Below are 57,671 nucleotides of genomic sequence, written 5' to 3'. Positions count from 1 at the left end.
TTTTAATATTACTCTCTTCTATCAGCGATTTATTGATATCTTCTCTAATATCAAGCAACTTATCCATATTACATTCTATTGAGAGATAGAAATGTGGAATGGTTTGTTTAGATTCAAGCAAACGTTTAGCGATGATTTTACGAATATTGTTATTGGGGACAGACCTGTACTCCTGGTTATTTCTGTTCACCGCCCTAATCTTACCACTATTTGTTGGTTGCACTAAGTAGGATAATACATCTTTTTTAATTATTCTACCATGTGGTCCACTACCTTGAATATTTGACAAATCAATATTATCAATAGCTGCTAATCTTCTAGCCAAAGGTGAAGCATATACTCTAGCAGTATCTTTTATTGTTTTGTTTTCCGGAGTTAAATTAACTGATTTACTTTCCTCTACAACTATTGCCGGCTTTTCAGATGATTTAGCAACATTATCACTACTTGCTATAAAATTATCCAATAAGCTTATATCTTCACCTTCTTCAAGTAATACAGCAATAAGTGAGTTGACCGCTACATTCTCTGTACCTTGTGGTACAATTATTTTAGCAAGAACCCCTTCATCTACAGATTCCACTTCCATAGTAGCTTTATCTGTCTCTATTTCTGCTATAACATCCCCTGGAACAACCTTATCTCCTTCTTTTTTTAGCCATTTGCTAACATTCCCTTCAGTCATAGTTGGGGATAGAGCAGGCATGAGAATCTTAATTGGCATAATATTAGTTCTAATTAGTTCGTTGGTATTTTTATGGTATTAGGACTGACTAACATAATTATCTGTTTACCCTCCATTTTAGGAGCAGAATCAATCTTAGCCAAACCTTCTAGTTCTAACAATATACGGTCAAATAACTTCATACCAATATCGTTATGGATAATCTCTCTACCTTTGAACCATAAGGAGATTTTTACTTTGTCACCTTCCTTCAAAAAATCCTTGATTTTACGAAGCTTCACATCAAAATCACCCTGACTAATGTTTGGCTTAAACTTCATCTCTTTAAGGACAATAATTCTTTGTTTTTTCCTGGAATCTTGAATACGTTTTTTACTATCATATTTAAACTTACCAAAATTCAATATCTTACAGACAGGAGGCTCAGCATTTGGTGAAATTTCTACTAAATCTAAAGCAGCCTTTTCGGCATACTCCAAAGCTTCCCTAATACTGACGATGCCAAGCATCTCACCATTTTCACCGACTAAACGAACTTGACTAGCCCTAATTTCCCTATTAGCCTTCGGAAAATTACTGCTCTTAACTCCAGAAATAAAACTTCTCCATAATTATTGTTTAAATAAAATTATATTATTACTCAAATTATTTTGAGCATATAACTAACCCATTCTAGTTAACTCGTCATTGCAAGGAGTACATAAACCTCAACTGTCATTGCGAGAAGCTACTTTAGTAGCATTGAAGTAATCTATTTCTTAATGAAGAATGGATTGCTTCGCTCACATATGTTCGCTCGCAATGACAAACTACAAGCACAACCGTCATTGCGAGAAGGCGTGAGCCGACGAAGCAATCCATTTCTAATTACCTTTATGGATTGCTTCGTTGCCACTTTGCAGCTCCTCACAATGAAGGAGTGTGGACTCGCAATGACATTTAGCTATATTCAAAATACCACTTACGTTAAATAGCGGGTATTCTGATCTTTCACAAGCTTTACTAGATTTTTTAAAGAAATAATTTCTTGTTGATCAGATCCGAGTTGTCTTATAGTCACAGTATTATTTGCCATTTCCTGTTTACCAACAACAGCTATTATAGGCACTTTATCATTAGAAAAACAACGTATTTTATAATTAATCTTTTCAGGCGAAATATCAATATCTGACCTTACCCCTTCACTAACCAATAATTTATGCACCTCAAGTGCATAATCATTTAAATCACTAGTGATAGTAGCAATAGCTACTTGTACAGGAGCTAACCATAGAGGGAATCGTCCGGCATATTCTTCAATTAATATACCAATGAATCGTTCAAAAGAACCAATTACAGCCCTATGCAACATTACTGGTCTCTTTTTCTCACCGTTTGCTGCAACATAGTGGGCATCAAGACGTTCTGGTAAGACAAAATCAACCTGTAGAGTACCGCATTGCCATTCTCTACCTATTGAATCTTTAAGACAAAAATCTAGTTTTGGTCCATAAAATGCTCCATCACCAGGGTTTAATATGTAAGAATAACCGGCTTCTTTTACGGCATTTTTTAGAGCATTTTCGGCTTTATCCCAAACTTCATCACTGCCAGCCCTTACCTTAGGACGATCTGAAAATTTAATTTTTATATCCGAAAAGCCAAAATCTTTATAAATCTCGGTTAAGAGACTACAAAATTTTACTGTCTCACTGTTAATTTGCTCTTCGGTACAGAAAATATGGGCATCATCTTGCCTAAAAGCCTTTACTCTCATCAAACCATGCAATGCTCCAGATGCCTCGTTTCTATGACATAAACCAAATTCAGACATACGCAATGGTAAATCTCGATAACTTTTGATACCTTGCTTAAAAATCTGTACATGACATGGACAATTCATTGGTTTCATAGCCAGCGTTTTATCATCAGCAAGATTTAGAGCAAACATATCTTCCCTAAATTTCTCCCAGTGACCAGAAGATTCCCACAAGCTTTTATCAACAAGTACCGGAGTTTTTACCTCAATATACCCCATTTTTCTAATTTTATTTCTGATATATTGTTCGATAATGCGGTATATGCTCCAACCCTTATCATGCCAAAATACCATACCTTGAGCTTCTTCCTGAAAATGGAACAAATCAAGTTCCCGCCCTAATTTTCTATGATCACGTTTCTCTGCCTCTTCAAGCATATACAGATAATTGTCCAACTGCTCTTTTGTTGCCCAAGCTGTACCATAGATTCTTTGTAGCATAGGGTTCTTACTATCACCTTGCCAATATGCTCCTGCCACTTTCATTAATTTAAAATGTTTAATGAAGCCAGTTGATGGAGCATGCGGACCACGACAAAGATCAATAAAATTACCTTGCCGGTATAAGGTAATATCCTCATTGTCCGGAATTTCCGAGATTATCTCAGCTTTATAATGTTCACCAATTGATTTAAAGAATTCTATAGCTTGATCACGATTCCATACTTCTCTAGTGATTTTCTCATTTCTTTTAACAATCTCATGCATTTTTGCTTCTATCTTCAGCAAATCTTCCGATGAAAAAGGTTGCTCCTTAGCAAAATCATAAAAAAAGCCATTTTCAATAGCTGGCCCTATAGTTACCTGGATATTGGGAAATAATTCTTTAACTGCCTCCGCTGTTATATGAGCAGCATCATGACGTATTACCTCTAAGCATTTAGAATCTTTATAGGTTAGAATTCTTAAATTACAATCAAATTCTATCGGCAAGCTTAAGTCCTTTAGCTCATTATTTACCTCAATAACCAAAGCATCTTTTGCTAGAGAAGTAGAGATTTGACTAGCTATCTCCAACCCCGTAATATTTTTTGTAAATTGCTTTTGTGTTCCATCTGGAAAAGTAATAGTAATCATTGTATCTTATCTAATTTCAACATCTCCATATTATATTGTTAATAGCTTATATTCAACTTAAATTTTAATATAGCTAATTAGCCATTTGTTTCAACAAAAAGGATGTCACCAATTTCTCATCAATTGACTATACCTACTCTTCTAATAATTGTTCACGTATTGCTTGTAAGTCATCTTGACAATTATTCCAAACATCTTGGATTTCTTGTTCATAAGCAACTAACTCCAGCATAGTCCAATTAAACTGTTCAAAAAGCTTATATGCATTATTTAGCCCTCTATAAATAGCATCTATATTAGATAATGTTGTAGAAAATAATTCTTCTATTCTCGCTTCTTGTGATTTTTTATATTCACCATGACTAGCGGTACCAAATTCTGCTATATCATGCATCTGATTGGTTCGTATCTGTATTTCCACATTACGACTAGGTGTCCCAACGGCAAGCACGACATGCAGAGAACTATAACCATTATGCTTAGGATTAATAATATAGTCTTTATATTTCTCAAGATTGTTAGGATATAGATCATGAAGAATATCCAATACTTTGTAACAATCTTCTTGCTTATCAACTATAATTCTAAGAGCCACTAGATCAGTTAATTGATGAAAATCAATATTCTTTCTTAACAGCTTCTTTAAGACAGAAGCAGGGTCTTTTAGCCTATATGATATGTTCTCTACTATAGAACTCTCATGCAAACTAGTACCAATAGCACTGACAATCTTGTGGAAATTATATAACATAAAACTCATATTACTCTATAATATTTTAGAGATATTAATAAAAATTACCACTTCCTGTCAATGACTAAATTATTAAGTTATAAATAAGATATTTTAATAATATAATTTGTTATCGAATTAGTTATAAACCTTAACTTGCTTTTTCCATAAATCCATGTCATATTGTTCACAATATTCAAACATGGCATTAGTATTAGGGTGATGTATGCCGAATTCTTTAACTTGAGATTTACCAAAGAATTTATAATTATATAAATCTTTTGATTTACAGGCGGCTATAGCTGCTTGACTATATAAGTAACTAACTTGTGCAATATTTTGACGATTATCTTTATATAAATAATGATATATAGTATAAGCTTTTTTATAAGATGCTATTGCTTCTTTAATATTATCTTGAGCAAATAAAATCTCACCTTGTACCACATAACTAGCCGCCAGATCCGGATTTTCATAATAATTTGTATCATTAACATCTCTACTCTTTGCTAAATATAGGTCTATAGCTTTATTAATGTGATCTAGACATTCATCCATCTTACCCAGTCCCAATTCACTTCTTGCCAATTGTGTATAAATCCTTGCCACTTGCTTGGAAGCATAAGCAATCCCTTCACCTTGTAAATGATACATGTCACATAATTGTTTAGCTTGAGCATAGGATTCTTGATATCTACCAAGATAGTTTAGTATTGCCGCCCTAAGTAGATAAGATGAAGTATAATATCTATTATTAGGGGGTAATCCGTTTTTTGTAAGTACCTCAATATTTTTATCGATATAAACTAAAGCCTCATCATATCTACCTTGGATAAAAAATAAGCTTGCCTTTAAAGAATATATTACAAATACATCAGATTCTTGGAGTTCTTGTTTTAATAATTTTTGCATTTTTTCAAGGCGTTCTTCGGTAATTTTTATATGACCTAAAGATACTTGAGATTTAGATAAGTGTAAGTCTAAAATAAATTTTAAGGCATCACAATCATTAAGATCATCTAAAATCTTTAATGCTTGAGTAACGTAAGAAATAGCCACTTCAAAATTTGTTAAGGACATTCTATTATACGCCCCTATTGTTCCTAAATATCGAGCATAATGATATTTTTGATTTTCGGACATTTTCCAAAGTTTAAAGTTACCTTCCTTATATTTTTGTTCGAACCAATCTGTCATTTCTTTTACTTTACATATATTGCTATCATTTATACATAAAGAGAGTAAATCAGCTCTTAAATTAAGCATTGCATATACGCCAATATTATATTTTTCCGAATTTTTGAAAAGAATTTCCAGATTTTCACGTATAGTCTTTGATGCTCTCCATACATGTATCAACAATACCTAATTTTTAGGTTTAGGTAGTTTTAAAATAATATCTTCTAAATACATTTTATTGTTTTTAGCTCCATTTAGCTCCATGATCTTATTAGCAATAATATCATGCATCTCAAAAATAGGATTACCTTGGTTAGGATCAATGCTGCTAATCAGTAGGAACTTAGATAATTTATATATATCGTCATCTAGAGTATCTTTACTATCAGTAATGACACTAAGTAGTTGCTTTGAGAAACTCTGATTATTTAGTAAAGCTATTTTATTAAGTAACTTTACTGCACTAGGCTTTAATCCCTGTATAGCCATATTAATATTTGTTGTTATTTTATCAGCTGAGTGATAAATTTTATTCTTATATTCTTCTCTATCTAAACCTTTGATCTTATTTAATAATTGAATGCCTTGAACTATAAGTATAGGGTAACCATTAAATGCTTTTATTAAAAATTCAATATCTTTTTCGTCTTTATTACTTAATAAATTACTAGCTAAAATAGCGGTAGTATCTTTGTCAAATAAAGCCATTTCTATAGTGTTAGGTAATTTCTCACTATCTTGCGAACAAAATATTATATTTCCATTACTCTCCCAATCAATAAACTCTTGAATTTTGTTATTTTCATTAATTTTTAGATTATCAAATATTAATAACCACTTATTCTTGTCAGTTAAATACGATATTACTTCCTTCTTTGCTAAAGTAATATTTTCAGATATATTAGCATTTCTAATACTATTAAGCTGTTTAGCTAACTTGACAAATTGCTCATTAAGATCAACATTACAATCAAAAAACCAAATAATATCGTAATCAGCCTTATTATCATAGGCATGCATTCTAACAAATTGCGTTTTGCCAATACCGCTAGTGCCTACTATACTTACCTGTTTATGTTTACTTAAGCTATCCTTAAGTGCATTACGCTGCTTCTCGTGACTTACAAAATAACTAACTGGTATAATCAAATTAGATATTTGTTCCTGAGCAAATGAATCATTGACCACAATTAACATTATAAGTAGCAAAAAATTCTTATTCATTTTTTTCTCTTAATTAAAGAGTTTAATAAAATGACGTTTTCTTCTTGTTGGTTGTTCCAATTCTTCAAATCATTTGAGTAAATCTCTATAACATTACTTTGATTATGACTTATTTGATAGTTATAACCATTCGTTTGCAATAGATTAAATACTTGACTTAGATTAAGTAGAAAAGGGTTAGCATGGGTTTTGAAAAAATTATTTGACGTTTTTAGCAGCTCTTGTGCTGTCATTATAGGATAACCATCATATTCAAAATGTAGTACCACCTTTTGCTTTATACTGTCAATAGTTAATTTAATATTATGCTTGGTAACAAAAGGTTGGTTTTTTAACAAAAAGAATAGATAGCTAATAACACTATAAATTATTTGATACAATGCTGCATTAGAAGAAAAATGTAATATTTTTGCTTTACTGGAAATTTTAAACGATATATTCTCATCTTCCTGATTAAATCTATCAATAAATAAATCAACTAATTTAGTGGTATCAATTTCTTCTATTTTATTTTCTTGGTACAATGTTATAGAGCAAGGTACTTTATCACCAAAGTTTCTTAACCTATAATCCTTGAGCATATCTTCTTGATTATCGAAATTATTATCAAGCAACGATATTTGATTAGCTTCTTGAGCAAATAAACAATTAATTTCCAAATCTTTTTGTTTATTAAAATCATTATTCCAAATCTTTTTCATTAGGAAGGTTTCACAATGTTTTAATTCTCTTTGATGATTAAGTTTGAGTTGCTCTAATTTTGCAGTATGTTCATCTTGATAATGTAATGCATAAGACTTACTGAAACTGCTAAATAATATTTTTAATAGAACATATAACAAGATCATATTAGCTGTAATAAATGCAGTTAATAGCCAAAAGCTTCTTTTGATCTCTGTTTCTACTTTATGCCAAAATACACTATTAATTGCCAGGCTAATATTAAGTTGGTAAGAATCGTTAATATGATATATTTTATCTATTTGATAATTTTGCATTTTAGTATTTGAATGAAGAAAATTTTTATTCAGTTCTATCTTGTAATTAATGAATTCTGGAATACTCCAATCTAATAGTTCCCCAAAACGGAAAATATTATAATTTTTACATTTTAGTGCTTCAGTACATATCTCAATCTCACTACTAGTAATGTTAATTGAAATGTTTTTGTCCTGAATATTGCTAGATAAGTAATATGCTAAAGAAGAAAGTTTATTCATACTTACCTCTACTATTTTGTCATAATTGGTTTGCAGAATTTGTGCTTTTTTCATCTCAACTTTATCATTATAATATTGATATAATGATATTATAATTGTGCTATAAATTATAATAATTAAGGTAAATATCTTAAATAAATTTTTTCTTAATTTATCTAGATATGGTGAATTTTGCCCTTTCATAAATCAATAAACTAATAGTTGAAAATTACACAAAATGCCCTAGGAAACTGTTGAAGATAATTACCCCGACAGCCTCTTAGGTTCATTAGCTGCTTGATAACCACATGTCGCAGCTTAAATACCCCTATGTTTAGTTATATATCACACTTTTTATGCTACGTTAAGTTACTATTATGTCAATAAATTTAATTTTTTCCATTGTTAATGAATAATTATTTTAAAAGAAAAAACGAACTAATAGTAATATTGCTTTTTGGTAATCAATTTTTTTACAAAAGCCTACTTGTTTAAAAATATTTACTGCAAGCCTGCAAATATGAGTATCCTGTTATGACAGTCAGAAGTGCGGCAATCCATAAAGCTATTTGCCCTATTAAATCCATGTGAATTATACCCGAACCTTTAGAACCAAGAATTAATACTGACAAAGCGAACATTTGGGTAAATGTTTTAATCTTAGCTAATCTAGATACAGGAATACTTACTTGAATTAAAGCTAAAAATTCACGTAACCCAGCCACCAAAAATTCACGAGCCAAAATTAATAAACACGGTATCTCTCCTGCAACTCCTTTTTTTACCAACATTATAATTACACAACCTACTAATAATTTATCAGCTATAGGATCAAACATTTTACCAAATCCTGATACTAAATCAAACTTCCTAGCAAGATAACCATCAAAAAAATCAGTAATACTAGCTAAAATAAATAATATCGCTGCAATTCTATGAGCAAGCTTAGAACTATCTAGATAAAAGGTCATTACAATAATTGGAATAACCGCTATACGAGCTATCGTCAGATAATTTGGTATATTTTTGTCAATAGTCATTTATTATTACTTTTTGATCTTTTCCCATGAACAACAACGACGGATTATGATCTAAATATAAGAAAATAGGAACCATTTTTTATAAAATAACTTAAAAAACTAATCTATCCTACAGTTAAATTCATACCATCATCATTACTAAAGCATAAAGAACCAACTGGTACTACTGTATCATCATATAAACTCATTGATGCAATTAACAGTCCCGACTCCTGTTTACTACACTCAGGCTCAATTTTTTCGTTTATATTATGTAATACTGCTAAAACATCATATACCCCCAAAGCTTTTGCTTTATATATGATATATTTTTGTAATTTATTACTATCTTTACAATCTTTATATTTATAGTATTCATATAATTTAACTAATGCCACTAAGCTTTCACTAGCAAAGTCTTTTGTGTCAGATATTGGCAATCCATTAAGGAAGGTTTTTATACTATTGATAGCCCTAACAAAATATTCTACTTGATTTTCATCCGATAAAATACCCTTATAAAAATTTGTCATTCCTTCATAGAATTTGGCGTTTTCTTTTTCCTCAGGTGGTTGTAAGTTTGGCATTGTAACTTTAGCACTTTCTTTCACCAACGCCTTATGGAGTTCAACATAATTGTAGCCTCTTTTATTTGCTACATTTTGCTTTGCTCCTACATTTTTTAATTCTCCTAATATTAAATAATCCTTATGAAAAATTGCTAAGTGAAGTGGTGTATTGCCGTCCTTATCTTGAATATTTAAGTCTATTCCAGGATGTTTAATCAGTAAACGAACAGTTTTTATACTATTAACAGTTACTGCACGATGTAACGCAGTATGTCCATAAAAATCTTGATTATTAGGATCAAATTTATTTGCAAGTAAGATTTTTACAATTTTTGCAGCTCCATAGCAAGCAGCTTGATCAAGTAAAGTTGCCTCTCTTGTATCTCTTTGCTGACTTAATTCACTGCCAAATTTGTTAATTATTAATTTTACTATCTTTGCATGTTTATCACTTACGACTAGGGGCGTTAATGCTTGAAATAAATCTTCTGATTTAATTTTAGAATTGAAATTAGGACACCTACTATTTAACAATTCAAGTGTTTTATTGTCCCCAGCTTTAATAGCATATATGAAAACATGTTCCAAAAATGATTTATTTGATATGTAGCTATCTCTCTCTTTTTCTGTTATTTTAATTTTTGCCATAAAAACGCTCTTAATTAATACCCTATATCAGTTATAAAATAAATATAGCATAAATATTTAGTGCCACTAATAACAAAAGATATTATTTTAGAAAATTATTTTTGTAACAGGGTTATGTGTATGGTGAGTTACTATTACAAAAAATTATAACGAAAAAATTATGACAAGAAAATATTGTTTTAAAATGGATAAACTCATTCGTGATTTGGTACCAGGAATTATGCGGTCTCGTGGTGTTTCGGTATTTGAACGTAGTATGAAAGAAGATGAATATATCCAGCGTCTTAAGGATAAATTGTTGGAAGAATCACAAGAAGTGATTGATGCCCAAACACCCGATGAAGTTTCTGAAGAACTAGCTGATTTGCTTGAAGTAATTTATGCATTAAGTAAAGAATACAACTTATCGATGGAACAAATTGAAGCAAAGCGGTTTATTAAGAAACAGAAAGATGGTGGTTTTGATAATCGTATTTATGGCTCTTATATAGAAATGCATTCTGACAACGAAAATATTGGTTATTTTTTAGCTAGACCAGAAAAATATCCTGAAATAAAACCATCTGACCTGCTTAACTTAGTGTCACCCCTGCGTAAGTAGGGGGCTAGATTCCGCACCGAAGCGGGAATGACAATGAGAAGAAGCGGGAATAACAAAAATAGAATTACTTTAGTTATTGCAGGCGGTCTCTAAATTATCCTAAAGGTTTATTGCATCTATACAAGCAAATGTAGCAATTTTTGTTATCTCACTTGCTGATGCCCCCATTCGTACTATTTGTACCGGATATTCAAAACCATTAATTATTGGTCCGATAAAAACACCTCTGGCTAATTCTTGTAATAGTTGCGTTGAAATTGCAGCTGAATGCAAACCAGGCATAATCAAGACATTAGCGGAACCTGATAACCGACAAAACTTATACGAATTACGTAAATTGGGGTTCAGAGCAACATCAGCTGACATTTCACCATCATATTCAAAATCTAGATTCATCCTATCTAGGATTCTAACAGCTTCCCTTACTCTATTTGCCTTTTCTCTCATTGGATTACCAAAAGTTGAGAAGGAAAGTAGAGCAATCTTTGGCGTCATTCCTATATTCCTTGCTATACTGGCAGTTTGCAAAGTTATTTCTACAAGATCTTGCTCACTTGGTAGTTCAGTCACGCTATTATCAGCAATAATTATATTATGTTCCTTGGTAATCATAATAGAATATCCCAATATTCTATTATTCTTTTTGGGTTCCATTACCTTCATAATATCCTCTAAACTATTATAATAGCTCTTTGTTACGCCAGTAACCATACAATCTGCATCACCGCAAGCTATCATGATAGCTGAGAATATATTTTTATCACTTTTAACAAGTCTAGCACAGTCACGGTATAAATACCCTTTACGCTGTAATTGGCTATAAAGAGTATCTATATATTTATTAAGATTTTGGTTAATAGCCGCATTCATTACGGTAATACCATCTAAATCATAATTCATACCTATTTTATTTAAAACAGCAGATATTTTATCATACCTACCCACTAGGATAGGGTGAGCATAACCAGCATCTCGCATAATAATAGCAGCCTTAATTACCTCTTCCTCCTCGCCCTCAGCAAAGACTACTCTTTTAGGCACTGATTGTTGGATTCTTTCAAATAACAGATTCATGTAATGCGAGGTAGGATTTAGTCTGCTCTCCAATTCCTTTGCATAATTCTTGAAGTCAAAATCTGTAATTCTAGCAACCCCACTATCTATAGCTGCCTTAGCTACTGCCATCGAAACAGTGGTAATTAATCTTGGGTCAAATGGCACAGGAATTATATACTCTGGGCCAAAAATCATTTTTCTACCAGGATATGCTTTATAAACTTCATCGGGTACAGCTTGTCTTGCTAGCTCCGCTAAAGAAAGGGCTGCAGCTATTTTCATTTCCTGATTGATAGTAGTAGCTCTAACATCTAAAGCTCCACGGAAAATATACGGGAATCCCATAACATTATTAAGCTGATTATTGTAATCAGAGCGTCCTGTAGCAATAATCGCATCACTTCTAACTGACTGTATATCCTCTGGAGTAATTTCTGGGTCTGGGTTAGCCATCGGGAAAATAATGGGATTTTGAGCCATGCTAGCTACCATTTCTTTTGATACCGCACCTTTAGAAGATAAACCAAGGAATACATCAGCTGACTTCATAGCATCACTTATGGTACGCAAATCGGTTTCGACAGCGTATAATTCCTTCCATTCATTCATCCCTTCTTTTCGACCCTTGTAAACAACCCCCATTTTATCACATAGTATAACATTTTTTTTGTCGACACTAAGAGCAATTAGTAATTCAATACAAGCAATCGCTGCCGCCCCTGCACCACTTACTACAATTTTTAAATTATCCAATGAACGATTGGTAATATATGCCGCATTAATAAGACCTGCTGCAGCAATAATAGCCGTTCCATGCTGATCATCATGAAAAACTGGTATCTGCATACAGCTTTTTAATTTTTCCTCAATTATAAAACATTCAGGAGATTTAATATCTTCTAAATTAATACCGCCAAAACTATAACCAAGATATTTTACGGCATTAATAAACTCATCTGGATCAGTAGTATCTATTTCAAGATCAATAGAATCAATATCAGCAAATTTCTTGAATAAAACAGCTTTTCCTTCCATTACCGGTTTTGACGCAGCTGCCCCCAAATTACCAAGACCAAGAATGGCTGTGCCGTTAGTTATTACAGCAACTAAGTTACCTCTAGCCGTATATTTATAAACGTCATCTATATTCTTAGCAATTTCAAGGCATGGTGCTGCTACCCCTGGCGTATAAGCCAAAGCCAAGTCCTGTTGAGTATCCAAAGGCTTAGTTGCAGCAATAGCAATTTTGCCTGGTTTTCCATTGCTATGATATTCTAAGGCTTTGAGATAATTTATTTTATTCATTTCATCCATAAATGTTACTCCTTAATTACTTCAAGTTTTCTACTATTAGATATTTATCCACATCAGAACTGACAATGAAACTATTGAAAAAAGTGTTGTGAAAGTAATAATTGATGCCATAGATTCTGGGTCTCCACCAAGCTGACGTGATAAAGCATAAGAGGTACTAGCACATGGTAAACAACTATATAGAACCCCAACTGATTTAGCAGTACCAGTAATTGACATTAATGACAATACTATTATTGTAACAATAGGAAAAGCCACTAACTTAACAAAACTAGTAAATAATACATTTTTCAGAATCGTACCACGCATAAAGAATTTAAGACCTGCTCCAACATTAAGCATACCTATAGCTAAAGCAGAATCAGATAGGGTAGATAAGGTTTTTTTTATGATAAGATGTAATTCTAAATTAGAATAATTAAAAAGGAATCCAATAATACTAGCGATAATCAAGGGATTTTGTACTATTAATTTAAGTGTCCATATAAAGCTAGTTTTAGAACTCTGAGCTACAGAGCTATCAGGAACATAATGTGAGAAAATCATTACTGATATGATATTGGTAAAAATAATCATATAGGATGCAATCGCCGATACTATAGCAAGTCCTTCCTGCCCCAAAAGAGGACTACTAACGCCAAAAAAGATATAATTATTATAACGTACTGCCCCTTGAAAGGTTGAAGTAAACTGAATTTTATCAAAGTTGGTTTTTTTCTGATAAATAATTAAAGCAACAGCAATAATAGAAGAGGAGATGATTAATGCAAGTACCAGCCTTATTATAGAAGATGCATTTAAATCAGCTACGGATATACTATTGAAAAGCATGATAGGAAAAAGAAAGAAATACGATAATTTTTCTATCCCCCTCCAAAATTCTTCAGAAGTTAACCATTTCCTTTTGATAATACTACCAAGTAATGGAATTAAAAGAATAGGTAATGTACTAGAGAAGATATCATTCATCAGTCTACGATTATCCCAATTGCTAATTGTCATGCAATTAGCTGTAAATTATGCGTTACAATTAAATTTTTCAATTTGCATAATATCAGAGTTTTATTGCAAATCAAGACGTATACTTAAATATAGCTAACCCGATTAGTATTATAGTTCAATTAATTAGTTACTCACCTTACGTACACATACGTTAGTTTAAAAAGGTAATAATTAGAAAGTTGTCATTGCGAGAAGGCGTTAGCCGACGAAGCAATCTCTACTCTTTTATGGATTGCCACGCCACCTACGATGGCTCGCAATGATATCAATTATTTTCTGCAATTTTTAAATTGCCATGAAGGTTATTTGCAAGGCGAGTCACTAAATAGACCAAGAAGCTTTTTGGCAAATTTCATTTGTTAAAGATGGTGGCCAGAGCAGGAATCGAACCAGCGACACAAGGATCTTCAATCCTTTGCTCTACCAACTGAGCTATCTGGCCGTTTTTTACTAAAGGTCTATAGTCAATTGATGAGAAGTTAGTGACGTCATCGCTCAATGCTTTCCTATTACTTATAGGTTCCATCGTTCCTAACCCCAAATTCTCCTGAATTGACTACAAAGGTCTAGCGTTTGCAAAGAGGTAAAGAGACCAAAACTTGTTTTAAAGCATGATCTCTACCCTTAGCACATCTTTGAATATAATACTAGGCTATTTTTTAGTCTCATCTGTTACTTGTGACTGTGGTAACATTATTTTGACATCAGCTTTACTCTCAAGATCAGCGACATACTTTAATATAGCATCCCTACTAAGCCTATTGGTTATATTAGCGGTAGCTTCCTCTTTAGAAGGTATCTGTGCAGGTCTTTTGTCAAGAACCATAATAATATGCCAACCAAACTGAGTTTTAACCGGAGAAGAGATTTCATTTACTTTCATTGATAATGCTTTATTTTCAAATTCAGGTACTAATTGTCCAGAAGTAATATAGCCTATTTCTCCGCCATTTTCTTTAGAGCCTTCATCTTTTGACAAATCTTTAGCAAGCTTAGCAAATTTTTCTCCTTTATTAAGCCTATTTTTTATATTTACTGCTTCTTTTTCAGTTGCAAGCAAAATATGGCTTACTTTTACTTCTTCTTTTCCTTTTAAGCTAGCAACTAGTTTATCATATTCAGCATTAATCATCTTCTCATCAACATGAGATTTTACATAACGCTCCATCAATTCTTGCTGAATCATTTGATTTTTCGCTATATTCAATTTAGCTTGAAATTCTTTTGAAGATTCAATATTAGAATTTTTAGCTTCTTGCTCAAGCAATTTTGTATCGATATAACCATGAACTAACATTTTCTGTATATTTGCATTAAGATCAGAAAATTTCTTACCTTTAGCACTTGGTTGGTTATCTAAAGAAGACTGGAATTGCTGCATAATCTGCGATTCTTTTACTTCGCCACCTTTATAAGTAGCAACAACTTTATCTTCGTTAGCGAAAGCACTGCTCGCAAGTAAGCTAGCAGATAAAAAAGCTATAGATATTCTTTTCATTTGTTATCCATTTATATTTATTATTATGGCTAGATTTTATAATGATAACCACCTGACGTCAATAGCTATTTACAATTTGTTTGATAAATATTATAAAATACCCTATTTTATAAGGTTATTTACAGAATTTAGGATATAAATGTTTTCTTTACTTAAAAAATTATTCGGCACAGCAAACGATAGAAATATCAAAAAACTATTTTTAGAAATTGAAAAGATTAATTTGCTTGAACCATCGATACAAAAGCTTTCTGATGATCAATTGAGAAATAAAACAGAGCAATTTAGGCAAAGATTAAAAAATGGGGAGTCATTAGATGACCTAACCTATGAAGCTTTTGCTGTCGTACGAGAAGCTGCAAGAAGAGTCTATGGAATGAGGCATTTTGATGTTCAGCTAATTGGTGGATTGATATTGCATCGTGGGATGATTACTGAAATGCGTACAGGGGAAGGAAAAACTTTAGTTGCCACATTACCGGCATATTTGAATGCTCTTACTGGTGAAGGAGTACATGTTGTTACGGTAAATGATTATTTAGCAAAACGTGATGCTGAGTGGATGGGGAAGATATATAATTTCTTAGGATTATCTGTTGGGTGTATCGTTGCTAATATCAGTGACAAAGACAGACATGATGCCTATAGAGCAGATATTACTCATACAACTAATAACGAGCTTGGCTTTGATTTTCTCAGAGATAACATGAAATATAGCGAAGACTCTAAGGTACTTCGTCCCTTTAAATTCGCTATTATTGATGAAGTTGACTCAATTTTAATTGATGAAGCAAGAACTCCACTAATTATATCGGGTCCAGTAGATGATCGCTCGGATTTATACACTAAGATTGATAAATTGGTTTGTCAGTTTAAAGATGAAGATTACGAAAAAGATGAGAAATTACGAACCGTTAATCTTACTGAGGATGGTATAACTCATGTAGAATCAATGCTTGTGACCAATAATCTTATTGAACAAGGTTCAAGTCTTTATGATTTTGAGAATTTAAGTTTGGTTCATTATGTCAATCAATCATTGAGAGCCCATATTCTCTTCAATCGTGATGTTGATTATTTGGTGCGTGATGGCAAAGTGATGATTATTGATGAATTTACTGGGCGGGTGATGGAAGGTAGACGTTATTCTGAAGGGTTACACCAATCACTAGAGGCAAAAGAACATGTGCCAATTCAAAACGAAAATCAAACTTTGGCTTCTATTACTTTTCAAAACTATTTTAGGAATTATCCCAAATTATCAGGCATGACTGGTACGGCAATGACCGAAGCTACAGAGTTAAAGGACATATATAATCTTGATGTACTAGCTGTTCCTACTCATAATCCAATCACTAGGATTGATTATGATGACGAAATTTACGGCAATAAACACGATAAATATCAAGCTATTATAAAATTAATACAAGAGTGTTATGATCGCGGTCAACCTGTTTTGGTTGGAACGGTTAGTATAGAGAAGTCTGAAGAAATTTCTAAGTTACTTACCATAAATAAAATAACCCATAATGTTTTAAATGCAAAATTTCATCAACAGGAAGCGTTTATTATAGCTCAAGCTGGACGATTTAAAGCTGTGACTATTGCGACAAATATGGCAGGTCGTGGTACCGATATTATGCTTGGTGGTAATCCGGAAATGCTAATAGAGCAACTTTCTCTACAAAACCTACCTGAGGAACAGTATCAATTAGAAATGATCAAAATAAAGGAGCAAATATCTGAAGAGAAGCAGCGGGTAATAGAGGCTGGAGGGTTATTTGTTATAGGTACCGAAAGACACGAGAGTCGTAGAATAGATAACCAGTTGCGAGGAAGAGCCGGTAGACAAGGTGATCCAGGTAGTACAAAATTCTTCTTGTCTCTAGAAGACGACCTTATGCGTATTTTTGCTTCAGATCGTATTTCTGGAGTCCTAAGAACGTTAGGTTTAAAAGATGGTGAAGCAATCCATCACCCTATGATTAGCCGTTCACTTGAGAAGGCTCAGCAGAAGGTTGAAGGACATAATTACGAGATACGTAAAAATTTATTACGTTTTGACGATGTTATGAACGATCAACGTAAGATAGTTTACGAACAACGCACTGATATCATTGCATCAAACTCTGCCCATGATTTTTTAGCTAGCATGACAAAAGAACTAGTAGAAAAAGTGGTATTAACTTTCATTCCCCCCGGTTCTTATAGGGAAGACTGGGATGTAAATGCTTTAACAGGAGAGTTGCAACGTATTTTTGCTGTAAAACTAAATCAAGAATCTATAACCAAGGCTAATGTCACCGAAATAGAGGTGACATCTAATGTTGTGCAAATGGTAAATGACCTATACCAGGCAAAGAATGAAGCATATAGCGTTGACTTGATGAATGATGCAATTAAATATATTCTACTAACAACTTTAGACCAAGTATGGAAAGATCATTTACATAATTTAGATCATTTACGACAAGGTATATCACTAAGGGCTTATGCTCAGAAAGATCCACTTAACGAGTATAAAAGAGAAGCGTTCAATTTATTTGAACAAATGCTTGATAATTTGAAGGAGCTATTTATCCAGAAAGTTTGTCATCTTCATATGGATACTAGCCACATTAAAAAAGAATCAATGTCTTTGGCAAACAAAACACTGCAAAAGACCATGCGAGAAACTAGGGAAGACCCGGCTTTTAGTAAATATAATGCAGGGATTAGTATTGAAACTCAGCTTAAACCTATTAAAACTCAAGTCAATCCACAGGATAGAATACCATCAGATCAATCAAGTTGGGGAAAGGTGGCTAGAAATGAGATATGTCCTTGTGGTTCCGGTAAGAAATATAAATATTGTCATGGAAGTAATGAATAAACCTCTCCGACAAATTATTTCATTCCCGCTTTCCATTGTCATTCCCGCGTAGGCGGGAATCTAAGACCTCTGCTTTCGCAGGGGTGACACAAAACAGGATTGCTTTGTCGTACTTTAGCACCCCTCGCAATGACGTTTAGGGTGCATATACGTCATTGCGAGACCATGTAATGGTCGAAGCAATCTATTTCCGGTCATTTTTTGGATTGCTTTGTCGCTACTAAAGTAGCTCCTCGCAATGACGTTTTTACCCTGTCATTCACGCGTAGGCGGGAATCTCTAGCCCCCACAACTGTTGAAAGTTAGAAGGTAAAGCGGGTTTTAGATAGGTTTTTTGTCATTGCGAGACCACGCAAGTAGGTCGTGGCAATCCATCTTTGGTTACTTTTATGGATTGCTTCGTCGACCTACGGTCTTTCTCGCTAATAGACGTTGACCACATACGACTTTTAAACTATTCGGTCTAAAACCGCTTCCTCTTCTAACTTTCAACAGTTGTGCGGCTTACGCCTTCTCGCAATAACGATGTGTTGCAACAGTAATGTGCTGAGTTAAGGAATAAAAAAAATAACCAATACCGCAAAAATAATGAAAACAGCTATTAGTGGAGCAAAAAAATCTGTTATATATAGATATAACCGAATTTGGAATAATTAGTTATTCTAATTCTTAAACAAAAAATAACTCATGCAAAATAAATCTATTATTACATTTTTTTGGCACCATATAAAACCATATAAATGGTTTTATATGGCTATGCTACTTGCTCCTACTGTAAGTAGTTTTTACCCGTCTGCTAATTATTATGCGATTAAATTATTTCTTGATACAATAGCTGGGCAAGAAAATTTAACTTACCAGTTAGTTCTACTGCCGATTGTAATATTCATGTCTGCACAAGTGATGTTAGATTTGGTTTGGCGTATCAGTAACATAGCTGAATGGAAAGCGGCACCTTATGTTCGGCGTTCTATATTGCTTCAATCATATGACTATGTTCAGCATCATTCTTATCCGTTCTTCCAAGAAAATTTTACAGGAGCTATCAGCAGCAAAATCAAAGGCATTTTGGATGGATATGATAAATTCTGGGCGGAAATGCATTACGGATTGCTGCAAAAGTTTTTTAAATGTGTTGTAAATTTTTGTGCCCTTAGCCTTGTTAACACAAATCTTGGCATATTTGTACTAATATGGTGTAGTTTTTACATACCAATTATGTATAAAATCTCAACTAAATTAAACCAACTATCTTGCTTAGAATCCGAAAGCAAGCATTTTATAATTGGACAAGTTGCCGATAAAATTACTAATATTATTTCACTTTTTTCTTTTGCTTCTAGGACAAGAGAATTAAAGGCACTAGATAATAATATATTAAATGATTTTATTCCCAAACAGGTAAAAGCATACAAATATAACTTTAAGACTCAAATAGTAGCTATGTGTTTCTATTTTGTTTTGTTTGTTTTTATTCCATTCTATATGCTGCATTTGAGAATACATGGCTTAATTTCTGTTGGAGATTTTGCTTTTGTCTTTGGTATTGCCTTGATTGTTGCAGACGATATCTGGGATGCAACAGTTTCATTGCAGAATTTTACCAGATCAATGGGTGATCTGAAAAGTGCTTTGTCACTAGTTACTATCAACCAGCAGGATTTGGATAAATTTAGTGCAAGTCCGCTAATAGTTGATAAAGCTATTATTGAATTTAAAAATATCAATTTTGGTTATAACAAAGAGCTGATCTTTAAAGATATGACTTTTTCTATTAGTCCTGGTGAAAAGGTAGGAATAGTCGGTCATTCTGGTAGCGGCAAATCAACACTTATTAATCTCTTGTTACGTTATTTTAAAGTTGCCAATGGTCAAATTTTAATAGACGGACAAAATATTGACAATGTTACTCAGGATTCATTACGACAAAATATCGCGGTAATCCCTCAAGACACTTTGTTATTTCATCGAACGCTGATGGAAAATATCAGATATGGGAACCAAGAAGCAACTGAGGCGGAAGTAATTGAGGCAAGCAAAAAGGCACATATCCATGAATTTATTACAACATTGCCAGAAGAGTATAATACTTATGTTGGAGAGCGAGGTATCAAATTATCTGGTGGACAGCGGCAAAGGATAGCAATAGCGAGAGCTATTCTAAAAGATGCACCTATTTTGATCTTAGATGAGGCAACTTCTGCACTTGATAGTCAAACCGAGCGTTTTATCCAAGATAGTCTTAACTTCCTAATTCAAGATAAAAGAAAGACTGTGCTTGCAATTGCCCACCGCTTATCTACTTTAAAACATATGGATAGGATAATTGTGCTAGATAAAGGGGTAATTATTGAAGAAGGCACACATACTACATTAATTCGTAATAAACATAGTCTATACAAAAAATTATGGAAGTTACAAGAAATTTAGGTTAGGATATAGTCAATTCAGGAAAATTGGGTAGAAGGAGCGATGGAGCAACGACGTCACCAATTTCTCATCAATTGACTTAATAGCTACATAAACTCTTCCTGACTTCGGAAAATAGTTAAAGATAAGTGTATAGAAAAAGCAGGAGAAAAAAGGTTTTGTTAATTAGAGGGCGTTTGTTGTGCCTCCATATATTTTTATTATTGACATACAATATTTTAGTAGATATACTAACCAACAATTAGTTTTAAATATGCTACTGATATGTTCGTTAGAGTCAAAAAATCTGCTACCCGTAATGTTAACGCTGTTCAACTAGTAGAAGGGATACGCGATCCCATAACTAATAAAGTAAAACAACGGGTTGTTCGACATATTGGCAGTGCATCAGACCAAGAAGAAATAACTAAATTAATAGAGCTTGCTGAATTCATTAAGGTTGAAATCACTAGTAGCACTCAACCTAATCTTATCCCAGACAAGGATATAGTATCGATGGCGATGTCATCTAGACAGCGGTGCGAGAAAGAACAAATACAACCACAACCTATTGATGATATCAGCAATTTACGTAGTCAAGGAAGCACTATCATTGGCATTCATGAGGTGTATGGAAAAATTTATGACCAACTTGGTTTTAATAAAATCTTACCCAATCCTGCCAGGGAAGTGTCGAGCATAAACATAATACGCAATGTTGTTTTAGCTCGTATTGCTAACCCAACTAGTAAGCGTGAAACAGTCAATTTATTGGTCAATAATTATGGAGTAGATTTAAAGCTTGATTCGGTATACAAAACTATGGATAAAATAGATGATAAGGTGGTTGAGAAAATCGAGCAGTGTGCTTTACTTAGCAGTCAAAAGTTGTTTAAAGAAAAAATCGATGTACTATTTTATGATGCAACTACTCTTTATTTTGAATCATTTACTGAAGATGAGTTGAAGAGTAAGGGGTTTAGTAAAGATCATAAATTCAATGAAGTACAGGTAATGCTGAGCATTTTTGTTACTAATAATGGTATTCCAATCGGTTATGAGATATTTCCTGGAGCGACCTATGAAGGTCATACTTTATTGAAAGCTTTAGATAGCTTGAAAGGCAGGTTTGCTATTGATAAAGTAGTGTTTGTAGCAGACAGCGGTATGTTGAATAATGAAAATTTAGCTCTATTAGAACAAGCTGGCTATCAATATATAGTAGGTGCCAAAATTAAGAATATGACTAAGGATATTACAGCTAAAATCTTAAATAGTGATGATTATCAGCCATTAACCGTTGATGCAGAAGAATATAAGGGAAAAATAATTGAACTAGCTGAAAAGGGTCGCAAACTGATTATGAGCTATAGTAGCAAAAGGGCTTATAAAGATGCTCAAGATAGAGAGCAAGCATTGAAGAAATTAATGAAAAAAATGAACAGAAGTAAAGGAGTTAAGTCGTTAATTTCTGCTAGTGGTTATAAAAAATATTTAATAATTAATAATAATGATAAGTTTGCAGTAAACGAGCAAAAGATAGAGGAAGATAGCAAATGGGACGGTTTGCATGGAGTTATTAGTAACCTAGAAAATGTTGATATAGCGTATATATTGTCTCGTTATAAAGGATTGTGGCAAATTGAAGAAACATTTAGAGTTAGTAAACACGATATTAAGATTAGACCAATTTATCATTGGAGTCCTAGTAGAATCAAGGCACATATTGCTTTATGTTTTATGGCGTTAGTATGTATCAGGCATTTAGAATATCGGGTAAATTTACAGTCAATTAAACTATCACCGGAACGATTACGTAAAGCACTAATTGGGGTGGAAATTACCAGTGTAGTACACATTAAAGATAAAAGAGTATTTGGCATTCCATCCCCGGTATCAGATGAGGCAAAGATTATTTATAAGGCAATGAATTTACCGATTAGCACTATTCCTTATTTAATATCATCAGGAGAGTAAAAGAAATAATCAAGTAGTAAAGGTAATAATTATTATAGGATTATTTTGAAATTTTTATATTCGAACAAATAATTTGTTGTGCCTGGAAATTTTATCATTTCCTGAGCTGTCAGCCACTTTTTGGCACAACAACACTGAAGTCGGGTGACTTAGCTTAACTGGTTAAAGAGTGGATTGCTTCGACCATTACATGGTCTCGCAATGACGTATATGCACCCCAAATGTCATTGAGAGGAGACCGTAAGGTCGACGAAGCAATCCATTTCTAATCAACTTTTACTCGATAATCAAGTTTTTTGCAGATTTGAATAAAATATAGGACAATGGTTGTCATCCCTGCGAAGGCAGGGAACTAAAAATGCCATGAGGTATAATAGATTCCGCACCGAAGCGGGAATGACAGATTCTCCGTTTAAAGTTAGCTTATGTGCTTAGAAACTCTTGACACTCTTATGCTTATCGTATTTGAATCTAATTCAATATCGGTCATATAGTCTGGCGTAAAATTGCTAGCAAATTCACTTAAGGTTTGTTCGAGAATGAATTTACTATGTTGCTGGACTATTAGCATAAAATCTGGCTTACCAATAATCTCTAGGAAAATTCTGTCATTTATAGCAAAATTGGCATCTTTTCTCGCTTGTTGAATAAAGCGTATTAAATCTCTCGCTATACCTTCTTCGTATAATTCCTGTGTTATTTCCAAATCTAGCAATATTAGCCCCTGATTATTAGCTAAAGATTTTGTACCTTTAGCATTTTTAGGTTGTAAGGCTAGAGAGAATTCATCATTATTCAGCTTCTCTCCGGCTATTATTAGATGCTCAGGAGTAAGTTGCCACTGATTCTTTTTAGAAGCTACTATAATATCTTTGACCTTATGAGGTAGACGCTTACCTAAATTAGGAAAGTTAATCGATAATTTATGATCGGCATAATTTTCTACATCATCTTTATAAATTACCTTTTTAACATTGATTTCATCTTTAATCAATTCTTCAAATTTTATTAATAGCTCATTATTGCTGCTAATGATTGTTAAGCTGCTCAATGGTTGTCTAGTCCGAATATTCTCGCTACTTCTAATGAATAAAGCATTACTACAAATATCTAATATTTGATCCATGGTGCTAACCAAATCATCATCCACTTCTATCTTATCTAGTGTAGGAAAATCTGTCAAATGAACACTAGGCTTCCCACAAAACTCTTTTGCAGAAAGTCTACTCTCACCTTTCGGTTCTATCCCGGTGAGTCCCAAATAAATCTCCTCAGAAATTAATGGCAATAAACTAGATTGAGCGGACGACATTATTTTAATACAACTATATAAGGTATTATAAGCATTTTTCTTATCTTGATCTTTCTCACTTTTCCAAAAACGATTTCTACTTCTTCTAATATACCAATTATTTAATACTTCAAAAAAATCGGCAATGTTACTATAGGCTATTTGACTGTCAAAATTATCTAACCCATGCTGAATTTTTTGTACTGATATTTTTAGTTTTGATAAAATATAACGATCTAGCACATTTTGAGAATTAAAGTCTAGTTCAGCTTTGATTTGGTCAGCATTAGCATACATAGTAAAGAAATGGTAGGCATTCCAAATAGGCTTAATAAATAAACGTAAGCTCTCAAAAACCATTTTTCCGTCTTTATCGATCAATAATTCCTGACCTTTAACTATGTTTGTAGAAAGCATAGTGACTCTTAGAGCATCAGAACCATATTTATCAAATAATTCTAATGGATCAGCATAATTATTAAGACGCTTTGATAATTTTTGTCCGGTACTATCTAATATAACTCCATGGCAAATACAATTTAAAAAAGGTGGTTGGTCAAATAAGGCAGTTGACAATACCATTAAAGTATAGAACCAACCACGTGTTTGTGCTGAATATTCCACTATAAAATCAGCAGGAAAATGCTTTTCAAACCAATCTTTATTTTCAAATGGATAATGTACTTGTCCATAAGGCATAGAGCCGCTTTCAAACCAACAATCAAATACATCTTCTATTCGACGCATCATTGACTTACCGGTTGGATCGTCTGGATTTTTTCTAGTTAGCTGATCAATAAAAGGTCGATGCAAATCAACGATTGTTACCCCAAAATCTTTCTCTAGCTCTTCTATTGAACCATACACATCAATTCTAGGATAAGCCGGATCATCCGACTTCCAGACTGGGAGAGGCGTCCCCCAAAATCTATTACGGCTAATTGACCAATCTCTAGCATTTTCTAACCATTTTCCAAATAGATTATCCCTAATATGCAAGGGTATCCAGTTAATTTGCTGATTTAATTCAACCATTCTGTCTTTAAATTCGGTAACTTTCACATACCAAGAAGGAACTGCTTTGTATATAAGAGGGGTATCAGTACGCCAGCAATGCGGATAATTATGAATATATTGCTCAGTTTTAAACCAATTTCCCTGATTTTTTAGCTTAATAATAATTTGATCATTAGCATCAAATATTTGCAAACCGACAAAATCATAAATTTCTTTGGTAAATTTCCCAGCATTATCTACAGGACAAACGAGTTCTATTCCTTGCGATTGACAAAGAATTTGATCTTCCTCACCAAAACCGGGAGCCATATGTACGATACCGGTACCGTCTCCTTCGACGACAAAATCTCCAGAAAGTACTTTGAAACTACCTGGATGATTGGAAAAATAATCGAATAATGGTTGGTAAGTAAGATTCATGTTTAATAAGCACTTACCTTCAATTATATCATAATTTGTGTCAGCACTAAGCCCTAATTCTTTGTAATATTTTTCTAAAGCAAATTTTGCCAAAATATAACAAACCTGACCATTTGGCACTAAAGCATATTCAATATTTGCTCCAATGGCTAATGCCAAATTAGCCGGCAAAGTCCATGGCGTCGTAGTCCATGCCAGCATTCTATACTCATTATACTGCACAGAACCTGGCAATTTCTCATTAAGTACAAAACTTACCGTAACCGCCTTATCAGTTCTCTCTCTATATGAGTTGTCTAGCCTAGTTTCAAAATTGGATAAAGGCGTTTCACATGCCCAAGAATAAGGCATTACCCTCATTGATTCATAAAGAAGCCCTTTATTATATAACTCTTTAAAAGCCCACAAAACAGATTCCATAAAGGCTTTATCCATAGTTTTATAGGAATTGTCAAAATCCACCCATCTTGCTTGCCTATTAACATATTTCTGCCACTGATCAGCATATTTCATCACCGATGATTGACAATGCTCGTTAAATTTATCAATACCAAAATTGATAATGGCAGTTCTACCAGAAATACCCAACTCCTTTTCTGCTTGCATCTCGGCAGGTAGTCCATGACAATCCCAACCAAAGCGTCGCTCAACTCTTTTGCCTCTACTGGTTTGATAACGTGCATAAACATCCTTGATGAACCCAGTTAGCAAATGTCCATAATGTGGGAGCCCATTGGCAAAAGGGGGACCATCATAAAATATAAATTCGTTATTCTTATCATTTTTTACTGATAGTCTAGCATCTATAGTTCTTTGAAAAATATTATGCTTTTGCCAATAAGCTAAAATCTTTCTCTCAATTGTTGGAAAATCAACATTAGATTGAATATCTGGGTAGTGTTTTTTAGTCATTATAGTCTCGATTACAGAAAGTATATTATAAAAATAGTCGAATAATTGGTATATCGACAGGGTTTGGTAGCTTTAACATATTCTTACATTTAGAGGATATAGTTATGATATTGGATAAAGATTTAGTAATATATTTATCAGTATCTATATTATCTTCTGACTCATCTTGAATGTAATAGAGTATTGAAGTTATATAAACACTGAGTAACAGACCTCTCTTAGTATAATAATTATAATCTATAGACTTATCGCCTGCATAACGCCAAATTAAGTCACAAGTACGAAAGGCTGTTTTTGTTGCAAATATGCTGTTTGATGGTACGGCAAAATAACTACGATTCCTCAAATGTACAAGTTTAGCTATATAGCTAACCTGATTAGCATCTATTTGTGACCAATTGGTGTCATTGCGAGGAGGCATAAGCCGACGAAGCAATCCATTTTCAATCACTTTTCTGGATTGCTTCGTCGCTACTAAAGTATCTCCTCGCAATGACGTTTGTGAATTAGGTGTAATGTTAGTAGGATTAGCTATACCATCTTTTATTCTAATTTTTAAGGCTAAATCAATTCTATCCCTTATTTTAATCGGAGTTTCCTGCTGAGATAATAACTCCAGCATTTTCTGGTCTTGCCAGCTTTCAAAAAAATCAACTATTTCCCTTATCCCCTCAGGAAAAATTATATGGCAATATCCTTTAACAAAACCACATTCTGTTTCCGTATCTGCTAATAATTTATCATTCCACTCGTTAAAAACTAGCAGTTTTGCTAAAGTTTTTACAAATTGTACTTTTAAACTATGATATTTCTCTTCAATAGTCATAAATGCATCTTTTAATATTGACATATATCTTGACATATACATTTAGTATATAGATAATGTTCATATCATTCAACAATCTAATTTGCACGAAAAGGGGGTAATTAAAAGTGATACTAGTAAATGTTCATGCTGGGAATGGTGAGCAAGCAATTAAAAATTTGAAAAGAAAAATGCAAAGAGAGCTTGTTTTTCGTTCAATGAAAATGTCTCGTTTCTATGAACCTCCTTCAGTAAAACGTGTCCGTAAGGATCAAGAAACAGAAAGAAGGAAGAGAAAAGTTGCTCGTAAGCAAATGATGGAAGGTTAAGCGAGCTTAATGTTCTTGGGTTGCTTCGTTGGCTACGCCTCCTCGCAATGACTGTTTTTATCTCTTAACGTACGTCATTGCGAGACCACATAGTGGTCGTGGCAATCCATATTTGTTAGATTACTTCTTTGATTCACGCCTTCTTGCAATGACCTTTTAACAACATCTCTTCAATATTATGTCCATAATAGTTCAAAAATTTGGCGGAACTTCTGTTGCTAACATTGCAAGAATAAAAGAAATTATTCCCATTATTAAGCTTGAAAAGCAGCATGGTAATCAAGTAATAATTGTAGTTTCAGCTATGGCTGGTGTTACCAATCAACTAGTTACTTTATGCAATGAGGTTTCTAGTCTTAAGACTAGTTCACAACTGGCAGAATATGATGCTGCCCTTTGTAGTGGAGAGATGGTAACAGCCTCCTTACTTGCCCTTGAGCTACAACAACAAGGCATAGATGCAAGGTCTGTGCTAGCATGGCAATTACCAATCTTAACCAATGATAATTATAGCAAAGCTTTGGTTGAGCAAATCTCTACTAGTTTATTAACAGAATGTATTAAACAAGACATCATCCCGGTAGTTGCTGGATTTCAGGGTATCAGTAATAATAATAGGTTAGCAACGCTTGGTCGAGGAGGATCCGATACTACTGCCTCGTTAATTGCAGCTGCTATGCAAGCTGATAGATGTGATATATACACTGATGTAGAAGGGGTTTTTACTGCTGATCCACGAATTGTTCCTGGAGCAAAGAAATTATCACAGATTAGTTTTGAGGAAATGCTGGAATTTGCATCTTGTGGAGCGAAAGTGTTGCATCCACGCTCCTTAGAAGCGGCTATTAGATATAACGTACCCATACGCGTTTTATCGTCGTTCTCACTACCATTATACCATGAAGATAGTGGTACACTAATAACATCTAGAGAAAAAATTATGGAAAATAAAAAAATTACCGGCATTACTTCCAACAAAAATTTATTAAAATTAGTAGTAAATTCCACTCAATTAAATTTTTCTAAGATATGCAACCTGATCACTAACCATAATATTCACCTAGAATTAATGGAAAATATCGAGGAATATCGACAATATAGCTTTATTATCCAATTATCCGATAAAAATAAATTACAGTATTTGCTAGATGATCTAAAGAATGCTAATCAGATAAATAATTTTATTATCGATAGCCAAATTTCTATAGTATCGATTATTGGTCACGGCATTAAAAATGACCATAATTTTCTTGATATGGTATTAACTGAACTGGAAAAACAAAATATATCAGTGAAAATGATACAAATTTCAGAAATTAAAATTTCTCTGCTAATAAAAGACCTTGATACCGAAAAAACTATACGTTGCTTGCATCAACTATTTGAACTAGATAAATAGTTTTAGGTAGATTTTTGTCATTGCAAGACCATGTATAGTCAATTGATGAGAAGTTGGTGACGTCGTCACTCAATGCTCGCCTATTATAGTGAATTAACTTGAATTGGCAACGGTATAAATCCGATTAGTATTTTAGCATCAGCGTCATTGCGAGGAGCTACTTTAGTAGCGACGAAGCAATCCAAAAAACGATTAAAATGGATTGCCACAACCTACTTGCGTGGTCTCGCAATGACGTATATGTACTCCATTAGTACCAACTTCTCATCAATATACTATTAGACCTCTTGCATAACCTAAAGATAATTGAGGAATTTTTAGGAAAAACGAAGTCGAGTACCGCAGCGTACTAAGATGTACGTGAGGAACGGATACGAGTTTTGACAACAAAATTACCAATTAGATTAGGTTATGCAAGAGGTCTATTGAAGTTTCTTAATAGAATCTAAAGTAGTCTCTAAAATCATACTTGCTGCAATTGAGTCATCTTTTTGGTTACGTTCTCGTCTTTTAACTTCTAACGATTTTAATAAGTTATTGGCAGCAAGGGAAGTAAGCCTTTCATCTTGTAGATATATAGGAAGATTTGTTGCAGAACTTAATGTTGCACTGAATTTTAATACAATTATAGTTTGCTCACTAGAGTTACCATTCATACTAATAGGCAAACCTATGACTATACCACAAATAGAATAAGTTGCGACTAAATCTAATATTGACTTAATCTTTTTTTCTTCTATCGTTTCATAAATAGTTTTTAGTGGCATAGCAATAGTCTGTTCTTGATTTGAAATAGCGATGCCTGTTTTCCGTATTCCATAATCTATGGCAATAATTGGTCTATTAGCTTGTAGAAGCTGAAAAAATTCTTGCAATACTGCTATTATCATGATACCTAAATTACAATTTATACAAAGTACGTGTTTATTATGTCAGAACTAATTCAAAAACACCTAGATAGTAAATTAATAAAACTATCTTTAGTTTTTGCCCTTATTTATTTCATATTTTTTAATTCAGTAGTTTCTTGTTACAAATTCAGCTACTACAAGATAACTTTTTTGAAAGCGATATTGGAGTTGAGTAAAGACTTTTTATATATTTACTTTACTTGCTTTATCATTTTTTTTGGTTTAACTATCCATCGGCTTGTTTTTATAATTGGAGCGATATTTTTATTTATAACAGGGGCAATTGCTAGTTATTACCTATATTTCTTTAAAATTTCTCCTACAAAAGAAATGATGGGTAGTTTTTTCTCCACTGACTTGAATGAACTATACGAAATAATCAGCATCAGGCTGATTGTATGGTTAATTTTTAGTTTGTTTAGCTGTATTTATACAATGAAACACTTCTCTATTTTAGATAGTAAACTATTTGTCACAAAATTACTATCAGCAATTTGTCTTTTAATTTCTGTTAATAATATTATTGCTCCGAAATTCAAGTTGCTAAATAGTTATTTTCCTATTCAATATCTACATAATACATATTTATACTTATCCAATAGTAACAACAAAAGCAGCATGCGTGAGAATATAAGAGAAAAATTTTCTTTTATCGATCAATCTGATCAAAATATTGTAGCTGTAGTTGTTATAGGAGAATCGGCACGATTTGATCATTTTGGTATTAATGGTTATTCCAGGGACACTACACCATATTTAAGCACTGTTGAAAATCTTTTTTCATTTAAAGCACAATCTTCATCTAATCATACATGTATCTCAGTTCCATCTCTTATGTCCCGCCATCCTGCTAAGGATATAGACAAAATTACAGGAGATACAAGTTTTTTATCAATTTTTACCATGCTTGACTTTAATACTAATTGGATTGGTACTCAAAGTTTGGTGCAATATTTTAAAAGTAAAGACCCATATACAATTTATGATCAGGCTAAGTTTAGTATGCTCCCTGGTGGTTCGGTTCTATTAACAAGGCTGGATCATGATGAGAAAATGTTACCTTATATTAAAAATATTGTAGATTCTTCTGCTACTAAAGATGTCTTAATTGTTCATACAAGTGGTAGTCATTGGAAATATTCTGCTAGATATCCTAAAGAATTCGAAAAATTTACTCCTAAATGTAATTCTACTACTATGGTAGATCAAAGCACTTGTGATCCTATACAGTTAGTTAATGATTACGATAATACTATTTTATATACTGATTTTTTTTTATATAGCGTGATAGATTTATTAAAAAATAGCAACGCTATTTTAATGTATGTTTCTGATCACGCTGAATCTTTAGGCGAGCATGGTTATTATGGTCACGGTGGTCCGATGATTCCAGAACAAACTACTGTGCCTTTCTTAGTTTGGGTATCAGATGAATTTAAAAAAAAACATCCTGACTTAGTGAATTCTATAGTCAGTCATTTAGATACTGAGATTAGTCATGACTATGTATTTCATTCGATTCTTGATTGTGTTGGTATCCGTTCGGCAGTGATTGAAAAGAACTTAAGTCTATGTAGTAAGAAGTCAAATGGTTAAGATTTATCTAATTGCTGGCGAAATATCAGGAGATTTTATAGGAAGTCGTTTGATGCAAAGCCTAAAAAATCTCTATAAATTGGAGGAAATGCAATTAGAGTTCGTTGGTATTGGCGGCGATAAGATGCAACAAGCGGGATTGCACCATAGCCTTTTCCCGATTAGTCAAATAAATCTTATGGGCTTCGTCGAAATTATACCACATATTTTTAGGCTCACTAAGTTAATTCAACAAACTATTGACGATATTATTCAACATAATCCAGATTTATTAATTACTATAGACTCACCAGGCTTTACTTATAGAGTGGTAAAGAAGGTTCGAGAAGCACGACCTAACTTAAAAATTATGCACATTGTTGCCCCATCAGTCTGGGCATACAAACCTTCTCGAGCTATGAAATACGCTAAAATTTACGATTATTTGTTAGCTTTGCTGCCATTTGAGCCGCCATATTTCCAAAAAGTTGGGCTAGATTGTCGGTATATTGGTCATCCAATATTAGAACAGTATTTTTATGATGATCACGATAAACAACAATTAAAGCAAGAATTACAAATACCTATTCATTCAAAATTATTATGCATCACTTGTGGTAGCCGCAAAAGTGAAATAATAAGGCATGCCCCTATCTTTATAGAAGCAATTAATTTATTAGCAAAGCAGTTTCCTAATATTCAAGTGATATTTGTCCTGGTCGATCCTAGTCATCAGTCTTTAATTAAAGCGTTTTTATCAGATGCAACATTCAATTACCAGTTCTCAAGTGATCGGCTTAAGATTTTTGCTGCCTCTGACCTTGCTTTAGCAAAATCTGGTACTAATACTTTAGAAATTGCTGCTTGTAATACGCCAATGGTTGTTGCATATAAATTAAATATCGTAAGTTTTTTTCTAATAAAATTATTAATAAAAATACCTTACATTTCTTTGATTAATATTGTTGCTAATAAGGAAATTTTACCAGAATTAATTCAATTTAACTGTACTAAATCAAATATAGCAGCAAGGCTTACATCATTATTAGTTGATGAAAAAAAAGCAGATGAACAACTAAGAGAAAGCCAAGAAATCTTAAGGGAGTTAGGCTTTCAAGGTTCTATAGTCAATTCAGGGGAATTGGGTAGCAGGAACGATGGAGCGATGCCTATAAGTAATAGACGAGCATTGAGCGACGACGTCACCAACTTCTCATCAATTGACTCTAATAGTTCTTCAAATGTGGCAGCCCATATTATCAAGTCAGAGTGTTTAACTCGATAATAGACCTCTTGCATAACCTAATCTAATTGGTAATTTTGTTGTCAAAACTCGTCTCCGTTCCTCACGTAAATCTCAGTACGCTGCGGTACTCGACTTCGTTTTTCTTAAAAATTCCTCAATTATCTTTGGGTTATGCAAGAGGTCTAATCAAGTTTTTTGCAGAGCTTATAAATAGTAGGTTGTTCGAAGGAAATTTGAATATATCCGAGTCACAACATCTATTTTTAAACGCAAAATTTGTTATTCCCGCGTAGGCGGGAATCTAGACCCCTGCTTTCGCAGGGGTGACACTAAGTTAAGCAGGGATGACAATTTATAACGTGGAAATTACAACTCTTTTGTTTATAGTCAATTTACCTGAATTAGTGCCGAATAAGCACCCATCATGCTGTCATTGCGAGACCATTTAATGGTCGAAGCAATCCATTTTTGGTTACTTTTGTGGATTGCTTCGTCGGTCTGGCGACCACAACTGTTGAAAGTTAGAAGAGGAAGAGGTTTTAGACCGAATAGTTTAAAAGTCGTATGTGGTCAACGTCATTGCGAGAAAGGCCGCAGGTCGACGAAGCAATCCATAAAAGTAACCAAAGATGGATTGCCACGACCACTACGTGGTATCGCAATGACAGAAAACCTATCTAAAACCCTCTTTACCTTCTAACTTTCAACAGTTGTGGTCTGGCGACCTCCTCGCAATGACGAAGCAATGAATTACTCGGCTAATACAGTTCCTATTATAGTGTTAAACCCACAATCTACATAATGTATCTCACCGGTAACTCCCGATGATAAGCTACTTAGCAGGTATAAAGCAGACCCTGCAACATCACTAGGCGAAATATTTCTGCGTAACGGTGAAGTAGCCTCATGGGAAGCGAGCATAGTTTTAAAATCACTAATACCGCTAGATGCTAGAGTTTTAATAGGTCCAGCTGATATGGCATTCACTCGGATGTTATTTGACCCCATATCAGTTGCAAGATATCTTACACTGCATTCTAATGCAGCTTTAGCAAGTCCCATCACATTATAATTACGAACCACCTTTTGGGAGCCATAATAAGTTAGAGTCAGGATACTCCCACCATCTTTCATCAAAGGTTCTGCACGCTTTGCCATAGCAGTTAGAGAATAACATGATATATTCATACTATTAAGAAAATTAGGTAATGTGGTATCTATATATCTACCTTTTAATTCATTTCGATCAGAAAAAGCTATAGAATGAACTAAAAAATCAAGCTTTCCCCATTTTTGTTCAATAAGTTTAAATAAATTATCAAGTGATTGTTCATCGGTTACATCACATGGAGCAACAAAATTACAACCAATTTCCTCAGCAAGGGGCTTAACGCGTTTTTCAAGCATTTCTCCTTGATAGGTAAGGGCTAAGTCAGCACCATGTTCTTTGGTCATTTGAGCAATAGCCCAAGATATTGACAAATTATTAGCGACGCCTGTAATTAGTCCTTTTTTACCATCAAGTAAACCCACAATTTGCATATATTCTCCATACTTTATAATTAGACCTTGCTCAAACAATAGCATTATGTATATTTTTGTAAATAACTTTTAAAATATAACCAAAGTATAACACTAATAATAGATAGCACTAATGTTTTTATCCAAAATATTTCTACTTATTTCAGGTATGGTTAGCGGTTTAGTTTTTGCTCCAACTTTCTTCGTACCTGGGTTATTTTTCTTGGCACTACTATGTTATCAAGTACAAATTGCTAATAGTTGGCAAGAAGCCTCTATATTAGGCTTTATATTTGGTTTTGGGCATTTTTTAGTCAATATGTACTGGATTAGTATAGGGGTCACTGTTTATATTGATGAATTTTGGTGGGCGATACCATTGGCGTTATTTGGTTTACCAGTTATTCTTGCTTGTTTCATCGCTATAACCTGCGGTTTAGGATTTTTAGTGAAGAATAATAATTTATATCAGTTTATATTTTGCCTTTATTGGGTATTTTTTGAATGGGTAAGATCATGGATATTTACCGGATTGCCGTGGAATTTACTTGGATACGCTTTTTCATTTTCCGATACTCTCATCCAATCTTCTAGTATTATAGGAATATATGGTTTAAGTTTTATTGTAATATATATATCAACTAGTTTTTATCACCTATTTACTAAACAATATAATCTATTAAAAATATTATTAGTGAATTCATTAATAATATTTTCTCTAATAACTTCCTACGGTTTATTAAGGTTACATAACAATCCTAGCGATTTCTCAAATATAAAAGTTCGATTAGTTCAGCCAACTATTCCACAAATTGCTAAATGGGACGTTGAAGAATTTTGGAAAAATTTAAATCTTCATATTGCATTATCTGAAAAACCAGGTGACGTAGACCTAATTATATGGTCGGAGGCCGCTATGGTAGTACCATATGACTATAAACCAATCAAAAGGAAAATATTAAAGATGCTAGAAAATAAAAAGGCAATTTTAATTACTGGTGGTATAACAAATAATGGTAAACAGGGAGATGATTTTGAAATTTATACAAGTTTATACGCTTTAACAAAAGAAGGGGACAAATTATTTGAATATCATAAATCTCATTTAGTGCCATTTGGTGAGTATATGCCTCTTAAATGGATATTACCATTGAAGAAATTAACCCCTGGGTTATTAGATTATACTGAAGGAAGCAAACAATTGGTTAGTATTGACCAACTTGCTATAACCATAAAACCTCTTATTTGTTATGAAGCAATCTTTCCAAATCTCGTTCAAACGAGTAATAAACTTTCAGATGTGATTATTAACGTCACTAATGATACATGGTATGGAAACTCTTCTGGTCCATACCAACATTTACAAATTAGTCGTATGCGTAGTATAGAAAACGGTCTTCCTATGCTTAGAACAGCTAATAATGGTATATCGGCTGTAATAGACCCGGTAGGTAGAATTATTCAACAACGAACTCTCAATGAAGTAGGTTATATAGATAGTTTATTACCAAATAAGCTGAAATATGAAACTTTATACTCCCAATATGGCGATATATGTGCTTTATTAGCAATAATATTTATCTTAATTAGCTATAGTCAATTGATGAGAAGTTGGGGACGTCGTCACTCGTAGCTCGCCTATTACTTATAGGCGTCGCTCCATCGTTCCTAGCCTCAAATTCCCCTGAATTGACTATAAATGCTCAGTACCCGACAAAAAGATTAAGGAGAGGAAAAAAGAGTGGATAACGCCTAACCAATTGTCTATTTTTCACATTATATTACTTAGTGCTTTATAGTTTTTGTGCTATACTGTTTCTTAGGTACTAATAACTACTAACAGCAGCATATATATGGACAAAATAACTCCTCGTGTGGATTTAGCTTTCAAAAAGATATTTGGTGTAGAAGAGAATAAGGATTTGCTGATATCCTTGATTAATTCTATCGTTGGACAAGAGGATCAAGTGGCAGAGGTAACTTTGCTTAATCCATATAACCCTAAAAACTTTAAGAATGATAAACTGTCAATATTAGACGTTAAAGCCAAATCTGTTGATGGCAAAAGGTTCAATATTGAGATTCAAATTAGCGACGAAGCTGATTATGATAAGCGAGCTTTATATTACTGGGCTAAATTATATACTGAGCAATTAAAGGTAGCTCAGGACTATTCGACCTTAAGCAAAGCCATTGGTATTCATATACTTAATTTTACTTCTATTCCTAAAGTAGATAAATATCACAATGTTTTCCATATAGTCGAAAAAGATAGTGGCTTGTTATATTTCAAGGACCTCGAATTACATACTATTGAGCTTAATAAGTTTACTGATAATTCTCATGAGGAATTAGCGGATATACTGAAAAAAGTAAAAGACTCTCTAGATATGTGGTTAGCTTTTTTAACAAGACATGACCTACTTAACAAAGATAATTTGCCTAAAGAACTGGACAACATTGCCTTAAAAAAAGCTCTAACAGTGCTAAATGTTATGAACTTTACTGATGAAGAAAGAGAGGCTTATGAAGGCCATCTCAAATGGCTGCGTATCGAAGCTAATACTATCAAGAAATTTGAGGATAAAGGTAGAGCGGAAGGTAGAGCGGAAGGTAGAGTAGAAGGTAGAGCGGAAGAAAGAATATCTATGGCAAAAGAAATGCTATTAAACAATGAGTCGATGGAAAAAATTATTAAATACACTAAGTTAAGTAAATCTCAAATAGAAAATCTAAAATGACTTACGATTCTCAAACTGCTACTGCTCTAAAAATCGACAATTGGTTAGGCGTTATCCTCTCCTTAATCTTCTTGTCGTGTACTGAGCTATAAATGTCAATTTAGGAGGTAACAAGTTTTTATGCTATTCTTAGTCGGAGAGGCAATGAAACTAATTATATTAATTTGTTCGGTGAAAGTCGACGTAGTATTACTTAGAATAGAAAGCATTTGCTTTGATATTAGGTTATGAGGGTTTTGCCGTAATGCCCCAGATTCTCCAATATTCTTTAGCTCTCTAATGAAATCTAAAGGACTATTATAGCTTAACTGAATATTTTCATAATCAACGATAATCTCTGTAAATCCTGCCTGTTGTAACAAAGGTGTTACGTGATCAAAATGTATAAAAGGGGAAACATGTTGGAAGTGAGGGCGATTTGCTGCTATTTCAGCTTCGATAAATTTCATTCGTAGTTCCTTTAGGCTGTTACCACCGATAAAATTAGCAATAAATAGACCATCTGGTTTTAAAATACGTTTTATTTGTGACAGAAAATTTTGTACATCATTGATCCAATGTAAACCTAAGGAAAAAGTTACTAGATCAAAACTAGCTGTTTCAAGAGGTAAATTTTCTTCATCAAGTAGCAATTTTGGATTATGCTCAAAGGATTGTAACATAGTATTAGATGCATTAGTCACTACAATTATAGCATAGTTATAGTTCTGCACTAATAGTTTTGTTAATTGACCAGTACGCCCCCCTAAATCTAGAATATGGGGAAATTTTTTATCAATAATACTCAAACGTTCAATAATATCTTCTGCTGCATGTTGAAAAAACCAACATTTAGCGATATTATGAATAACTTTTTCACGGTTAAATTTTAACTTATCACGATCAAATATAATTGTTACCTAAATCTAGCCAGCTCGTGGTAGTGCTACCATAATACCACTCTTATATTTTCTAATATTACTTACAAATGAAGATCTTCGTTTATTTGTTGAGGTCGTTGTAGCTATATTATTAGGGTAATTCCCACTATACATATTAACAGAATTTTTATACAAGTCCATATTGTTAGCAATCTTGATAACATCTTGTTTATATTTATAGCCAAGATCATGAGTAGCTGAATGGTAATAGGCGATGGCTTTGTGCCAACTACCTAACTGATCATATTTAGCTTTGAGAAATTTAGCACCATAAGCAACGTTTTGCTCAGGATCAAAAGCTTGATTTAAGGAGTTAAAAGCATCTGGATGGTGTCTTAGGTTAATTTGCATACATCCTACATCCATCTTTTCTTTGCCTTGAATAATTTGATTTTTTACAAAAGCTATCGCGTCTTTTTTAGTATTAAAATGATACCCTTTCCCCTCAACATTGACAGTCCAAGGCCAAACCACCATGATTTTATGTACAGTATGTTTTTTACCAGATTCTTTTAAAGCTATTGAGTGTAGGATATCAGGAGGAATTTGGTATATTTTTTCGAAGTAAGGAAACATCTTTGAACATTTATGTGATTCAGCAATTTCCGCATCCATATTAGCATATGAATATAAAGGAAAAAGGCAAAACAAATATAGGGCTAATATCAACCTAATGGACATAGTGTTATAAATACGTAATTTTACTTTGTCTTTGTAGCATATTAAAAATCTTTCTACAATACAAGTTATGCTTTAATACATAATATTGTCAGTTTGACTTAATATACGTAATATAGTGTACTTTTTTAGTATAAATTAATGAGAATATATTATGGCTATTTACACTAGTACTCAAGCACGAGCAAAACTATTTACCCTGATCAAAGAGACAGACGAAACACATGAACCAATCTACATAAAAGGAAAACATAATAATGCAGTCATCATATCAGAAGAAGACTACGAAGGATTACAAGAAACTCTGGCTATTTATTCTGTACCTAAATTAGTGGAATCAATACTTGAATCTAGTAACGAACCACTAGAAGAATGTATTAGCCATGAAGAATTTTGGAAGTCATGAGTTATATAGTCAATTTAGGAGAAGTTGATGCTAGGAGCGATGGAGTGACGCATAAACGTCAGTTTAAGAAAATGCGTAAGCAGGGGTCTAGATTCCCGCCTACGCGGGAATTACAACCTATGGATTGCTTCGTCGACCTTACGGTCTCCTTGCAATGACAGTTTCTCAATTATTGTTTTTTTAAACTGACGCTTATGTGGAACAACGCCTATAAGTGATAGGTGAACATTGAGCGACGACGTCGTCAACTTCTCATCAATTGACTATAGAATTTGAAAGCATGAAATATACCCCCTTATCGACATTTTTTATCACGGATGATTGACAAACATATTAAATTCAGATATATTTTGCTCTTAAATACCAATAATAAATTAGTAAAATTTATGACAAAATGTGTTAAAAAATCATTATTTGTTACAGCCGGTCTTGCTGTAATAGGTTTAGGGTTATTTTTTGGTAATCCTATCAGAGTTGAAGCTGCGGTTAAAGAAGGGCAAGCCTTTTCAGATTGGGTAGTTAAATGCACCACAAGTGCTGATAAAAAACGGATTTGTTTTTTAAATCAGGCTCTTAATTCTACTAAAGATGATAAACAACAGGTGTTGGCTATATATCAAATAGGCTATTTTGGTAGCGGTAAGGAAAGAAATTTAAAAATGATACAAATAATTCCTCCTGACGTTTCTGTTGCTCCAGGTACGTCTATTATCAGTTCCAAAAAATTAGTTGCTCCAGGTAAGTACGTTAATTGCACAAAAGATTCTTGCCAGGCTGTTGCTGATATATCAGACACTGATCTTAAAAGCATTTTATCAAGCGATGGTAATCCTATTGTAGGTTTTATGAATTCAGCCGGTCAACAGGTAAATTTGCCATTTTCCACGAAAGGTCTTGAAGAAGGTTTAAAAGCTTTAAAATAGTAATTATCTTGAAGCAATCCAAAAAAGTTATTAAAAGATTACTTCGGAGGCTCTTACGCCCCTCGCAATGACGTTATCTGTCATTGCGAGACCACATAGTGGTTGTGGCAATCCATTTTGGGTCACTTTTTAGATTGCTTCGGAGACTTACACCCCCTCGCAATGATGTTTTTATAAAAAAGATAACTGCTATGGACAACGTCACCAACTTCTCATCAATTGACTATAGCTCAAAATATAATTAATTAGTTATTGCAGGTAGACTCCTAGGACAAAAACAGCAAAAAAAAATCGTCCATTAAAGAGAAATATTTACAAAGCCGTTAATTGAGAAATATACCGATGTTAAACAAAACAACTAATTTGCCTGAAGGCTTTGAGTATCTGGATCAAATAGACCCGACTATAATACAACATATGATGTATTATAGTAATAATAATTTTATAGGAGAACAGATCAGGGGCTATAAAGCTCCTAGAGCTGTGCTAACTAAGGAAGCAGCAATTGCCCTAAAGAATGTTCAGCAAGATATAAAAAATGATAATTACTCTTTGGTAATTTATGATGCTTATAGACCCAAAAAAGCTGTGCAACATTTCGTTAGTTGGGGAGAGGATCATGTTGATCAAAAAATGAAAGAGTATTATTATCCGTATATCAATAAAACTGAAATTTTTCTGTTAGGTTATGTTGCTAAGCAATCACCTCATAGTCGTGGAAGTACGGTAGATTTAACTATTATTGAGCTTGGGAAACAATTACATACCAAGCCTAAAATGAGAAAAAGAATCACAAATGATGGTCGCTCTATACCTTATTTTGATGATAATACGGTTGATATGTATAGTTCTGTAGACCTTATGGATTCAGTATCTTGTCATGATAGTGACATAATTGATCCACGTTACTTACAAAATCGTAATTATTTACGGGCAAAAATGAAAAAGCATAATTTTGAGGAATATTCTCCTGAATGGTGGCATTATACTTTACAAGACGAGCCTTATAAAGATCAGTATTTTGATTTTGACGTTGAATAATCAGCCCATCAATCAGCGTCATTACGCATAAACCCCATGACAATTTAAAAATTCCAGAAAAGTACAAAACGCTATTAGCGAGACCACTAAGTGGTCGTGGCAATCCACATTCATTAGATTGCTTCGTCGCTACTAAAGTAGCTCCTCGCAATGACGCTTAGCAATCAGCTTTTTTACTCATCATAAGGAAATAAATAAAAAATTGTAGGGTATGCACCTTAGGTGGCGTGGCAATCCATAAATTGTTATTTCTGTGCTTTCTTGTTATCCTTGCTCAACTTAGTGTCATCCCTTGCGAAAGAGATGTCACCCCTGCGTAAGCAGGGGGCTAGATTCCCGCCTACGCGGGAATGACAACCTATGGATTGCTTCGTGACCTTACGGTCTCCTAGTAATGACGATTTTTCAATTATTACCTTCTTAAACTGCCACTTATGAGTGACAACGTCCTCAACTTCTCATCAATTGACTATAGCTCAAAATATAATTAATTAGTTATCGTAGGTAGCCTCCTAGAATCGCAAAAGAACCAGGAAATATTATCACTAAAAATATTTACTATCCCTAATAAGCAGTAGATTCACCCCCATCAAGTAGAATATTTGAGCCATTTAGGTGTACAGACTTATCTGAAATTAAAAAAGATATTAAATTGGCTACATCGTCGGTATGCCCATATGATCTAAGAGGTATAGCCGCTGTGTCCAAAGATAGCTGTGCTTGAAAAGTGGTATTATTCAACTTAGCTTTTTCCTCAATTCTCTTTTTGTGATACTCAGTTAAAATTATACCTGGAGAGACTGCATTAACACGAATTTTACGAACAGCAAAGAATTGTACAAGGTTTTTTACTTCACCTATCCAAGCAAGCCGTAATACATTAGTATTCTGATAATTAGGCAAATAATTTTTAGAACTACTACCTGATATTATAACAATACTACCATTATTTTCGATCTTCTCTCCAAATATACGCACTACTTCAAGTGGAGCAATAAAAGTTTTTTGAAATTCTTCAGACCATTCTTGTGTACTTGGAAAACCATTTTTACGTAATGATGGTCTTGGACCAATCAGCACAACTGCTTTGAGTGATACTCCGTCTGTTTTATTTGCTGCAGCTTTAATAGTTTTAAAATCAGAAAAATCTATTTTTAGTGTTTCAACTTTTGTACTTGGATATTTTGTTTGTAACTTATTTTTGAGAGATTTTAATTTTTTCTCATTTCTGCCAGTGATTAATAAATTATATCCTTCTGATGCCAGAGATAAGCAAATTGCCTCTCCAAATGCACCAGTTGATCCAGTAACTAGCACTGCACTACTTGAACTATCAGCAATAGTATAAGTTGAAAAACAAAATATTAATGTAAAAATAGTAATAAAAATTCTCATATAGCTATTAATTATTCCTTATTAAAGGAAAAAATATACTACAAAGTAATTATGAATCAATAATTTTTCCTGGTTTTGTCGCATCTATAAAAAATGACTAAATTTCTCCTTGAAAACCGCATGGCTTCGTTATCATTTTCTATGATTTTTCATTAGCAACCTATAGGGAATTTATTTTAGCAATGGTATATTATTACGAAGTCAACTATTTACAAAGTAAATTACCTATTATAAAGGCAAATATAGTCAATTCAGGAGAATTGGGTAGCAGGAGCGACGCCTATAAGTAATAGGCAAGCGATGAGTGACGACGTCACCAACTTTTCATCAATTGACTATATAACAAATACAAAAACCTGAAGAATAAAAATTACCATAATATTTCTTCAGGTTTTTGTAATATATGGAAATTTTACTTAAAAAATCCTTACATGTTTAATGTTGCTGAAGAATCTTCATCACCAAGAAACGGTACCTCAGTATAATCATCGGCAACCTTTAATTCTAAATTATATTTTTCTGCTTGTAATTCTTCTATGGCTTGTAATTCGTGTTTCTTTAATAGTTCATTTATATCCTGTAATAATTTATTGCTTATCTGATTGTGCTTCAATTTTAGTTTTTGCAAAGTGTTATTGCTCTGTAAGGCTTTTACTAGTGCCGCCGCTCCCTCATCACCTATCTGGTTGCAAAGCGAGTCTATTTTTACCACAGTTTTGTTATTTCTTAAGAAGTCTGCTAGTGCTTTCGCTCCCTTATTGCCTATCTGATTGCAGCCCAATTTTAGTTCTTTCACAGTGCTATTGTTATTTAAGGATTCCACTAGTGTCTTTATTTCCTCATCACCTATATAGCTGTGTATCAAATGTATTTCCGGCACAGTGTTAATTTGCTCTAAGGCTTTATTTAGCCATTTCTTTCCCATTTCACTTCTAGATATCTGGTTTCTAGCCAAATCTATTATCACTGCAGTCTTATCGTTCTTTAAGGCTTGAGATACTTTTAACTTTTCTTCATGGTATGAGTATTCATGCCAAAATACTTCCGTTACATCATGACTGTTCTGTAAGACTTTTATTAGTTCATTCGCCCCCTCATAGCCTATCTGGTTGTGAGACAAATATACTTCTGTCACAGCACTATTGTTCTTTAAGGCGTTTGCTAGTGCCTCAACTCCATCATTACCTATATTGTTGTGAGACAAATCTATTTCTCTTACAGCACTCTTCGGTAAGACTTTTGCTAATGCATATACTCCTTTATTACCTATGCCGGTTGACATCAAATCTATTTTTTTCACAGTGGTATTGTTCTGTAAGGCTTCTGCTAGTTCCTCGGCTCCCTTATCACCTATAACTATGTAAGACAAATTTATTTCACTAATTTGCTCTCTGTTTTTCAAATCTTGGATAATTTTTTCAAGTGTAGCCATAATTATTTACCTCATAAATTAAAAAATGTTTAATTATTCTAAATAGTTTTTAGTAATTTAATCCAGTTTTTATCCTGGATATAATTGCTGACCTTATAGTGATATTTTATGATTTCAAAGATAAATAAAAATTAATCTTTACAGATAAACTGTATACCAAAGAGTTGAAAAATACAATATATTAAAAATCTATGCTACAGCAAAAATCCTGCCAAATTATAAGGGTAGTGAATGAAATGTAACCTTGACATCTATAGTCAATTGATGAGAAGTTGGAGGCGTTGTTGCTCAATGCCCGCCTATTACTTTATAGGAGTTGCTCCATCGCATAAGCGTCAGCAAGAAAATGAAAGTAGAAAAATAGTCATTGTGAGCCATCTTAGGTAGCGTGGCAATCCATTTTTAATCACTTTTTTGAATTGCTTCGTTGACCTAAGGTCTCTTCACAATAATGGTTTTTCAATTATTATTTTCTTAAACTAACGCCTATATACTCCATCGCTCCTAGCCCCAAATTTTCGTGAATTGACTATATCAGATAGCCCTGGTTGAAATTAGCCTTTACACTCCGTTATAATTGATGTATCATAGAATTGCTGCTTTTGCAGATATGGTAATAAACGTGATTTAGAATAGAGGTTGCGGACTCGGGGGCGGTACCCGGCGCTTCCACCAGAAAGTTGTGGTATATTTGTGAACAATGCTTTATGGGGGCGAAATAGGATCGACGTGCTTAATAAAAAAATTATTTTTACTCGGTATAATTCCGCCGGACCTTGTGTCATTGGGTTAAAAAAAAGAAACGCAAATGATAATGAACGTTTCGTAGGAAATCAAGCACTAGCTGCTTAATCCTACGCGGTTGGGGGCTTAACCGGGCAACAGAAAAAGCCCCGCTTAGTAATTAATTAGATTAGATTGAGTATTGGCAAACCATCCTGAACTTAGTTTTAGGATGTTCAAAAATATTGAAAATCTAATTCAATAGATTTTACTATTAGTTTTATTTTATTTATTTTATAACTATGAATATCTCATATCAACAATTTCTTAACGAATGCATGTTTGAGTTTGTAAAAAAGATTCTTGCAAGAATTCGTACAGATAAGTTGCAGATGAATCAACTCTTGTATATCTCTTATAGAACTGACAATCCTGCCGTAGTATTATCTTCTAGGATAAAAGAACGTTATCCAGAAGAAATAACTATAGTAATGCAATATCAATTTGAGGATTTAACTGTAGGGGATAATGGCTTTTCCGTAACAGTTAGTTTTGATGGCATCAAAGAAACGATTAATGTACCATTTGATTCTCTGATCAGTTTTATTGATCCTAATAGTGGTTATAGCCTAAAATTTAAGCCAGAAATAATCAAATCTAATCAATTATCAGACGCAAAAAAAAGAGAAATAATTAAGAGAACTGTTGATTCTAGAAGTAAATCTAATTCAGTAGATAATATAATAGTTTTGGATAAATTTCGAAAACCCCGTAAACCCGTGTAGAATTTATGAATGTCAACGAAGCTTCTGTTTGCCTTACACCCGTTCGATTTAATATCATTCCTGCTTTGGTGCGGTATCTAGGGCGTGTCATCAATTAAGTTGACATAAATATTAGATGAGGCCAATTAGATATTGGTAAAAAAATAAGAAGGTGACCAATGCGCAGATATGCTTTAAGAGATGATCAATGGGAAAGAATAAAGGATATTTTACCTGGAAAAGAAGGAGACGTAGGAGCAAGTGCCAAAGATAATAGATTATTCGTAGAAGCTGTATTATATAGATATCGTGCTGGTATACCGTGGAGAGACTTACCAGAAAGATTTGGAGATTTTAGAGTAATTCATACAAGACATACACGTTGGAGCCAAAAAGAGGTATGGAAGAAGGTTTTTGAACTACTTGCACAAGATGCAGATAATGAATATAGTATGATTGATTCAACGATTGTTAGAGTACATCAACATAGTGCCGGAGCTAAAAAAAAGCCATAGTAGATGACCAAGCAATAGGTCGTAGTAAAGGCGGTTTATCAACTAAAATTCATGCAACTGTTGATTCTTTAGGAAATCCGACAGCTTTTCATTTAACCCCTGGTCAGTCGCATGATTTACAAGGCTCTGATGCTTTAATGGAAACTTTGACAAAAGCGGATACCGTAATTGCAGATAAGGCTTATGATGCTAAGGCAAGAATGAGGAATAAGATAAAAGATAAGAATTGCACTCCTGTAATTCCATCCAAGAAGAATCGTAAATTTCCTGTAGAATATGATATAGAGCTTTATAAGTATCGTCATTTAATTGAAAATTTCTTTGCAAAACTTAAACAATCTCGAGGCATTGCTACGCGTTATGATAAACTAGCTCAGAATTTTCTGGGAACAATTTATTTGGCTTCTTCTGTAATATTACTTAATTGATGACACGCCCTAGCTGAGCAAAAAATTATTAGTCAATCAGGCTATTCTTATTTATGGTAATATCTTGAGTCCATTGCCTTAATAGGGCGCGATGTGGTTCTAACGAGGGGCGTAATAGGTGACTATTACGTCTACTCCCCTAAAATCAAACATTTTAGGCGTATATTTTCTAGGTTTGATAAAGCCCCAGCCACCTTTTTAGCCTTTCTAAATTTTGTTGGAGCTTTAATATGGTTACGTTAAAAATTTTGTCAACAGAACCTAACTCTTTTTCGAAAAAATGATAGCCTTCTTGTAATTCTTCTGATAGTTTATCTTTTTGATAAATCTGTAGGCGAGAAACTATTAAAGATAGAAGTTGACGAGAAGTTTTACTTAATTGCTTACCACAATTATTAGTAAGGTTTCGCCATTCAGGTGGGACGAAATTACCGACTATATTATAAAAGATAGTATCGGAATTTTCAGCTAAACCGCCGGAAAAAATTAACGATTCTGTCATATTCCCTCCCCGTGAAAAACGGTCAAAAACAGACTGTTTTGTAGGTTAAGTCTGGGGAGTTTTGGTGGGAAACCAAAATAAAACCAAAATAAAAATGCTTTTGAGAAATTGAAAAATCCTGTAAGCCTTGAGAAGTCTGGCGCACCCGGAGGGAGTCGAACCCCCAACCTTATGATCCGTAGTCATATACTCTATCCAATTGAGCTACGGGTGCCTTATATCATGCCTTGTGCTGGAGTTTGGATGACATTAGTGTGCTTATTTTTATAAGTGTCTAAAAAGTGAAATCTTTAAGAAAGACCACAATATATCCTTAAACTTCTATTATGTCAATATCATATAGTACTTAACGCATAGGTTCGTACATTAATTTTAACATTCTGTACTTGTCTAATATGTTATTAGATGCTTATTGATCTAAATTAACATCTGTTAAGTTAATATTATAGTCAATTGATGAGAAGTTGTGGGCGTCGTTTCTCATCGCTTGCCTATTACTTATAGGCGTCGCTCCATCGTTCCTGCTACCCAATTCCCCTGAATTGACTATACTGCATTTTACATTTTAAATTTATAATTCTGGTAATTTATAAAAACACTTGCTTTTTAATGTTTTTTTTATTAGTCTGTGCAATCTTAGCATAATCTACATGAATTTGGAATAGCAAGTTACTCCAATATGTATTAGTTGTGTAAGCAATTAGGATTGAACTAACTTACCTTGCCCGCGTGATGGAATGGTAGACATAACGGACTTAAAATCCGTGGGGTGCAAGCCCTTGCCAGTTCAAGTCTGGCCGCGGGTACCATTTATTTTTTATCAAGGAAGATGTATATGTTTATTCAAACTGAAATTACTCCTAATCCTAATGCGATAAAATTTTTTCCTAATCTACCCATTAGCCCTAATCAACCTTTTCATTTTAGTAATCTTGATGAGGTAAGGGGTAAAAGCAGTTTGGTAGTTCAATTATTCGGTGTAAATAACATAAAATCGGTGTTTCTTGGTAGTGACTTTATTACTATTACTAAGGAAGAAGAAAGTGATTGGCTGGTTTTAAAACCTGAAATTTTGATGATTATGATGGATCATTTTACTTCTGGTTTTACTGTGTTTGATGTGCAAAATAATATATCTACTGACAAATCTAGTGTAAATAATTTGGACGAGATGTCTGAAATCGAACAGCAGATTATAGAAATTATTGAAACACGTGTACGTCCTTCGGTTGCCATGGATGGAGGTGATATAATATATCGAGGATTTGAAAATGGGGTGGTAAAATTAGAGCTTCGCGGAGCTTGCCATGGCTGTCCTAGTTCGAGTATTACTTTAAAAAATGGTATTGAGTCAATGCTTAAGCACTTTATTCCTGAGGTTGCATCGGTTGAAGCTGTAGAAGATTAAGATATTAGTTATGCAGTATAGAGATAAGTAATTAATCAGTTATAGTCAATTGATGAGAAGTTGGTGACGTCGTCGCTCAATGCTCGTCTATTACTTATAGGCGTAGCTCCATCGTTCCTAGCACCAAATTTTCCTGAATTAACTATATCGCAGGCAGTTTCCTAGCGTCATTGCGAAAAGGCTTAAGCCAAGAAGCAATCCATTCCTGGTTATTCTTTGGATTGCTTCGTCGACCTTACGATCTCCTCGCAATGACGCTTGGTGACAAGATTTTTTATTCATCATAAAAAATAGTAGAAAAAATGTAGGGTACTATCTTATTAATGAAGTCAAGTAAAACAATATTGCCGCAGCATTTGAAACATTTAGGCTTTCTACCTTACTGGAAATTGGGATTTTAACCAGATAATCGCATTGTTCTTTAACTAGCCGCCTTATTCCTTTATCTTCAGATCCAAGTATTATTGCCATTTTATCTGAAAATATTTTATTATCTAAGGATTGGGTTGCTTTGCCGTCCAGACCAATAATCCAAAACCCATGTTTCTTTAGATATTCTATTGACCGCCTTAAATTAGTTACCTTAACCATTTGTACTAGTTCCAAAGCTCCAGAAGCTGTTTTTGCTATAGTGGCATTTTCATCTGGGGCATTATCGGCGGGTAATATTATGGCTGTGATACCAAAAGAAGCCGCACTACGAATAATAGCCCCAATATTTTGTGGATCGGTTACTTGATCTAAAATAGCTACTTTACAATTGGCAGTAGTTATGTCAATATCTTCAATATGATTAGAGAAAATGCTTTTAACGTTAGCGGCTATTCCTTGATGATTATGATTTGCACCAAGAAGACGGGTTAGGGAATCTGTATTGGTAATCTCATATTGATGGTTAGATATTAAATTTTTGTTCAAATTAAAAATATCTTCTGTACAGAAAACTCTTTGAATATAACGCTTGGGGTTACTTAAAGCTGCAAGTACTGGATGTTTCCCATATAGGTAGTAGAAATCTTTGGAAATATTAGATTTATTTATCATCTTATTAGAACCTATAGTAATTTATTCTTGACACAAACTACTATTTATTATAGAAAGTTACAACTAGATAAACGTTCTAAGTTGTTGTAAATTTTAATAGAAACTATTTGTATAGGTTTTTATCTATACTTTTATTATTTATTGATTTGCATAAATATATAAGTTTAATATTAGCTTATCTAAAAGGCTCAAGAAAATGGCAAAAAAGATTTGTTGGCACTTACAGTAAATTTATGTTGTGCTTTACTTTTAATTAGGCTATTTAATGCTTGCGTAAATTCTTTGGAGGAATGGTCGAGTGGTCAATGGCAGCGGACTGTAAATCCGCCCGCGTGAGCGTACGAAGGTTCGAATCCTTCTTCCTCCACCACAGATTGGTTAGGTGAAATACGCGGGTGTAGCTCAATGGTAGAGCTCCAGCCTTCCAAGCTGGCCACGTGGGTTCGATTCCCATCACCCGCTCCAAAACTATTGGTGTTAATTGGAAATTGGATAAATTTGTTGTTTTTATTGTTAAATTTGTATAAATCTTAAATTGTGGAGAATGAATTATGGCAAAGGTAAAATTTGAGAGGGATCTGCCCCATTGTAATGTAGGTACTATAGGACACGTAGATCATGGGAAAACTTCTTTAACAGCTGCAATAACTTTAGTATTGTCAAAAGAAGGTGGTGCTAAGGCTACTAACTATGATGAAATTGATGCTGCTCCGGAAGAAAAAGAAAGGGGTATAACTATTGCTACTGCTCACGTTGAGTATAAAACTAAAAAAAGGCATTATGCTCATATTGACTGTCCTGGACACGCAGACTTTATAAAGAATATGATTAGTGGTGCAGCCCAAATGGATGCTGGAATATTGGTAGTATCTGCTTGTGATGGTCCAATGCCTCAAACAAGGGAACATATATTGCTTGCTAAGCAAGTAGGTGTGCCTACAATGGTTGTCTTCTTGAATAAAGTTGATATGGTTGATGATCCAGAATTAGTTGATTTAGTAGAAATGGAAGTCAGAGAGCTTCTGTCAATGTATGGTTTTCCTGGAGATGATATACCAGTTATCAGGGGTTCAGCTTTGCAGGCTTTAGAAGGAAAACCTGAAGGAGAAGCTGCAATTAAAGAATTGATGAATGCTATTGATGAATATATACCACAACCAAAGAGAGATACAGATAAACCATTCTTAATGCCAATAGAAGATGTCTTTTCTATTTCTGGAAGAGGTACAGTTGTTACTGGTAAAATTGAGAAAGGTGTAGTAAAAGTTGGTGAAGAGGTAGAAATTGTTGGTATAAGAGATACTCAAAAAACTACTTGTACTGGTGTGGAAATGTTTAAGAAACTATTGGATCAAGGTGAAGCTGGTGATAATGTTGGTATATTGCTACGTGGAACTAAAAGAGAAGATGTGTGTAGAGGACAAGTATTAGCTAAGCCTGGTAGTATAACTCCGCATACTGAATTTGAAGCTGAGGTTTATGTGCTTACCACTAAAGAAGGTGGTCGTCATACAGCGTTTACCGATAAGTATCGTCCACAGTTTTATTTTAGAACTACTGACGTGACTGGGGAGATTGCTTTAAAAGATGGTAAAACGATGGTTATGCCAGGTGATAATGCGAATCTAAATATTACCCTGATTTCTCCAATAGCTATGGAAGAAGGTGTCCGTTTTGCTATACGTGAAGGTGGTAAGACAGTAGGAGCTGGTGTAGTATCAAAGATTATAAAATAACAGAGGAGTAATCATCTTAAAATAATTTAGGATGATTACTTTTTTTTAATGGCTAGGCAAAATACGTTTAATTGAACTTGCCTCAAGTTATGTTTACAAAAAATTTGAGCAAGTCTGTTAAAGAAGCGTATTTTGGATGGTCGGGCTGTTTATAAAAAGGTTTAGTTAATGAAAAATAATCAAAAAATTAAAATTCGTCTAAAGTCATTTGATCACCGTTCGCTTGAGCAAGGTACTAGAGAGATAGTAGGGGCTGTTAAAAGAACTGGTGCAGATATAATTGGTCCAATTCCGCTTCCAAGGACAATTGAAAGATTTACCGTTAATAGGTCTCCACATGTCAATAAAAAATCAAGGGAGCAATTTGAGATTAGAATTCAGAAAAGGCTTTTAATAATAAGTTATCCAACCCCTCAGACTGTTGATGCTTTAAAGAAAGTTGATTTGCCTGCTGGTGTTGATGTTGAGATTAAGTTAGAGAGTATTGAGTGATGAGAACCGGTTTAATCGCTAAAAAAATTGGCATGAGTTCAATTTTTAATGAAAAGGGAGAGAGAACTACCGTTACTTTTCTGCAAGTTGAAGATTGTCAAGTAGTGGGACAAAAGACCCAAGAAAGGGATGGTTATAACGCCTTGGTTGTTGGGGTAAAGGATAAGAAATTATCTAAAGTAACAAAGCCAATGAGGCAAGTATTTGCTAATGCTAACGTTGCACCAAAACAAAAATTGAAGGAATTCAGAATTTCTGCTTCTTTTTTCATTGATATAGGTTCTACATTGCGAGTTGATCATTTTGTTGTTGGGCAGTTTGTAGATGTTGTAGGTACTACTATTGGTAAAGGTTTTGCTGGTAGTATGAAGAGGCACAATTTTAGAGGGCTTGAAGCTTCACATGGTGTATCTGTGTCTCATCGTTCACATGGTTCTACTGGTGGTAGACAAGACCCTGGTAAGGTATTTAAGAATAAGAAAATGGCCGGACACATGGGGAGTACAAGAGTTACTATTCAGAACTTGAAGATAGTTGATACTAATATAGAAAAAGGTATAATCATAGTTAGTGGTAATGTCCCAGGCTCGAAAGGATCTTATGTCTACATTAAGGATGCTATTAAGAAAACCATTACAGCTGCAGGATAAACTATATGAAAGCTAAATTATTAAATCTTGAAAATGAAGTTGTTGGTGAGGTTGATTTAGATCATGAAGTATTTGCCATAGACTTTGTTAGACAAGATATTATCAAGCTTGTTGTTGATTGGCAAAGAGCGAAAGCTATGGCTGGTACACATCAAACGAAGACAGTATCGCAAGTATCTGGTACTACAAAGAAACCTTTTAAGCAAAAAGGTACCGGTAATGCAAGGCAGGGGTCTTTAAGATCTGTACAAATGAGGGGCGGTGGGGTTTCTCACGGTCCAGTAGTAAGGAGTCATGCTACAAAATTACCAAAGAAAGTTAGAAAACTTGGTTTAAAACATGCATTGTCAGAAAAATTGACAGAAGGGAAATTGTTAATATTAGATTCTTTAAAATTAGATGAATCAAAAACTTCTAATCTTGCAAAATTATTAAATAATTTTCATGGTAAGAGTTATTTTATTGTTAGTGGTAATGAAGTTGATACTAATTTTTCTTTGGCAGTACAAAATATTCCTAATACTATTTCGGTACCACAAATTGGTGCAAATGTTTATGATATAATACGCCATGATTATGTTTTGTTATCAAGAGAAGCTGTAGATGCTTTAGAAAAGAGGTTGAAGTGAAATCTTATAAACATTATGATCTTATTAGGAATCCTGTGATCACTGAGAAGAGCAATATTTTATCTGAACAAAATAAGTTTACTTTTCATGTTGCTGATAGTGCTGAAAAGGCTTCTATCAAGACAGCTATTGAGAAAATTTTTGAGGTTAAGGTTAAAAAAGTTAACATCATGAATGTAAAAGGTAAGAAAAAGAGATTCAAAGGTGTTAACGGTAGACAATCAGATCAAAAGAAAGCTATCGTGACACTAGAAAAAGATTATACTATTGATTTTACTGGGGGTATTAAATAAAATGGCTTTAAAAAAGTTTAATCCAGTTACTCCATCTCTTAGAGAATTAATACAGGTTGATAAATCTGATCTTTGGAAAGGTAAACCTCATAAACCTTTGACTAAAGGTTTATGTAAGACTGGTGGTAGAAATAATCTTGGTAGAACCACTTCTTGGCATAGAGGAGGGGGGCATAAAAGGCTTTATCGTATAATTGATTTTAAAAGAAATAAGCAAGATATATTCGCTACAGTTGAAAGAATAGAGTATGATCCTAATAGAACTTCTTTCATTGCTTTGATTAAATTTGATGATGGTGAGTATTCTTATATTATAGCACCACAAAAGCTTGTTGTAGGCGATAGAATAGTGTCAAGCGATAATGCTGACATAAAAGTTGGAAATTGTTTATCTTTGAAATCTATCCCTATTGGGACTACTTTGCATAATGTGGAAATGAAAATTGGCAAAGGTGGTCAGATTGCAAGATCGGCGGGGACTTCGGTTAATTTAGTAGGTAAGGATTCGGGTTATGCTCAGATCAAACTTCGGTCTGGAGAATTTAGGTTGGTGCCGTTAGATTGTAAAGCTACGGTGGGTGTTGTCTCAAATCCCGATCAAAAAAATACAAATTTGGGTAAGGCTGGAAGAAATAGATGGTTAGGTTGGAGACCGCATGTTCGTGGTGTTGCAATGAACCCAGTTGATCACCCACATGGTGGTGGAGAGGGAAAAACTTCTGGTGGTCGTCATCCGGTGACTCCATGGGGCTTCCCAACTAAGGGTAAGAAAACCCGTAAGAATAAGTCTACATCAAAGTTTATTATTAAGAGAAGAAAATAATTAGGTAGTAATTATGGCACGTTCAGTTTGGAAGGGACCTTTTGTAGATGGTTATCTGATAAAAAAAGTACAAAAATTGATTGAGTCCGGTAAATCAGAAATGATTCAGACTTGGTCTAGGAGGTCAACAATTTTACCATTTTTTGTTGGAGTAACATTTGCTGTGCATAATGGAAATAAATTTATACCTGTCACTGTTAGTGAAGAAATGGTTGGTAAAAAATTAGGTGAATTTTCTCCAACTAGAACTTTCCATGGTCATGGGGCAGATAAAAAAGTTAAGAGAAAATAAATATGGTAAAGGTGAATAAAGGTTCGACTACAGCAATTGCTAAGTCTCTTAGAGTGAGTCCAAGAAAATTGAATTTGGTTGCAACTTCTATTAGGAATATGAAAGTATCGGAAGCTATGGTTCAGCTTACCTTCTCCCCGAAAAGAATTGCTAAAGATGTAAAAAAATGTTTACAGTCTGCTGTTGCTAATGCTGAGAATAACTTTGGTTTAGATATTGATGCGTTGTTTGTTACTTCTGCAACGGTAGGTAAGGCATTGGTAATGAAAAGAATTATGCCAAGAGCTAAAGGAAGAGCAACAAGGATTAATAAATTTTTTAGTAATTTATATATTACAGTTACTGAAGTTGAGGGGAAGTAAAATATGGGGCAAAAAGTTAATCCGCATGGCTTTAGAGTTGGTCCAACATTAATTAAAGGTTGGGACTCGGTGTTATATGCTGAAAAGCAGTATAAAGTTCTTTTTATTCAAGATTTAGAGGTTAGAAATCTGATTAATAAAAACTATATGCAAGCACAAGTTAGTAGAGTGTTAATAGAAAGACCTTCTAATAAAAGTGTTATAATTAATATTTTTGCTAAAAAGCCTGGTGTTATTATAGGTAAAAGTGGTAACGACATTGATAAATTAAAAAAACATGTCCAAAAAATTACCTGTTTAGAAGAAATATATATTAACATACATGAAGTAAAGAAACCTAATATAGACGCTACTATTATTGCTCAAACGATTGCTGTACAGCTTGAAAAAAGAGTGTCTTTTAGAAAAGCTATGAAAACTGCTATCCAAGCTTGCTTTAAGCAAGGAGGGTTAGGTATAAAAGTGGCTTGTTCTGGACGTTTGGCTGGAGCTGAAATAGCGAGAACAGAGTGGTATAGAGAAGGTAGAGTGCCTTTGCATACTTTGAGAGCTGATATTGACTATGCGACTGCTGAAGCTATGACAACTTATGGAGTTATAGGTATAAAGATTTGGGTCTATAGGGGTGATCATGTGGAAAATAGAAAGAAACATAATTAATTTTGAAGTAAGATAATGTTAGCTCCAAAAAAACAAAAATTTAGAAAAGCACATAAAGGAAGAGTTCCCTCAAAGGCAAAATCTGGTACTATGCTAGCTTTTGGTTCTTTTGGCTTGAAGTCATTGGATGGCTTAAGGGTTACTGCAAGGCAAATAGAGGCTGCAAGAAAGGCAGCTGTTCGTTGTATGAAAAGGCAGGGTAGGTTATGGATTAAGATTTTTCCTGATTTGCCTGTGTCAAAGAAGCCGGCGGAAGTTAGAATGGGTAAAGGAAAAGGCTCTACTGAATTTTTTGCAGTAAGGGTATCACCTGGCAGAATTATGTTTGAAATTGAAGGGGTTACAGATGATGTAGCTACCAGGGCACTTGAGCTTGCTAGTGCCAAATTGCCTGTAAGAACAAGGATAGTGAGGCGTTATGAGTAAATTGGGGTTATCACCAAAGGAGTTGGTTGGACAAACCATGGAGGAACTCCACGAAAAAAGAATTTTGTTTAAAAAAGAGCTTTTTAATCTAAGGTTTCAAAAAACTTTAGGTGAATTAGAAAATACTAGTAGGTTTTCTTTTGTAAAAAAAACAATAGCTCGTATTAATACAGAATTAACCACAAGATCAAAAACTGGAGAATAGAGAAATGCCGAAAAGAGTGTTGCAGGGCGTTGTTGTAAGTTCAAAAACAGATAAAACTATTACGGTTAAAGTGGAGCGTAGGTTTAAGCATCCTATGTATAAAAAAATTGTAAAAGTTTCTAAGAAATACGCTGCTCATGATCCAGAAAATACGTATAAGGATGGTGATAAGGTTAGTATAGTTGAAAGTCGCCCTATATCTAAGACTAAGTCTTGGGTGGTATTAGGGGTATAAATATACCTCTTTAATGCTAGGAGGTTGCCTGCGATAATTAATTAGTTATCGCGGGCAGCCTCTTAGGGTTAGTTATTATTTTGTTGGTAAATCTGTTTTCGTATGTATTTCCGTACGTTACGGTTCTTTGCTTATGGTAATGTTTATAAATATGCTTATTAGAAAAATATTCTAGAAAATCTAAAAGAAAGGTAGTTTTTATCCTTTGACTTTGTTGTTTAGATTGTTTATCTTGTGGCATTATTAAATTCTCAAGTGGGAGTAAGTTATGATTCAGATGCAGAGCATCTTAGATGTTGCTGATAATTCTGGTGCTAAAAAAGTTATGTGTATTAAAGTGCTTGGTGGTTCACACCGCATGATAGCATACCTTGCAGATTTCTTTGTGGTCTCTGTAAAAGAAGCGTCACCAAATGGCAAAGTAAAGAAAGGTGAGATATATATGGCGTTGCTTGTTAGATCAAAGAAGGGTGTTAGAAGAGCAGATGGTAGTACAATTAAATTTGATTCCAATGCAGTAGTACTTTTGAATAAACAGGGAGAGCCGATAGGTACGAGGGTTTTTGGTCCTGTAACTAGAGAATTAAGGGCAAAAAAATTCGTTAAGATTATGTCGTTGGCAGAAGAGGTATTGTAATGGTTAAGTTAAAAATCAAGAAAGGTGATGAAGTTATTGTTATCACCGGAAAAAATAAGGGAAAAAAGGGTAAAGTGTTAAAAGTTTTCCCAGAACAGAATAGAGCCATTGTTTCAGGGGTAAATATTGCACGCAAGCATGTTAAGCCAAGTAAAGCAAGTGAAGGTGGCATAGTTTCAAAGGAATTATCAATACATATATCCAATGTTGCTCATGTAGACCCTAAGACAGGTACTGGTACAAAAATTGCTTTTAAATTTCTAGATGATGGTTCTAAAGTAAGAGTAGCTAAGAAGTCTGGTGAAATTATCAGCAAGGAAGGTAAGTAATGTTGTTCAGGTTTAAAGATTTATACGGTAAAGAGATTATCCCAAGCTTACAAAAAAAGTTTGCCTATGATAATAAACATCAGATACCTAAGGTTATAAAAATTGTTGTTAATATGGGAGTTGGTGAAACGGTTGCTGATTCTAAGATAATTAATCATGCTGTTAATGATCTAACTTTAATTTCAGGGCAAAAGCCTTTGGTAACTGAGGCAAAGAAGTCTATTGCTACTTTTAAACTTCGTGAAGGTATGAAAGTTGGTTGCAAAGTTACTTTGCGTAAAGATAGAATGTATGATTTTCTCGAAAGGCTAGTACTTGTTGCTCTACCACGTATAAAAGAGTTTAGAGGCTTTTCAAGTAAAAGTTTTGATGGTAGAGGTAATTTTACTTTTGGGATAAAAGAGCAAATTGTTTTTCCAGAGATTAATTACGATAAGATAGATGTAATTCGTGGTATGGATATTACGATTGTTACAAGTGCTACAAATAATGAAGAGGGTAAATCATTACTTTCAGGCTTTAATTTGCCTTTTTATAATTAATTTTTGAAGAAAGAAGATGGCTAAAGTAAGTTCTATAAAAAAGAATAATAGACGAAGAAAGATGGCACAAAGTTTGTATAATAAGCGTGCTAAGTTAAGAGACAAGATTTACGACAAAAAGTTATCTTTAGAAGAGAGATTTTCGCTAGTGATGGTT

General features: G+C 33.7%; 58 protein-coding genes, 5 tRNA genes and 1 other RNA gene (2 of these 64 cut by a window edge). 38 read left to right on the top strand and 26 right to left on the bottom strand.

Annotated features, from left to right (window positions below):
• The 9 genes from AAGD20_RS02245 to AAGD20_RS02205 form a co-directional block, all read right to left on the bottom strand.
• Nucleotides 1-724 carry the 5' portion of a pyruvate dehydrogenase complex dihydrolipoamide acetyltransferase gene (locus tag AAGD20_RS02245; protein ID WP_341749232.1) on the bottom strand. Its footprint begins 518 nt before the window's first position, so only the first 724 of its 1,242 coding nucleotides appear in the window; the start codon lies at nucleotides 722-724; its stop codon lies beyond the left edge, outside the window.
• Nucleotides 725-738: 14 nt separating this feature from the next.
• Nucleotides 739-1,281, bottom strand: a complete 543-nt coding sequence (gene infC, locus AAGD20_RS02240; RefSeq protein WP_341749426.1) for a translation initiation factor IF-3 — start codon at nucleotides 1,279-1,281, stop codon at nucleotides 739-741.
• Nucleotides 1,282-1,646: 365 nt separating this feature from the next.
• Nucleotides 1,647-3,560 (bottom strand): threonine--tRNA ligase, encoded by a 1,914-nt coding sequence (gene thrS / locus AAGD20_RS02235; RefSeq protein WP_341749231.1) that lies wholly within the window; start codon nucleotides 3,558-3,560, stop codon nucleotides 1,647-1,649.
• A gap of 133 nt (nucleotides 3,561-3,693) precedes the next feature.
• The gene (locus tag AAGD20_RS02230; RefSeq protein WP_341749230.1) at nucleotides 3,694-4,320 is read right to left on the bottom strand and encodes a bifunctional (p)ppGpp synthetase/guanosine-3',5'-bis(diphosphate) 3'-pyrophosphohydrolase; all 627 of its coding nucleotides are present in this window, start codon (nucleotides 4,318-4,320) and stop codon (nucleotides 3,694-3,696) included.
• 108 nt (nucleotides 4,321-4,428) lie between these two features.
• Nucleotides 4,429-5,556, bottom strand: coding sequence for a hypothetical protein (locus AAGD20_RS02225; protein ID WP_341749229.1), 1,128 nt, complete (start codon nucleotides 5,554-5,556; stop codon nucleotides 4,429-4,431).
• Nucleotides 5,557-5,655: 99 nt separating this feature from the next.
• The gene (locus AAGD20_RS02220) at nucleotides 5,656-6,693 is read right to left on the bottom strand and encodes a hypothetical protein (protein ID WP_341749228.1); all 1,038 of its coding nucleotides are present in this window, start codon (nucleotides 6,691-6,693) and stop codon (nucleotides 5,656-5,658) included.
• Nucleotides 6,690-8,096 carry a hypothetical protein gene (locus AAGD20_RS02215; protein WP_341749227.1) on the bottom strand — a complete coding sequence of 469 codons (1,407 nt, stop codon included), beginning with the start codon at nucleotides 8,094-8,096 and terminating at the stop codon, nucleotides 6,690-6,692. The genes AAGD20_RS02220 and AAGD20_RS02215 overlap by 4 nt, the downstream gene beginning before the upstream one ends.
• Nucleotides 8,097-8,383: 287 nt before the next feature.
• Nucleotides 8,384-8,932: a CDP-diacylglycerol--glycerol-3-phosphate 3-phosphatidyltransferase gene (gene pgsA, locus AAGD20_RS02210; protein ID WP_094648700.1), complete on the bottom strand. Its 549-nt coding sequence runs from the start codon at nucleotides 8,930-8,932 to the stop codon at nucleotides 8,384-8,386.
• Nucleotides 8,933-9,036: 104 nt separating this feature from the next.
• Nucleotides 9,037-10,128, bottom strand: coding sequence for an ankyrin repeat domain-containing protein (locus AAGD20_RS02205; protein WP_341749226.1), 1,092 nt, complete (start codon nucleotides 10,126-10,128; stop codon nucleotides 9,037-9,039).
• A gap of 160 nt (nucleotides 10,129-10,288) precedes the next feature.
• Between AAGD20_RS02205 and AAGD20_RS02200 the strand changes: the two genes are divergently transcribed.
• Entirely contained in the window at nucleotides 10,289-10,729 is a 441-nt protein-coding gene (locus tag AAGD20_RS02200; protein WP_094648702.1) for a nucleoside triphosphate pyrophosphohydrolase, read from the top strand.
• A gap of 99 nt (nucleotides 10,730-10,828) precedes the next feature.
• Here AAGD20_RS02200 and AAGD20_RS02195 read toward each other — a convergent pair whose 3' ends face one another.
• From AAGD20_RS02195 to AAGD20_RS02180, 4 genes are all read right to left on the bottom strand, one after another.
• Nucleotides 10,829-13,099 carry an NADP-dependent malic enzyme gene (locus AAGD20_RS02195; RefSeq protein WP_341749225.1) on the bottom strand — a complete coding sequence of 757 codons (2,271 nt, stop codon included), beginning with the start codon at nucleotides 13,097-13,099 and terminating at the stop codon, nucleotides 10,829-10,831.
• 36 nt (nucleotides 13,100-13,135) lie between these two features.
• A complete protein-coding gene (locus AAGD20_RS02190) occupies nucleotides 13,136-14,068 on the bottom strand; it encodes an AEC family transporter (protein ID WP_094648722.1) in 933 nt (310 codons plus the stop codon).
• A 399-nt stretch (nucleotides 14,069-14,467) separates the two neighbouring features.
• Nucleotides 14,468-14,543: transfer RNA gene (locus tag AAGD20_RS02185), tRNA-Phe, on the bottom strand.
• Nucleotides 14,544-14,753: 210 nt separating this feature from the next.
• On the bottom strand, nucleotides 14,754-15,599 hold the full coding sequence (locus tag AAGD20_RS02180; protein ID WP_341749224.1) for a peptidylprolyl isomerase: 846 nt from the start codon (nucleotides 15,597-15,599) through the stop codon (nucleotides 14,754-14,756).
• A gap of 139 nt (nucleotides 15,600-15,738) precedes the next feature.
• Between AAGD20_RS02180 and secA the strand changes: the two genes are divergently transcribed.
• The 3 genes from secA to AAGD20_RS02165 all read left to right on the top strand — a co-directional run bounded on the left by secA (nucleotide 15,739) and on the right by AAGD20_RS02165 (nucleotide 22,857).
• A complete protein-coding gene (secA, locus tag AAGD20_RS02175; protein WP_341749223.1) occupies nucleotides 15,739-18,471 on the top strand; it encodes a preprotein translocase subunit SecA in 2,733 nt (910 codons plus the stop codon).
• Nucleotides 18,472-19,158: 687 nt separating this feature from the next.
• Nucleotides 19,159-20,901, top strand: a complete 1,743-nt coding sequence (locus tag AAGD20_RS02170) for an ABC transporter ATP-binding protein (RefSeq protein ID WP_341749222.1) — start codon at nucleotides 19,159-19,161, stop codon at nucleotides 20,899-20,901.
• Between the two features lie 264 nt (nucleotides 20,902-21,165).
• Nucleotides 21,166-22,857 carry an IS1634 family transposase gene (locus AAGD20_RS02165; protein WP_341748631.1) on the top strand — a complete coding sequence of 564 codons (1,692 nt, stop codon included), beginning with the start codon at nucleotides 21,166-21,168 and terminating at the stop codon, nucleotides 22,855-22,857.
• 418 nt (nucleotides 22,858-23,275) lie between these two features.
• On the opposite strand, the gene ileS is transcribed toward AAGD20_RS02165, so the two are convergent.
• Nucleotides 23,276-26,497 (bottom strand): isoleucine--tRNA ligase, encoded by a 3,222-nt coding sequence (gene ileS, locus AAGD20_RS02160; RefSeq protein WP_410520905.1) that lies wholly within the window; start codon nucleotides 26,495-26,497, stop codon nucleotides 23,276-23,278.
• Between the two features lie 25 nt (nucleotides 26,498-26,522).
• On the bottom strand, nucleotides 26,523-27,347 hold the full coding sequence (locus AAGD20_RS02155) for a COQ9 family protein (protein ID WP_341749221.1): 825 nt from the start codon (nucleotides 27,345-27,347) through the stop codon (nucleotides 26,523-26,525).
• Between the two features lie 83 nt (nucleotides 27,348-27,430).
• Here AAGD20_RS02155 and rpsU point away from each other — a divergent pair, with 83 nt between their 5' ends.
• Nucleotides 27,431-27,631 carry a 30S ribosomal protein S21 gene (gene rpsU / locus AAGD20_RS02150; protein WP_094649364.1) on the top strand — a complete coding sequence of 67 codons (201 nt, stop codon included), beginning with the start codon at nucleotides 27,431-27,433 and terminating at the stop codon, nucleotides 27,629-27,631.
• A gap of 178 nt (nucleotides 27,632-27,809) precedes the next feature.
• A complete protein-coding gene (locus tag AAGD20_RS02145) occupies nucleotides 27,810-29,030 on the top strand; it encodes an aspartate kinase (protein ID WP_341749220.1) in 1,221 nt (406 codons plus the stop codon).
• 422 nt (nucleotides 29,031-29,452) lie between these two features.
• Here the strand turns inward: AAGD20_RS02145 and ruvX are convergent, their stop codons facing one another.
• Entirely contained in the window at nucleotides 29,453-29,920 is a 468-nt protein-coding gene (gene ruvX, locus AAGD20_RS02140; RefSeq protein WP_341749219.1) for a Holliday junction resolvase RuvX, read from the bottom strand.
• Between the two features lie 39 nt (nucleotides 29,921-29,959).
• Between ruvX and AAGD20_RS02135 the strand changes: the two genes are divergently transcribed.
• Nucleotides 29,960-31,537 carry a phosphoethanolamine transferase gene (locus AAGD20_RS02135; RefSeq protein ID WP_341749218.1) on the top strand — a complete coding sequence of 526 codons (1,578 nt, stop codon included), beginning with the start codon at nucleotides 29,960-29,962 and terminating at the stop codon, nucleotides 31,535-31,537.
• Complete coding sequence (gene lpxB / locus AAGD20_RS02130) at nucleotides 31,530-32,801, top strand: lipid-A-disaccharide synthase (protein ID WP_341749217.1); 1,272 nt, start codon at nucleotides 31,530-31,532, stop codon at nucleotides 32,799-32,801. Before AAGD20_RS02135 ends, lpxB begins: the two co-directional genes overlap by 8 nt.
• 711 nt (nucleotides 32,802-33,512) lie before the next feature.
• On the opposite strand, the gene AAGD20_RS02125 is transcribed toward lpxB, so the two are convergent.
• A complete protein-coding gene (locus AAGD20_RS02125; protein WP_341749216.1) occupies nucleotides 33,513-34,304 on the bottom strand; it encodes an enoyl-ACP reductase in 792 nt (263 codons plus the stop codon).
• A gap of 112 nt (nucleotides 34,305-34,416) precedes the next feature.
• Between AAGD20_RS02125 and lnt the strand changes: the two genes are divergently transcribed.
• Nucleotides 34,417-35,916 (top strand): apolipoprotein N-acyltransferase, encoded by a 1,500-nt coding sequence (gene lnt, locus AAGD20_RS02120; RefSeq protein WP_341749215.1) that lies wholly within the window; start codon nucleotides 34,417-34,419, stop codon nucleotides 35,914-35,916.
• Nucleotides 35,917-36,136: 220 nt separating this feature from the next.
• A complete protein-coding gene (locus AAGD20_RS02110; RefSeq protein WP_341749214.1) occupies nucleotides 36,137-37,024 on the top strand; it encodes an Rpn family recombination-promoting nuclease/putative transposase in 888 nt (295 codons plus the stop codon).
• 95 nt (nucleotides 37,025-37,119) lie between these two features.
• On the opposite strand, the gene AAGD20_RS02105 is transcribed toward AAGD20_RS02110, so the two are convergent.
• Together AAGD20_RS02105 and AAGD20_RS02100 are read right to left on the bottom strand one after the other, a co-directional pair.
• Complete coding sequence (locus tag AAGD20_RS02105) at nucleotides 37,120-37,863, bottom strand: methyltransferase domain-containing protein (RefSeq protein WP_341749424.1); 744 nt, start codon at nucleotides 37,861-37,863, stop codon at nucleotides 37,120-37,122.
• 66 nt (nucleotides 37,864-37,929) lie between these two features.
• Nucleotides 37,930-38,625 (bottom strand): lytic transglycosylase domain-containing protein, encoded by a 696-nt coding sequence (locus AAGD20_RS02100; protein WP_410520904.1) that lies wholly within the window; start codon nucleotides 38,623-38,625, stop codon nucleotides 37,930-37,932.
• Between the two features lie 151 nt (nucleotides 38,626-38,776).
• Between AAGD20_RS02100 and AAGD20_RS02095 the strand changes: the two genes are divergently transcribed.
• The 5 genes from AAGD20_RS02095 to AAGD20_RS02075 all read left to right on the top strand — a co-directional run bounded on the left by AAGD20_RS02095 (nucleotide 38,777) and on the right by AAGD20_RS02075 (nucleotide 40,992).
• The gene (locus AAGD20_RS02095; RefSeq protein WP_341749212.1) at nucleotides 38,777-39,028 is read left to right on the top strand and encodes a type II toxin-antitoxin system Phd/YefM family antitoxin; all 252 of its coding nucleotides are present in this window, start codon (nucleotides 38,777-38,779) and stop codon (nucleotides 39,026-39,028) included.
• Nucleotides 39,025-39,186, top strand: coding sequence for a hypothetical protein (locus tag AAGD20_RS02090; RefSeq protein WP_157905673.1), 162 nt, complete (start codon nucleotides 39,025-39,027; stop codon nucleotides 39,184-39,186). Before AAGD20_RS02095 ends, AAGD20_RS02090 begins: the two co-directional genes overlap by 4 nt.
• A 228-nt stretch (nucleotides 39,187-39,414) precedes the next feature.
• Nucleotides 39,415-39,951 (top strand): invasion associated locus B family protein, encoded by a 537-nt coding sequence (locus AAGD20_RS02085; protein ID WP_341749211.1) that lies wholly within the window; start codon nucleotides 39,415-39,417, stop codon nucleotides 39,949-39,951.
• Nucleotides 39,952-40,055: 104 nt separating this feature from the next.
• Entirely contained in the window at nucleotides 40,056-40,196 is a 141-nt protein-coding gene (locus tag AAGD20_RS02080) for a hypothetical protein (RefSeq protein ID WP_341749210.1), read from the top strand.
• 97 nt (nucleotides 40,197-40,293) lie between these two features.
• Entirely contained in the window at nucleotides 40,294-40,992 is a 699-nt protein-coding gene (locus AAGD20_RS02075; protein WP_341749209.1) for a M15 family metallopeptidase, read from the top strand.
• 564 nt (nucleotides 40,993-41,556) lie between these two features.
• On the opposite strand, the gene AAGD20_RS02070 is transcribed toward AAGD20_RS02075, so the two are convergent.
• On the bottom strand, nucleotides 41,557-42,387 hold the full coding sequence (locus AAGD20_RS02070) for an SDR family oxidoreductase (RefSeq protein ID WP_341749208.1): 831 nt from the start codon (nucleotides 42,385-42,387) through the stop codon (nucleotides 41,557-41,559).
• 427 nt (nucleotides 42,388-42,814) lie between these two features.
• On the bottom strand, nucleotides 42,815-43,819 hold the full coding sequence (locus tag AAGD20_RS02065; protein WP_341749207.1) for a hypothetical protein: 1,005 nt from the start codon (nucleotides 43,817-43,819) through the stop codon (nucleotides 42,815-42,817).
• 556 nt (nucleotides 43,820-44,375) lie between these two features.
• On the opposite strand from AAGD20_RS02065, the gene ssrA reads away from it, so the two are divergent.
• From ssrA to AAGD20_RS02050, 3 genes are all read left to right on the top strand, one after another.
• Nucleotides 44,376-44,717: a transfer-messenger RNA gene (gene ssrA / locus AAGD20_RS02060) on the top strand.
• Nucleotides 44,718-44,844: 127 nt separating this feature from the next.
• Nucleotides 44,845-45,327 (top strand): ClpXP protease specificity-enhancing factor SspB, encoded by a 483-nt coding sequence (locus AAGD20_RS02055; RefSeq protein WP_094648880.1) that lies wholly within the window; start codon nucleotides 44,845-44,847, stop codon nucleotides 45,325-45,327.
• A gap of 158 nt (nucleotides 45,328-45,485) precedes the next feature.
• Nucleotides 45,486-46,249, top strand: a protein-coding gene (locus tag AAGD20_RS02050) for an IS5 family transposase (protein WP_341749206.1) whose coding sequence is annotated in 2 segments (ribosomal slippage) — nucleotides 45,486-45,818 and nucleotides 45,821-46,249 — 762 coding nt in all. Because the reading frame shifts where the segments join, the coding sequence is not laid out codon by codon here.
• Between the two features lie 169 nt (nucleotides 46,250-46,418).
• Here the strand turns inward: AAGD20_RS02050 and AAGD20_RS07070 are convergent.
• From AAGD20_RS07070 to AAGD20_RS02035, 3 genes are all read right to left on the bottom strand, one after another.
• Nucleotides 46,419-46,751, bottom strand: coding sequence for a hypothetical protein (locus tag AAGD20_RS07070; RefSeq protein ID WP_410520903.1), 333 nt, complete (start codon nucleotides 46,749-46,751; stop codon nucleotides 46,419-46,421).
• Nucleotides 46,752-46,888: 137 nt separating this feature from the next.
• Nucleotides 46,889-46,965 (bottom strand) — tRNA-Arg (locus AAGD20_RS02040).
• A 195-nt stretch (nucleotides 46,966-47,160) separates the two neighbouring features.
• Complete coding sequence (locus AAGD20_RS02035) at nucleotides 47,161-47,283, bottom strand: hypothetical protein (RefSeq protein WP_341749205.1); 123 nt, start codon at nucleotides 47,281-47,283, stop codon at nucleotides 47,161-47,163.
• Between the two features lie 191 nt (nucleotides 47,284-47,474).
• On the opposite strand from AAGD20_RS02035, the gene AAGD20_RS02030 reads away from it, so the two are divergent.
• Nucleotides 47,475-47,560: transfer RNA gene (locus AAGD20_RS02030), tRNA-Leu, on the top strand.
• A gap of 26 nt (nucleotides 47,561-47,586) precedes the next feature.
• Complete coding sequence (locus AAGD20_RS02025; protein WP_341749204.1) at nucleotides 47,587-48,159, top strand: NifU family protein; 573 nt, start codon at nucleotides 47,587-47,589, stop codon at nucleotides 48,157-48,159.
• A gap of 312 nt (nucleotides 48,160-48,471) precedes the next feature.
• Here the strand turns inward: AAGD20_RS02025 and rlmB are convergent, their stop codons facing one another.
• Complete coding sequence (gene rlmB, locus AAGD20_RS02015) at nucleotides 48,472-49,203, bottom strand: 23S rRNA (guanosine(2251)-2'-O)-methyltransferase RlmB (protein WP_094648883.1); 732 nt, start codon at nucleotides 49,201-49,203, stop codon at nucleotides 48,472-48,474.
• 284 nt (nucleotides 49,204-49,487) lie between these two features.
• On the opposite strand from rlmB, the gene AAGD20_RS02010 reads away from it, so the two are divergent.
• From AAGD20_RS02010 to rpsQ, 14 genes are all read left to right on the top strand, one after another.
• Nucleotides 49,488-49,573 (top strand) — tRNA-Tyr (locus tag AAGD20_RS02010).
• 21 nt (nucleotides 49,574-49,594) lie between these two features.
• Nucleotides 49,595-49,668, top strand: a tRNA-Gly gene (locus AAGD20_RS02005).
• Between the two features lie 86 nt (nucleotides 49,669-49,754).
• The gene (tuf, locus tag AAGD20_RS02000; RefSeq protein ID WP_341749203.1) at nucleotides 49,755-50,939 is read left to right on the top strand and encodes an elongation factor Tu; all 1,185 of its coding nucleotides are present in this window, start codon (nucleotides 49,755-49,757) and stop codon (nucleotides 50,937-50,939) included.
• A gap of 168 nt (nucleotides 50,940-51,107) precedes the next feature.
• Complete coding sequence (gene rpsJ, locus AAGD20_RS01995) at nucleotides 51,108-51,431, top strand: 30S ribosomal protein S10 (RefSeq protein ID WP_094648885.1); 324 nt, start codon at nucleotides 51,108-51,110, stop codon at nucleotides 51,429-51,431.
• Nucleotides 51,431-52,081 carry a 50S ribosomal protein L3 gene (rplC, locus tag AAGD20_RS01990; protein ID WP_341749202.1) on the top strand — a complete coding sequence of 217 codons (651 nt, stop codon included), beginning with the start codon at nucleotides 51,431-51,433 and terminating at the stop codon, nucleotides 52,079-52,081. The genes rpsJ and rplC overlap by 1 nt, the downstream gene beginning before the upstream one ends.
• A 5-nt stretch (nucleotides 52,082-52,086) precedes the next feature.
• Nucleotides 52,087-52,710 carry a 50S ribosomal protein L4 gene (gene rplD / locus AAGD20_RS01985; protein ID WP_341749201.1) on the top strand — a complete coding sequence of 208 codons (624 nt, stop codon included), beginning with the start codon at nucleotides 52,087-52,089 and terminating at the stop codon, nucleotides 52,708-52,710.
• Nucleotides 52,707-53,003, top strand: a complete 297-nt coding sequence (locus tag AAGD20_RS01980) for a 50S ribosomal protein L23 (RefSeq protein WP_094648888.1) — start codon at nucleotides 52,707-52,709, stop codon at nucleotides 53,001-53,003. The genes rplD and AAGD20_RS01980 overlap by 4 nt, the downstream gene beginning before the upstream one ends.
• A 1-nt stretch (nucleotide 53,004) precedes the next feature.
• Nucleotides 53,005-53,826, top strand: a complete 822-nt coding sequence (gene rplB / locus AAGD20_RS01975) for a 50S ribosomal protein L2 (RefSeq protein WP_094648889.1) — start codon at nucleotides 53,005-53,007, stop codon at nucleotides 53,824-53,826.
• 13 nt (nucleotides 53,827-53,839) lie between these two features.
• On the top strand, nucleotides 53,840-54,118 hold the full coding sequence (gene rpsS / locus AAGD20_RS01970) for a 30S ribosomal protein S19 (RefSeq protein WP_094648890.1): 279 nt from the start codon (nucleotides 53,840-53,842) through the stop codon (nucleotides 54,116-54,118).
• Nucleotides 54,119-54,120: 2 nt separating this feature from the next.
• Entirely contained in the window at nucleotides 54,121-54,480 is a 360-nt protein-coding gene (rplV, locus tag AAGD20_RS01965; RefSeq protein ID WP_094648891.1) for a 50S ribosomal protein L22, read from the top strand.
• Between the two features lie 3 nt (nucleotides 54,481-54,483).
• Nucleotides 54,484-55,140: a 30S ribosomal protein S3 gene (gene rpsC / locus AAGD20_RS01960; protein ID WP_094648892.1), complete on the top strand. Its 657-nt coding sequence runs from the start codon at nucleotides 54,484-54,486 to the stop codon at nucleotides 55,138-55,140.
• 15 nt (nucleotides 55,141-55,155) lie between these two features.
• The gene (gene rplP / locus AAGD20_RS01955) at nucleotides 55,156-55,566 is read left to right on the top strand and encodes a 50S ribosomal protein L16 (protein WP_341749200.1); all 411 of its coding nucleotides are present in this window, start codon (nucleotides 55,156-55,158) and stop codon (nucleotides 55,564-55,566) included.
• The gene (gene rpmC / locus AAGD20_RS01950; RefSeq protein WP_094648894.1) at nucleotides 55,559-55,771 is read left to right on the top strand and encodes a 50S ribosomal protein L29; all 213 of its coding nucleotides are present in this window, start codon (nucleotides 55,559-55,561) and stop codon (nucleotides 55,769-55,771) included. The genes rplP and rpmC overlap by 8 nt, the downstream gene beginning before the upstream one ends.
• A gap of 4 nt (nucleotides 55,772-55,775) precedes the next feature.
• A complete protein-coding gene (gene rpsQ, locus AAGD20_RS01945) occupies nucleotides 55,776-56,006 on the top strand; it encodes a 30S ribosomal protein S17 (RefSeq protein WP_094648895.1) in 231 nt (76 codons plus the stop codon).
• 37 nt (nucleotides 56,007-56,043) lie between these two features.
• Here rpsQ and AAGD20_RS01940 read toward each other — a convergent pair whose 3' ends face one another.
• Nucleotides 56,044-56,247 carry a hypothetical protein gene (locus tag AAGD20_RS01940; RefSeq protein ID WP_133062920.1) on the bottom strand — a complete coding sequence of 68 codons (204 nt, stop codon included), beginning with the start codon at nucleotides 56,245-56,247 and terminating at the stop codon, nucleotides 56,044-56,046.
• A gap of 27 nt (nucleotides 56,248-56,274) precedes the next feature.
• Here AAGD20_RS01940 and rplN point away from each other — a divergent pair, with 27 nt between their 5' ends.
• The 4 genes in view from rplN to rpsN are tightly spaced (at most 16 nt apart) and all read left to right on the top strand, a layout consistent with a single transcriptional unit that may run on beyond the window.
• Complete coding sequence (gene rplN, locus AAGD20_RS01935) at nucleotides 56,275-56,643, top strand: 50S ribosomal protein L14 (RefSeq protein WP_094648896.1); 369 nt, start codon at nucleotides 56,275-56,277, stop codon at nucleotides 56,641-56,643.
• Entirely contained in the window at nucleotides 56,643-56,972 is a 330-nt protein-coding gene (gene rplX / locus AAGD20_RS01930; RefSeq protein ID WP_094648897.1) for a 50S ribosomal protein L24, read from the top strand. The genes rplN and rplX overlap by 1 nt, the downstream gene beginning before the upstream one ends.
• A 2-nt stretch (nucleotides 56,973-56,974) precedes the next feature.
• Entirely contained in the window at nucleotides 56,975-57,514 is a 540-nt protein-coding gene (gene rplE / locus AAGD20_RS01925; RefSeq protein WP_094648924.1) for a 50S ribosomal protein L5, read from the top strand.
• 16 nt (nucleotides 57,515-57,530) lie between these two features.
• Nucleotides 57,531-57,671, top strand: partial view of a 30S ribosomal protein S14 gene (gene rpsN / locus AAGD20_RS01920; protein WP_094648898.1) — the beginning only. 165 nt of this gene lie beyond the right edge of the window; the window shows 141 of its 306 coding nt (coding positions 1-141); its start codon is at nucleotides 57,531-57,533; its stop codon lies beyond the right edge, outside the window.

Origin of the sequence: Candidatus Tisiphia endosymbiont of Sialis lutaria (assembly GCF_964026535.1) — a bacterium.
In the GTDB taxonomy this organism is placed as follows: domain Bacteria; phylum Pseudomonadota; class Alphaproteobacteria; order Rickettsiales; family Rickettsiaceae; genus Tisiphia.
This window is presented reverse-complemented; position numbering and strand designations above follow the sequence as displayed.

Excerpts from the sequence above, each read along its gene's own strand:
- thrS (WP_341749231.1), bottom strand. The coding sequence starts at position 3,560 with ATGATTACTATTACTTTTCCAGATGGAACACAAAAGCAATTTACAAAA.
- AAGD20_RS02230 (WP_341749230.1), bottom strand. The coding sequence starts at position 4,320 with ATGAGTTTTATGTTATATAATTTCCACAAGATTGTCAGTGCTATTGGT.
- AAGD20_RS02225 (WP_341749229.1), bottom strand. The coding sequence starts at position 5,556 with ATGCTTAATTTAAGAGCTGATTTACTCTCTTTATGTATAAATGATAGC.
- AAGD20_RS02220 (WP_341749228.1), bottom strand. The coding sequence starts at position 6,693 with ATGAATAAGAATTTTTTGCTACTTATAATGTTAATTGTGGTCAATGAT.
- AAGD20_RS02215 (WP_341749227.1), bottom strand. The coding sequence starts at position 8,096 with ATGAAAGGGCAAAATTCACCATATCTAGATAAATTAAGAAAAAATTTA.
- pgsA (WP_094648700.1), bottom strand. The coding sequence starts at position 8,932 with ATGACTATTGACAAAAATATACCAAATTATCTGACGATAGCTCGTATA.
- AAGD20_RS02205 (WP_341749226.1), bottom strand. The coding sequence starts at position 10,128 with ATGGCAAAAATTAAAATAACAGAAAAAGAGAGAGATAGCTACATATCA.
- AAGD20_RS02200 (WP_094648702.1), top strand. The coding sequence starts at position 10,289 with ATGACAAGAAAATATTGTTTTAAAATGGATAAACTCATTCGTGATTTG.
- AAGD20_RS02195 (WP_341749225.1), bottom strand. The coding sequence starts at position 13,099 with ATGGATGAAATGAATAAAATAAATTATCTCAAAGCCTTAGAATATCAT.
- AAGD20_RS02190 (WP_094648722.1), bottom strand. The coding sequence starts at position 14,068 with ATGAATGATATCTTCTCTAGTACATTACCTATTCTTTTAATTCCATTA.
- AAGD20_RS02180 (WP_341749224.1), bottom strand. The coding sequence starts at position 15,599 with ATGAAAAGAATATCTATAGCTTTTTTATCTGCTAGCTTACTTGCGAGC.
- secA (WP_341749223.1), top strand. The coding sequence starts at position 15,739 with ATGTTTTCTTTACTTAAAAAATTATTCGGCACAGCAAACGATAGAAAT.
- AAGD20_RS02170 (WP_341749222.1), top strand. The coding sequence starts at position 19,159 with ATGCAAAATAAATCTATTATTACATTTTTTTGGCACCATATAAAACCA.
- AAGD20_RS02165 (WP_341748631.1), top strand. The coding sequence starts at position 21,166 with ATGTTCGTTAGAGTCAAAAAATCTGCTACCCGTAATGTTAACGCTGTT.
- ileS (WP_410520905.1), bottom strand. The coding sequence starts at position 26,497 with ATGACTAAAAAACACTACCCAGATATTCAATCTAATGTTGATTTTCCA.
- AAGD20_RS02155 (WP_341749221.1), bottom strand. The coding sequence starts at position 27,347 with ATGTCAATATTAAAAGATGCATTTATGACTATTGAAGAGAAATATCAT.
- AAGD20_RS02145 (WP_341749220.1), top strand. The coding sequence starts at position 27,810 with ATGTCCATAATAGTTCAAAAATTTGGCGGAACTTCTGTTGCTAACATT.
- ruvX (WP_341749219.1), bottom strand. The coding sequence starts at position 29,920 with ATGATAATAGCAGTATTGCAAGAATTTTTTCAGCTTCTACAAGCTAAT.
- AAGD20_RS02135 (WP_341749218.1), top strand. The coding sequence starts at position 29,960 with ATGTCAGAACTAATTCAAAAACACCTAGATAGTAAATTAATAAAACTA.
- lpxB (WP_341749217.1), top strand. The coding sequence starts at position 31,530 with ATGGTTAAGATTTATCTAATTGCTGGCGAAATATCAGGAGATTTTATA.
- AAGD20_RS02125 (WP_341749216.1), bottom strand. The coding sequence starts at position 34,304 with ATGCAAATTGTGGGTTTACTTGATGGTAAAAAAGGACTAATTACAGGC.
- lnt (WP_341749215.1), top strand. The coding sequence starts at position 34,417 with ATGTTTTTATCCAAAATATTTCTACTTATTTCAGGTATGGTTAGCGGT.
- AAGD20_RS02110 (WP_341749214.1), top strand. The coding sequence starts at position 36,137 with ATGGACAAAATAACTCCTCGTGTGGATTTAGCTTTCAAAAAGATATTT.
- AAGD20_RS02100 (WP_410520904.1), bottom strand. The coding sequence starts at position 38,625 with ATGTCCATTAGGTTGATATTAGCCCTATATTTGTTTTGCCTTTTTCCT.
- AAGD20_RS02095 (WP_341749212.1), top strand. The coding sequence starts at position 38,777 with ATGGCTATTTACACTAGTACTCAAGCACGAGCAAAACTATTTACCCTG.
- AAGD20_RS02090 (WP_157905673.1), top strand. The coding sequence starts at position 39,025 with ATGAGTTATATAGTCAATTTAGGAGAAGTTGATGCTAGGAGCGATGGA.
- AAGD20_RS02085 (WP_341749211.1), top strand. The coding sequence starts at position 39,415 with ATGACAAAATGTGTTAAAAAATCATTATTTGTTACAGCCGGTCTTGCT.
- AAGD20_RS02075 (WP_341749209.1), top strand. The coding sequence starts at position 40,294 with ATGTTAAACAAAACAACTAATTTGCCTGAAGGCTTTGAGTATCTGGAT.
- AAGD20_RS02070 (WP_341749208.1), bottom strand. The coding sequence starts at position 42,387 with ATGAGAATTTTTATTACTATTTTTACATTAATATTTTGTTTTTCAACT.
- AAGD20_RS02065 (WP_341749207.1), bottom strand. The coding sequence starts at position 43,819 with ATGGCTACACTTGAAAAAATTATCCAAGATTTGAAAAACAGAGAGCAA.
- AAGD20_RS02055 (WP_094648880.1), top strand. The coding sequence starts at position 44,845 with ATGAATATCTCATATCAACAATTTCTTAACGAATGCATGTTTGAGTTT.
- AAGD20_RS07070 (WP_410520903.1), bottom strand. The coding sequence starts at position 46,751 with ATGACAGAATCGTTAATTTTTTCCGGCGGTTTAGCTGAAAATTCCGAT.
- AAGD20_RS02025 (WP_341749204.1), top strand. The coding sequence starts at position 47,587 with ATGTTTATTCAAACTGAAATTACTCCTAATCCTAATGCGATAAAATTT.
- rlmB (WP_094648883.1), bottom strand. The coding sequence starts at position 49,203 with ATGATAAATAAATCTAATATTTCCAAAGATTTCTACTACCTATATGGG.
- tuf (WP_341749203.1), top strand. The coding sequence starts at position 49,755 with ATGGCAAAGGTAAAATTTGAGAGGGATCTGCCCCATTGTAATGTAGGT.
- rpsJ (WP_094648885.1), top strand. The coding sequence starts at position 51,108 with ATGAAAAATAATCAAAAAATTAAAATTCGTCTAAAGTCATTTGATCAC.
- rplC (WP_341749202.1), top strand. The coding sequence starts at position 51,431 with ATGAGAACCGGTTTAATCGCTAAAAAAATTGGCATGAGTTCAATTTTT.
- rplD (WP_341749201.1), top strand. The coding sequence starts at position 52,087 with ATGAAAGCTAAATTATTAAATCTTGAAAATGAAGTTGTTGGTGAGGTT.
- rplB (WP_094648889.1), top strand. The coding sequence starts at position 53,005 with ATGGCTTTAAAAAAGTTTAATCCAGTTACTCCATCTCTTAGAGAATTA.
- rpsS (WP_094648890.1), top strand. The coding sequence starts at position 53,840 with ATGGCACGTTCAGTTTGGAAGGGACCTTTTGTAGATGGTTATCTGATA.
- rplV (WP_094648891.1), top strand. The coding sequence starts at position 54,121 with ATGGTAAAGGTGAATAAAGGTTCGACTACAGCAATTGCTAAGTCTCTT.
- rpsC (WP_094648892.1), top strand. The coding sequence starts at position 54,484 with ATGGGGCAAAAAGTTAATCCGCATGGCTTTAGAGTTGGTCCAACATTA.
- rplP (WP_341749200.1), top strand. The coding sequence starts at position 55,156 with ATGTTAGCTCCAAAAAAACAAAAATTTAGAAAAGCACATAAAGGAAGA.
- rpmC (WP_094648894.1), top strand. The coding sequence starts at position 55,559 with ATGAGTAAATTGGGGTTATCACCAAAGGAGTTGGTTGGACAAACCATG.
- rpsQ (WP_094648895.1), top strand. The coding sequence starts at position 55,776 with ATGCCGAAAAGAGTGTTGCAGGGCGTTGTTGTAAGTTCAAAAACAGAT.
- AAGD20_RS01940 (WP_133062920.1), bottom strand. The coding sequence starts at position 56,247 with ATGCCACAAGATAAACAATCTAAACAACAAAGTCAAAGGATAAAAACT.
- rplN (WP_094648896.1), top strand. The coding sequence starts at position 56,275 with ATGATTCAGATGCAGAGCATCTTAGATGTTGCTGATAATTCTGGTGCT.
- rplX (WP_094648897.1), top strand. The coding sequence starts at position 56,643 with ATGGTTAAGTTAAAAATCAAGAAAGGTGATGAAGTTATTGTTATCACC.